We start from the raw sequence: 50,022 nt of genomic DNA, 5'->3' as shown, positions 1-50,022 counted from the left end.
GTCGGGGTAAGGGGATTCGAACTCCTGACATCCTGCTCCCAAAGCAGGCGCGCTACCGGACTGCGCTATACCCCGGTTTGAAATTGGCTCCGTGACCAGGACTCGAACCTGGGACCCAATGATTAACAGTCATTTGCTCTACCGACTGAGCTATCACGGAACTGAACATTTCAATTTACAACCTTTACAGCAGGCTTTTATTTCTAGAAGCCTCCTCGTTGACCTGGTCCGTATCGCTACGTTCATGTCTCTGAGGCGCGCTATTCTACAATCTTAAAAACCTCTGTCAACCCCCTAAATTGCTTTCAAGACAATGATTTGCAACTTATTTCAGTTTTTTCCTCAGGGAGGAAAAAGCCTTGGGGTGACGTACTGCGGGGCGCACTTTACAAGCCTTTGCCTTACAGTTCAACGCCCTATGCAAAAAAAGGCCTCGCAATGCGAGGCCTCCTTCACAACGACGCCCTATCGGGCTCAGGCGAAGACGATTTCGTCGTTTTCCACCTTGGCCGTCACTGTGGCCCCCGGCAGGAAACTGCCGGACAGAATCAACTGCGCCAATGGGTTCTCGATCCAGCGCTGAATCGCCCGTTTCAGCGGACGCGCGCCATAGACCGGGTCGTAGCCCACGGCAATCAGTTTGTCCAAGGCCTCGCCACTCAGCTCCAGCTTGAGCTCGCGCTCGGCCAGGCGGCTGCGCAGGCGTCCCAGCTGGATCTCGGTGATGCCGGCGATCTGATCCCGGGCCAATGGCTCGAAGATCACCACTTCGTCGATCCGGTTGATGAACTCCGGACGGAAATGGGTCGACACCGCATCCATCACCGCCGCCCGCTGTGCTTCGCGATCCCCCACCAGCTCCTGGATCTGCGCCGAGCCCAGGTTGGAGGTCATGACGATCACCGTATTACGAAAGTCCACGGTACGCCCGTGGCTATCCGTCAGGCGACCGTCTTCCAGCACCTGCAGCAGGATGTTGAACACGTCCGGATGGGCCTTCTCGACCTCGTCCAGCAGGATCACCGAATAAGGCTTGCGCCGCACCGCCTCGGTCAGGTAACCGCCCTCCTCGTAGCCGACGTAGCCTGGAGGCGCACCGATCAACCGAGCCACGGAGTGTTTCTCCATGAACTCGGACATATCGATCCGTACCATCGCCTCTTCGGTATCGAAAAGGAATTCGGCCAGCGCCTTGCACAATTCGGTCTTACCCACACCGGTCGGGCCGAGGAACATGAACGAACCACTTGGCCGGTTCGGATCGGACAACCCAGCGCGAGAACGCCGCACGGCGTTGGCTACCGCCACCACGGCTTCGTTCTGGCCGATGACGCGCTGGTGCAACAGGCTTTCCATCTTCAGCAGCTTGTCGCGCTCGCCTTCGAGCATCTTCGACACCGGAATACCGGTCCACTTGGACACGACTTCGGCGATTTCCTCTTCGGTCACCTTGCTGCGCAACAGCTGGTTCTCGCTTTGGCCGTGCTGGTCGACCATCTGCAGGCTGCGCTCCAGGTCCGGGATCACCCCGTACTGCAACTCGGCCATGCGGTTCAGGTCGCCTTTGCGGCGCGCGGCTTCCAGCTCCTGGCGGGACTGCTCGATCTTCTGCTGAATCTGCGCCGAACCCTGCACTTCGGCTTTCTCCGAGGTCCAGACTTCTTCCAGATCGGCGTATTCGCGCTCCAGACGGGTGATTTCCTCCTGGAGTTTCTCCAGGCGCTTGATCGCCGCTTCGTCGTCTTCTTTCTTCAGGGCCTGGGATTCGACCTTCAGTTGAATCAGACGCCGTTCCAGGCGGTCCAGCACTTCCGGCTTGGAGTCGATCTCCATGCGGATACGGCTGGCGGCTTCGTCGATCAGGTCGATCGCCTTGTCCGGCAACTGCCGGTCGGTGATGTAGCGATGGCTGAGCTTGGCCGCGGCAATGATCGCACCATCGGTGATCGCCACCTTGTGGTGCACCTCATAACGCTCTTTCAGGCCGCGCAGGATGGCGATGGTGTCTTCTTCGCTCGGCTCGTCCACCAGGACTTTCTGGAAGCGCCGTTCGAGGGCCGCGTCCTTCTCTATATATTGGCGGTACTCGTTGAGCGTGGTGGCGCCGACACAGTGCAGCTCCCCCCGAGCCAGCGCTGGCTTGAGCATGTTGCCCGCATCCATCGAACCTTCGCCCTTACCGGCGCCGACCATGGTGTGCAGTTCGTCGATGAACAGAATGATCTGCCCTTCTTGCTTGGACAGCTCGTTGAGCAGGGATTTCAGGCGTTCTTCGAACTCGCCACGGTATTTGGCGCCAGCGATCAGTGCGCCCATGTCCAGGGACAGCAGGCGCTTGCCTTTTAGGCCGTCCGGCACTTCGCCGTTGATGATGCGTTGGGCCAGGCCTTCGGCAATCGCGGTTTTACCCACGCCAGGCTCACCGATCAGCACCGGGTTGTTCTTGGTCCGGCGTTGCAGCACCTGGATGGTCCGGCGGATTTCGTCGTCACGGCCAATCACCGGGTCGAGCTTGCCGTCTTCGGCGCGCTTGGTCAGGTCGACGGTGTATTTGTCCAGGGCCTGACGCGACTCCTCGACGTTGGCGTCATTCACCGCCTCGCCGCCTCGCAGGTTATTAATGGCGTTTTCCAGCGCTTTTTTGCTGACGCCCTGGCCCAGCAGCAACTTGCCGAGCTTGCTGTTTTCGTCCATGGCCGCCAGCAGCACCAGCTCGCTGGAGATGAACTGGTCGCCTTTCTGTTGCGCCAGGCGATCGGCCTGGTTCAGCAGGCGCGCCAGATCCTGCGACATGTTCACGTCGCCGGTGGGGTTCTGGATTTTTGGCAAGTGGTCGAGCTCTTTGCTCAGTTCCTTGCGCAGGCTGTTCACGTCGAAGCCCACTTGCATCAGCAGCGGCTTGATCGAGCCGCCCTGCTGTTCGAGCAACGCCTGCATCAAGTGCGCGGGTTCGATGGCCGGATGGTCGAGGCCGACCGCCAGGGATTGAGAATCGGATAACGCCAGCTGAAGCTTGCTGGTTAATCGGTCTATACGCATTAGTCACCTTCCTTTTGAGCAGGTCGGAGCGATGGACACACCTAAATAGAGAAACCTGCCAGATACCCCTGTAGATGCGGTCGATTCTGGAAGATTCAAGCCTTGCGAGCTTGACACAGGTCAGAAGAGTCTAGCGTTCCAGCCAGATCAGGGAAGCGAAGCGCCCGGTGCGCGGGCTGCGGCGGTAGGAATAGAAACGCGGATCGCTCACGGTGCAGAAACCGCCGCCATACACGGCGGTGACGCCGCATGCCGCCAGGCGCAGGCGGGCCAACATATAGATATCAGCCATGAGCTTGCCGGGGTTGTGGCTCGCTACAAAGGCCTGTTCGGTCTGTGGCAAGTGCCGGACGAAAGCGTCACGCACTTCAGGTCCGACCTCGAAGGCTTGCGGACCAATGGCCGGCCCCAGCCAGACCAATACATCCTCTGGCGCGACTTTCAGGCTATCGAGCGTCGCTTCCAGCACCCCGGCCGCCAGCCCACGCCAACCGGCATGGGCCGCCGCCACCCGAGTACCGGCGCGGTCGCAGAACAGCGCTGGCAGGCAATCGGCGGTCATGGCGCTACAGGCAATGCCGGGCGTGGCGGTCCAGCTGGCATCGGCGGTGGCGACGACGGACGGATCCGCCTCGACCACATCAATACCGTGAACCTGTTTCAGCCAGGCTGGCTTTATAGAGAAACGATCGGTCAGGCGACGGCGGTTTTCGGCCACCGCCTCTGGGTTGTCATCGACATGATCGCCCAGGTTGAGGCTGTCGAACGGCGCCAGGCTGACGCCGCCCGCACGGGTGGTGACGCAGGCTTTGACCCCGGCCGGCGCGGGCCAGTCAGGAATCAGCCAGTCACTCATCCGACGAAAGCCTCGCGATCCTGCTTGAGCAGGGTCAGCAACCAGACGAAATCTTCCGGCAGCGGCGATTCCCAGCTCATGCGCTCGCCGGTGGTCGGATGATCCAGCTCAAGGAACCGCGCATGCAGCGCCTGACGCGGGAAGTGCTTGAGGGATTCGACCATGGTCGGGTTCGCGGCGGGCGGAATGCGGAAACGGCCACCGTAGGCCGGATCGCCGACCAACGGGTAGTTGATATGGGCCATGTGCACACGGATCTGGTGGGTCCGCCCGGTTTCCAGTTTCACCCGGACATGGGTGTGGGAACGGAAACGCTCCAGCACGCGGTAGTGGCTGACGGCCGGCTTGCCGCCTTCCATCACCGCCATGCGCTGGCGTTGCTGGCCATGTCGGCCGATCGGGGCGTTGATCTTGCCGCCGGCGGTGACCACGCCGATCACGATGCATTCATAGATGCGGCTGACGCTGCGGCTCTGCAACTGGGCAACCAGCTGGGTCTGCGCCTGGATGGTCTTGGCCACCACCATCAGACCGGTGGTGTCCTTGTCCAGGCGATGGACGATGCCGGCGCGCGGCACGTTGATGATGTCCGGGACATGGTGCAGCAGGGCATTGAGCAGCGTGCCATCGGCGTGACCGGCGGCGGGGTGGACCACCAGGCCGGCAGGCTTGTTGATCACCAGGATGTCGTCGTCTTCATAGACGATATCCAGTTCGATGTCCTGAGCGATCCATTCTCCCTGAGCTTCCTGCTCGGCGGTCAGCTCAAGAACCGCGCCACCATGGACGATGTCTCGCGGGCGGATAACCGCTCCATCCACAGTCAGGCGGCCGTCTTTGATCCAGGCGGAAAGGCGCGAGCGCGAGTGCTCAGCGAATAATTGGGCGGCGACTTGATCGAGGCGTTGGCCGCCCAGTTCGGACGGCACCTCTGCGCGAAGTTCAATTTTATCGGACATGCTCAGACTAGGCGTCGGCACAGCCTTTGGTTTCGGCTGCGCGCTTGTGGTTAAATACGGCGTCTTTTGCCCCGAGGCTTTTCAACGGGGCGCTCATCATAACAGGACGGCCCCGCCCAAGACAGCGGCCGTCATAGGGACGCAAGCCGCCATGCAAGTGAAACACCTGCTGCTGATCGCCATCCTCGCACTGACCGCTGCTTGCTCATCGAAGGAAGTCGTTGACGAAAACCTGAGCGAGGTCGAGCTGTACCAGCAGGCGCAGACCGACCTGGACAACAACAGCTATACCAGCGCCACAGCCAAGCTCAAGGCCCTGGAGTCGCGTTATCCGTTCGGCCGCTACGCGGATCAGGCACAGCTCGAACTGATCTATGCCAACTACAAGAACGCCGAGCCGGAGGCCGCCAAGTCCGCCGCCGAGCGTTTCATCCGCCTGCACCCACAACACCCGAACGTGGACTATGCCTACTACCTCAAGGGCCTGACCTCCTTCGACCAGGACGTCGGCCTGCTGGCGCGCTTCCTGCCGCTGGACATGACCAAGCGTGACCCGGGTGCCGCGCGCGACTCCTACAACGAGTTCGCCCAGCTCACCAGCCGTTTCCCGAACAGCCGCTACGCGCCGGACGCCAAGCAGCGCATGATCTACCTGCGCAATCTGCTGGCCTCCTACGAAATCCACGTGGCCGACTACTACCTGACCCGTCAGGCCTATGTAGCCGCCGCCAACCGTGGCCGCTACGTGGTGGAAAACTTCCAGGAAACCCCGTCGGTGGCCGATGGCCTGGCGGTGATGACCGAGGCTTACCAGCGTCTGCACCTGGACGAACTGGCCGCCACCAGCCTGGAAACCCTGAAGCTCAACTACCCCGATCACCCGACTCTGGTCGACGGCCAGTTCGTGCCACGGGTCGCCGAGGCGGACAACCGCTCCTGGCTGAGCAAGGCCACCCTGGGCCTGATCGAGTCCCGTCCACCGCTGCCGCCGGGAGAAACCCGCGCCAACCAGGACGTGATGAAGCAATACCAGGACGCCAAGGATGCGATTCCGGCCGAGCTCAAGCCTAAAGACGCCAATGGCGACGCTGTCGAAGAAGAACAGCACGAAGCCGAAGGCAACAACAGCGACCGCTCGTGGTTCAGCTACATGACCTTCGGCGTGTTCGACTGACACCGCCGCGGTCACAAAAAAGGGAGACTTTCGAGTCTCCCTTTTTTTGTCCGTGGATTTCAGCGCTGATTGCACTGTGCGCCCGGCATGACCTTGGCTAAACTGCCGGTTCCTCACTCACATAGCTGGCTACCATGCTTCGTCTACTGTTCTGGATCGCCCTGATTGCCGCTGCGGTATGGCTCTGGCGCAAATTCAAGCAGCCCGCCTCCGGCACCGCTGCGCCCCGCGAACCCAGCACCACGCCCATGGTGCGTTGTGCCCACTGCGGCGTGCACCTGCCCCGCGACCGGGCGCTGAGCCTCGAGCAACAGTGGTATTGCAGCCAGGCGCACCTGGAGCAAGGTCCGATCTCCCGCGATCGCTGAACCTCGACCGCAGCGGTGCATATGACGTCAAAAGCACGTTGTTTGCACCGCTGAATAATTCGCTACAAAAAAGCCACCGCCCCTCCTCTCCTCGCTTCCGGCCGGCAACCCTCGGCAAATCGGGGCTATTACCCTGCGCGTCATCTTGAATCCGACCAAACGGCCCCGCACCGCCCGGCCTTGAGTGGGCCAACGACCTCAAGCCTGCCTAGACTTCACGACACGCCAGGATGGCGGGTGCTCTCGCACCTCTTTCGTTCACGGATGAAGCAGTAAGCGGCATGAGCCCACGACAAAAAGTCTTGATCGTCGATGACGATCCAGGCATTCGCGAATATCTGGAAATCAGCCTCGGCCGGATGCAACGCCATACCCGCAGCGCCCGCACCCTGGGCGAAGCGCGTCACTGGCTGGCCCGGGAAGGCTTCGACCTGTGCCTGAGCGACCTGCATTTGCCCGACGGCACGGGGCTGGAATTACTCGAGCATATCCAGTGCCGCCAGCTGCGAATGCCGCTGGCAATACTCAGCACCTGCGCCCGCCAGGAAACCGCGATCCACGCCCTGAAGGCCGGCGCCATCGACTTCCTGAGCAAACCCGTGGCCCTGGCGCGCTTGCGCGAGCTGCTGAATGGCGCCCTGCCCGGATCGACACCACCGAACCCTGCTAGCGGTCCATTGCTCGGCGATTCGGCCGCCATGCACAAGCTGCGCGGACAAATCGACAAACTGGCCCGGAGCCAGGCCTCGGTCTATATCAGCGGAGAGTCCGGAAGCGGCAAGGAACTGGTCGCCCGCGCGATCCACGACCAGGGTCCTCGAGCCAGCCACGCCTTCGTGCCGGTCAATTGCGGGGCCATCCCACCGGAACTGATGGAGAGCGAGTTTTTCGGCCATCGCAAAGGCAGCTTCAGCGGCGCTATCGAAGACAAGCCCGGCCTGTTCCAGGCGGCACACGGCGGCACGCTGTTTCTCGATGAGGTGGCCGATCTGCCGCTGGCAATGCAGGTCAAATTGCTCCGCGCACTGCAGGAGAAGGCGGTACGTTGCGTCGGTGGGCAGCAGGAAGTCCAGGTCGATGTGCGCATTCTCTGCGCCACCCACAAGGCGCTGCAGGCGGAAGTGCATGCCGGGCGCTTTCGCCAGGATCTCTACTACCGCCTGAACGTGATCGAGCTGCCGGTGCCAGCGCTACGGGCGCGCAAGGCTGATATCGAACCCTTGGCCACCGCCATTCTCGAGCGCCTGGCGCAGGGCAACGACCAAAAACTGGCACGGCTTCAGCCAAACGCGTTGCTGGCGCTCCAGGGCTACGACTTTCCCGGTAACGTGCGCGAACTGGAGAACCTGCTCGAACGGGCGCACACCCTGTGCGAGAACCGGCGGATCGAAGCACGCGATCTGCGCCTGACGCCCAACGGCGCCCACCCGGCCATCACGCCCGGACCGGCACAGGTGATCAACCTTGAGAAACATCTGCAAGAAGTCGAGCGCCGACTGATCCTCCAGGCCCTGGAGCACACCCGCTGGAACCGCACGGCGGCGGCCCAGCGCTTGAGCCTGTCGTTTCGTTCGATGCGCTACCGGCTGAAGAAACTCGGCCTGGATTAAATTCGCCCACTGGGCGCATAAGGCGCCGGGTCGATGATCGGCTCCCGGCCCAGCATCAGATCGGCGAACAGCTGGCAGGACGCCGGCGCCAGGACCAGGCCATTGCGGTAGTGCCCACAGTTCAACCACAGCCCCGCCAGCCCGGGCACCGGGCCGATATAGGGAATACCCTCAGGCGAACCTGGGCGCAACCCCGCCCAATGTCCCACCACCTCGGCCTGCGCCAGCGCCGGGATCAACTCGATGGCCGAAGCCTTCAGGCTTTCCAGGGCCGACGAGGTTGGGGTCTTGTCGAAGCCTTCGTGCTCCAGGGTACTGCCGATCAAGATGTGACCGTCGCGCCGGGGAATCGCGTAACGCCCCTTGGCCAGGACCATGCAGGAAAGAAAATCCGACGCGCACTTGTAGAGGATCATCTGGCCTTTGACCGGTTCCACCGGCAATGCCAGCCCCAGGCTCTTGAGCAATTCGCCGCTCCAGGCCCCTGCCGCCAGCACCACCTGATCGCCACGGATTTCGCCCAGTGAGGTCTGCACCCCGAGCACCCGCTCCCCTTCGCGGATAAACCCGCTGACTTCGCACTGCTCGTGAAGGGTCACCGCCGGCAGGGCCGACAGGGCGGCCTTCAGCGATTTGACCAGGCGCGGGTTGCGCACGTTGGCCACGTCGGCCATGTAGATCGCCCGCGAAAAACCGCCACCCAGCACCGGCACCGCGTCATGGGCCACCGAGATATCCACAGCGCTCAATGGCCTCTGCTCCCGCCGGGCCCAGGCCAGCGCTTCGGCCTCGTCGTCGAGGTCCAGCCAGTACAGACCAGTGGTGTGCACTTCGGGATCGACACCGGTGGTGGCGAACAGACGTTCGGCCAGCTGTGGATAAAAATCCTGCGACCAATGCGCCAGCGCGGTGACCGCCGGGCTGTAGCGCCAGGGGTACAGCGGCGAGACGATCCCGCCGCCGGCCCAGGAGGATTCCTGGCCGACATTCGAGCGTTCGAGCAGAACCACCTGCTGCCCGGCGGACGCCAGGTTGAACGCGGTCAGCAGGCCGATCACTCCACCGCCGACAATCACCACTTGCTGTTGCTTTGCCATAGTCCAGTCCAGGAAATGAAAACACCGGGCGCCGCCAGCGCCCGAGAAGGATGTTCAGCGCCCCCAGCAATCTTTGCTGGTCACCCCGTCGGCCATATTGTTGTTGCCCATGGCACCGGTGTGGCTAAGGGTGAACTCGCCGCACTTGTCGCCGGCCATCATGCTCTCGGTTTTCGGCGTCGCGGTCAGGGTAAAGCTCTGGTCGGCCAGGACTGGCGTGATGCTGTAGTCGTCGTTGCCGGCGCTGAGGCCCGGAGCGTTGCTGTAGACACCGCCCTTGGAATGAAACCGCTCGAGACTCTGCGCCTGTTCCGACAGCAGGCCGGCAATCTGCGTGCGATGGGTTTTCTTCACGTACTCGGTGATGCTGGGCAGGCTCAGGGTGACGACGAGCCCGATGATCGCAATCACGATCATGATTTCGATCAGGGTAAAACCTTGGTTGGATCTACGCATGCCTCACTCTCACTTACTGTATTTGTCGCCACATGATGCGGCGGCTGCCACCGCCCGGTTTCTCGACCAGGGAGGCGATACCGCCGCCGGAATCGCTGACGATTTTGCGGGTAGCGCGGTTAAGCACAGCGCTCAACGCAGGAATGCCGCCGGTAAAGATGACACCGCTGGAAGGCGTATCCAGGCCATCGACCACTTCATCGCCATTGGTGTCGAGCACCGCGTCGCCCTGCATCTTACCGCTGAATGCGTCCAGCTCGACCAATTTGCCGTTGCCGGCGCTGGAACAAGGGTCGCCCGCCTCGACAGCAGCAGTGCTGAAGACAACGCGACCCGCCACCAGCGTGGCCTGATTGATGACCCGCTCGCCACTCGACGCCTCCCCCAGCGGCAGGTACCAGCCCTGCTCGGCCGGATAACTGACGTCCGCCTGGGTGCTGGTGATATAGGAGCCCGCGCTGCCGGCAAACAGCCCGGTGATCGCTTGCGCCTGCAGGTCAGCCACGGTGATGCTGCCCGTCCCAGCCGGGGCATCCCAGACCGCATAGAAACCCTGGGCATCCTTGCTGCGCTTGTCGGCCAGCTCGCTGAGCTTGCCGGTGCCGAACAGCACCAGCTTGCCGCCCTCGGGATGATCCACCAGCAACGGCTGCGCGGTGATCGGCTGGCTCGCGCCACCCGGAGCGCTGAACAACGGAGCACCGCCAAAGGCCGGGCCCCAGCTGTCCGGCGCCGAACCGCTCAAATCGAACTTCCACAGATGGCCCTGGAGATCGCCGCCATAGGCCGCCTGGACCATATTCTGGCTGTCCACCCGCACCTTCACCGAGGACAAGCCGTTCTCCTGCCCATTGCCATCGACCGGGATTTTCCTGATCAGCGAACCATCGCGAATATCCACCACATACAGAGCGGCGAGTCCGGAATGACTGCCATAGCCATTGCCGATGAAAGCCGCCCAGCGCCCGTCGGCCAAGCGTGCCACTTCCGGACGGGCGTAGGCATAACCCAGGTCATTGAACGGGTGGCTGTTATCGGCAACCTCAGGCGCGGCGATTTCCCACAGCGCCTGCGGCGTATTGCCGGCCTGGCCATACAGCTGCACCGCGTAAAACACCTTACCTCCGGCCCCGGTGCCCGCTAGCGCCAGGGTTGCCCAGGCCGTGCCGAGTTGGGCATCGAAGACCGCCACCGGGCCATCGGCCAAAAACCGGTGACGCTCCCCGTTGACGTAGCCGGGGTCGGCGATGTGATGCAGCAGCGGCAAGGCACTGGAGGGCATATAGGCGTAGCGGCGCCGGCCATTCTCAGGGTCGATCAGCGAAAGCAGGCCGTCATTGGCGTTGACCAGCAGGCTCGGGGTCATGCCTTGGGCCTTGCTCGCCAGGTAGGCGCTGTAGTCGCTGTCGCCCTGCAGGTCGGCGGCGTCCTGCGCGGTCGGCGCCGCCATGACCAGCGGCGAGTTGACGATGTCCCCCAGCAATCGGCTCCGCACCTTGAGCCCGGCCCGGTTACTCCCCTGGCTCCAGGCCAGTAGATCGGCCGCGGTGGTGCCGGGCGGCAGGTTCTGGGCGAGCGCGGCCTGCTGCGCGCCGGACAATTGGTCATGGCGCAAGGCAACGGCGGTTCGGGAGGCACTGTTCCAGGTCTGGAAGATCCCCGGCGACGCATCGGCAACCAGGGTCGAGTCCGTGCTCCACAGCGGCGTACTGGTGTCGACCGCACCAGCGGGGCTGATGCCATACGCCCTGATGGTGCCGTGCCAATCGGCGGGGTCATAAGACGCCTGGAAATAACTCGAACCGCTGGCCAGCCCGGCGGCCCCCGCCGTGGCGCTGCCCGCCTGGGCGGCGGAAGCCGAAACCTCGCCCAGGGCCGAGGCCAGCGCGGCGTCGAGCCCCGCCTTGTCGGTCACTGGGTAGAACTTGCCCCGGCCATAGTTCGCCGCATCCAGCAGCATGGGGTACTGCGCGTTGAGACCGATGGTGTAAGTGTTCATGTGCTGTTGCGCGAAGCTCGCCGAATCCCAGCTTTTCCCCGCGATATCCATGCCTGCCGCGCGCATGTCGATATCCACCGCCAGCTTGGCGATGTCATCCAGATACAGGCTGCTGCCCTCCTCGTTGCCGCCAGGATCAATGCCGTCATTGGGCACCCCATCCCAATCTGGCAGGCTGCTCGCCCCCTGGGGTTCACGGGAGGGAAAACTGTGGTCGTAACTGGGCAGGCCATCGGTCACCACCAGGCCGTAATTGCGCTGGCAGCGATACTGGATCGGGCTGCCATAGATGGACGGCGTGCTGTTGTAGTAAGGCGTCAGGCCCCGAAAATAACGACTGATCTCGTAATAGGTTTCCGCCAGCGGCGCCTCGGCCGAGGCCCTGAGCCCGCCGATGGCGGACAGCAATGCCTGGTAGTTAGCGTCAGCCTGAGCCTGGCTGACCTGGTCGCTGAGCGGAGCCAGATCGCTGATGGCGCGCACGATACGCCCACCCGGCGCCAGATCGCCGCCCGCTGGCGGGTTGAAGCTCGCCAGGCCAATGCGCAGCGCGCGGTTGTCAGCCACCAGCTTGCTGGCGGCCTCACGCACCAGGGTCATCCGGTCTTGAACAGGAATCGAGCCATCGGTGAAATCCCGGTCGCGACCGTCGGCCAGGGCCAGCAGGTAAGCCAAATAGGCAGCCGAATAGCGGGTGCGGCCGTTCCCCGCGGGATCAGGCAGCTTGAGGCACTGTGGCCGGGCACTGTCGCGGTAGAAACCGACATAACCGCTGGCGCAGCCCGCCTGGCTCAGCGTTGAAAGAGCAAGCGAATCCGCGCTTGGACTGGCTCCGGCCAGGCATTCGCCCGCCTGCATCCGGCACGGCCTGACCGGCGCCCACGCCAGCCCGGGATCGAAACCCGGGGCATAGACAATGCTGTTCATGCTCTGCGAGTCGTCGAGCAGCAGCATCACATTCGGTGCCACCGCCGCCGCGTTCGCCAAAGGTGCCTGCGCTGGGCTGAAGCCATAGGCCGGGGCACTCAGATAGAGGCCCAGCAAAGCGCCAGCCAGCAATCCCCCAGGCCTTTCAATACTTGGCATAAATGCTCTCCAGCACGCTGCGCGAGTGGCCGGCCAGCCCGACAGCAGTCACCCGGTACAGGGTCGCGGAAACGTTGCTCGGCACATGGACTGCCCCCAGCGTCGTACCGAGGTTCTGCACAGCGTAAAAACCGTTATCGGTGGCGATCCAGGTCACGCCCGAATGGCTGTTGTGGCCCGCGGCGCTGACAGCCGCGGACTCGCCGGGCGGCGCGCACTGGCCGCCGCTACAGGCCGCCAATACATAACTGTCCTGCTGCACCGCGCTCTCACCGATGCGCAGCGCCATCTCCGCCGCCTGGAACGACTGATTGCGCAGCCACAGGCCGCCGGCCATCTTTTCCTGCAAGGTCGCGTTCTGCATCGACGAAATGCCGATCAAGGTCAGCAGTAACAGGAACACCAGGCTCATCAACAGCGCCATGCCGCGCTGCTCCCCGGGAGCCGTTCGATACAAGGTCATCGGCAACTCCCTCACAACAGGCGATTGCGCAAGGCGGCCACCACATTGAACGTCTGCGGCCGCACTCGCGACTGGGGATCGCTCAGGGTCAGGCTCAAGCGCACGCTGCGGATCCGTGCCGGGTCTGCGGGATCACGGCTATAGCTGGAGGCCGCGACATCCGTGGCGGTGCTGGCGATGCCGAACGACACGTCGAACGCGCTGACATTGTTCACCAGCACCGCCTGGCCGGAGCCAGTGCCGGTGCCCATCAGCAGTTGATCGTCCTTCAAGCTGTACACCAGGCGCCGCACCGCAAACGCCTGCTGCCCCGAGGGGGCCATGCGGGCACCGGTATAGGCGGTGGCGCTATTGCGGCAATCGCTCAGCACGGTCCAGGTCGGGGTGCCACCGCTGTCGCCGATATCGGCCGTGACCAGCGTCAGCCGGTGGTTGGCGTTGTCCCAGCGGATCGGCGTTTGCGCATGGCCGGCGAAGTCCGCGGCAATGCTGGCATCGGCGATGCTCTGCAGGCAGCCGAACATGCCGACCATGCGTATCTCCTGGATCATCTTGCTCAGCACGAAGCGCGCATCCTCTTGCAGGCTGGCCGAGGCGTTCTGGCTGACATAGGTGTTTTTGGCCGAGATGAAAATCTGCGTCACACCCAAGGCCACGATCAGGCTCAACGCCAGCGCCACCAGCATTTCGATCAGACCGAAACCGCTGTTCCCGCGTCTCATGGCTTGCTCCCCGGATCCACCGCCACCCGGCTGCTCAGGACAAAACTGCGGGAGCCTTCAGCAGGCTGGGCAGAAACATGGGCGGCACGGGCGTCGTCCCAAGTGATGCTGATGGTAAACACGCCCTGCTTGAGGCTGATATGGCCCTCGGCGGTCGGCCCGCCAAAACTCTCGACATTGCGCTTGAAGTCATAGAGGTCCTGGTCCCGAACCACGCCGAAATTGCCGGCCTCGGGAGCTGCCACGGTGTAGTCCGCGGCGCTGTTGGCGCGGATGCGATCGAGCATGTCATAGGCGATGAAGCTGGCCTGGCTGGTCATCAATGCACTGTCGGTGTAGCGCAGGGCATTGAGCTGGACCGCCGCCGCACCGAGCAGGCCGACGCCGAGAATCAGCACCGCCACCAGCACCTCGATCAGCGTCATTCCGGCCTGCACGCTCCTGCCCGTCATTTGCACTCCCCGTTTACCGCTATCCGTCCGTTCAGGCACAGCGTGATCGTCCTGTGTTGCTCGCCCAGCACATAAGTCATGACCGGCGGGACCGCTGCCGATACACCGCCCAACGCGTTGAAGCCAATGCTGTCGAATTCAGAGGTTAGCGTCAGCCGGGCGCCGCGACTGACCGCGGGAACAACCCGCAATACATTCGTCGCCGGTCCCTCGCCTTGATAAATCGACAGCCCGCGGCTCCAGTCCGAATCGACCGCGGCCGGGCGCAGGTGAACCGGCAAGCCGCTGTCGATCGCCTCCAGACGCGCGTAATTCAAGCTGCGCAGCAGTTCGCTGATGTCGCTGTCGGCCTTGGAGCGCTGCGCCATCTGACTGAACGCGGGAACCACCAGGGTCAACAAAACCGCCGAAACTGCCAGGGCCACCAGCAATTCGATCAGCGTGAAGCCTTCTGTACGGTGACGCATGCCATCCCCTTGAGCGGCCAGCGGCTATAACTGGCTCTGGCACTTCGAACCTTCATAGACCGAGGGTTTGAGGTTTTGCTCAATGGCCGGGCAAGGATTGTCCGGACCTGGCGCACTCCATGGAGGGAGAACCATGCCGCAGAAGGGTTTCGGCCTGATCGAAATAATCGTGGGCCTGGCGCTTGCCAGCCTGCTGATGCTGCTCGCCAGCACCTCATTCGGGGAGTTGTTCCAGTCGACACGCCGGCTGGATGCCGCACAGATGCTTGCCAGCGGCATTCGCAATGCCCGCACCGAAGCCATCCTGCGTCAGCAGCGAACCGTGATTCACGGGTTGAACGACGACTGGAGCCAAGGCTGGCGGATCATTCTGGATATCAGCGGCGAGGGCTCGCAGGACAGCGATAACCCAGTATTGCTTGAACGCCGGGGGGACGCCCGGGTGGCGATTGTCGGCAATCGCCCGGTGGAGCATTTCGTGCGTTTCAGTGGCCTGGGCGATCCGCAGCTGCCCAGCGGCGCCTTTCAGGCCGGGACGCTGCACATCTGCGCGGCCGATCCGGGAACGAGCCAGCACCAGGTGGTGCTTTCCCGCAGTGGGCGGGTCAGCCTGCGCAGCGACAAGGCCGCGCAGGCGTTATGCGACAGGCAGGGCTGATCAGAGCAGGGAGCGAACGCGCAGCTCTTTGGGCATGGAGAAAGTGATGTTTTCTTCGCGGCCGGCCAATTCGTCGGCGCCGGTGGCGCCCCAGGCGTGCAACTGCTCGATCACGCCCCGTACCAGCACCTCGGGAGCCGAAGCCCCGGCGGTGATGCCGATGCGCTCGACGCCGTCGAACCAGCTGCGTTGCATGTCCTCGGCGCCGTCGATCAGGTACGCCGGGGTGGCCATGCGCTCGGCCAGTTCACGCAGGCGGTTGGAGTTGGAGCTGTTCGGGCTGCCCACCACCAGTACCACATCGCACTCGTCGGCCAGTTGCTTGACCGCGTCCTGACGGTTCTGCGTGGCGTAGCAGATGTCGTCCTTGCGCGGCCCGCCAATCGCCGGGAAACGCTGGCGCAAGGCATCGATGACCCGGCTGGTGTCGTCCATCGACAAGGTGGTCTGGGTAACGAACGCCAGCTTTTCAGGATTGCGCACCTGCAGCTCGGCGACGTCTTGCTCGTCTTCCACCAGGTAGATCGAGCCGCCATTGCTGGCGTCGTACTGGCCCATGGTGCCTTCGACTTCCGGGTGGCCGGCATGGCCGATCAGGATGCATTCGCGACCGTCGCGGCTGTAGCGCGCCACTTCGATATGCACCTTGGTCACCAGCGGGCAGGTCGCATCGAAGACTTTCAGGCCACGGCCCGCCGCTTCGCTGCGCACGGCCTGGGAAACGCCGTGGGCGCTGAAGATCACGATGACGTCATCCGGCACTTGGTCCAGCTCCTCGACAAAGATCGCGCCGCGAGCGCGCAGGTCTTCGACGACAAATTTGTTGTGCACCACTTCATGACGCACGTAGATCGGCGGCCCGAAGACCTCCAGGGCGCGATTGACGATTTCGATCGCGCGGTCCACGCCAGCGCAGAAGCCACGGGGGTTGGCGAGTTTGATTTGCATGCTGTGCCTCGTGTCTTGCGGGCAAGGAATATTCGGTGCAACCGCTTCGCGATTGCTCGCTGGCCTGCTCGCGCCTACAGGAACCTTATGGAGACTGTAGACGCGAGTCGGCTCGCGATGCCTTTAAAGCGCTTTAACGTCGATGATCTCGACATCAAAGGTCAAGGTTTTACCGGCCAACGGATGGTTGAAGTCAACCGTCACCTGGGCGTCATCAAAAGCTTTGACCACGCCTGGCAGCTCGGTATTCGCCGCATCGTTGAAGATCACCAGCAGGCCTTCGGACAGTTCCATATCCTGGAACTGCGAACGCGGGATGATCTGCACGTTTTGCGGGTTCGGCTGGCCGAAGGCGTTTTCCGGCTCGATGGTCAGGTTACGCTTGTCCCCCGCCTTGAAACCGAACAGGGCCGCTTCAAAACCTGGCAACAGGTTGCCGTCACCGACCTTGAAGGTCGCCGGGGCCTTGTCGAAGGTGCTGTCCACCGTGTCGCCGTTCTCCAGGCGCAATGCGAAATGCAAAGTGACTTCCGTGTTCTGGCCGATGCGTTGTTCAGCCAATACCTGTTCAGTCATGAACGGCTTCTCCGGTTTTCTTGCTTTTGAACATATCCAGCGCAAGCATCACCGCACCTACGCTGATGGCGCTGTCGGCAAAGTTGAACGCCGGGAAATACCAGCGGTTCTGCCAATGCACCAGGATGAAATCGATCACATGGCCCAGGGCGATGCGGTCATACAGGTTACCCAGCGCGCCGCCCAGCACCAGTGCCAGGGCGACCGCCAGCCAGGTTTCGTTGCGCCCCAGGCGCTTGAGCCAGACCACCAGCACCGCGCTGACCACCACCGCGATCAGGGCGAACAACCAGCGCTGCCAGCCCGAGCTGTCCGCCAGGAAGCTGAATGCCGCGCCGGTGTTGTAGGCCAGGGTCCAGCTGAAGTAATCCGGGATCACCACGATCTGCTGATACATCGACAGCGAGCTTTCGAAGTGCAACTTGCTGGCCTGGTCGATGACCAGAACCAGCACGCTCAACCACAGCCAGCCCAGACGGCCGAAACGGCCCGCGGCATTAGGCATAGTGACGAACCTCGCCTGCGCCGCTGATGTTGTCGACGCAGCGACCGCAGATTTCCGGGTGCTCGGGGTGCGCGCCGACATCTTCACGGCAGTGCCAGCAACGGGCGCACTTGGCGAAGCTCGACTTGACCACTTTCAGCTTGAGGCCGGCGACTTCGGTTTCCACCGCATCCGCCGGTGCCTGCGCGAAAGGCGCGACGCTGGCGGTGGAGGTGATCAGCACAAAGCGCAGCTCATTGCTCAGCTTGGCCAGGTCGGCGCTCAGCGCTTCTTCGGCGTACAGGGTCACTTCGGCTTGCAGGTTGCCACCGACGGCCTTGGCCGCGCGCTGGATTTCCATTTCCTTGTTGACCGCGACCTTGACCGCCATGATCCGCTCCCAGTAGGCACGGTCCAGCTCGAAGCCTTCCGGCAGCTCGCTGAGGCCCTGGTACCAGGTGTTGAGCATCACGGACTCGTTGCGCTCGCCCGGCAGGTACTGCCACAGCTCGTCGGCGGTGAAGGCGAGGATCGGCGCGATCCAGCGCACCAGCGCTTCGGAGATGTGGAACAGCGCGGTCTGGCACGAACGACGGGCCTTGCTGTCGGCGCCAGTGGTGTACTGGCGGTCCTTGATGATATCCAGGTAGAAACCGCCCAGCTCCTGCACGCAGAAGTTGTGCACCTTGGAGTAGACGTTCCAGAAGCGGTATTCGCCGTAGTGCAGTTCCAGCTCGCGCTGCAGCAGCAGGGTGCGGTCCACGGCCCAACGGTCCAGGGCGAGCATTTCTTCGGCCGGCAGGATATCGGTGGCAGGGTTGAAGCCGCTCAGGTTGGAAAGCAGGAAGCGCGCGGTGTTGCGGATACGCCGGTAGGCGTCGGCGCTGCGCTGCAGGATCTGGTCGGAAACCGCCATTTCACCGGAGTAGTCGGTGGCCGAGACCCACAGGCGCATGATGTCGGCGCCCAGGGTGTCGTTGACCTTCTGCGGCGCGATCACGTTGCCCAGGGACTTGGACATCTTGCGACCGTTCTCGTCGACGGTGAAACCGTGGGTCAGCAGTTCGCGATACGGCGCATTGCCATCGATCGCGCAGCCGGTCAGCAGGGACGAGTGGAACCAGCCGCGGTGCTGGTCGGAACCTTCCAGGTACAGGTCGGCACGCGGGCCGCTGGCGTGGCCCATCGGGTGCGAGCCGCGCAGTACGTGCCAGTGAGTGGTACCGGAGTCGAACCAGACGTCCAGGGTGTCGCTGATCTTGTCGTATTGCGGGGCTTCGTCGCCCAGCAACTCGGCCGCGTCCATCTTGAACCAGGCTTCGATGCCTTCCTGCTCGACGCGCTTGGCAACGATTTCCATCAACTCGACGGTGCGTGGGTGCAGATCGCCGCTTTCCTTGTGCAGGAAGAATGGGATCGGCACGCCCCAGTTGCGCTGACGGGAGATGCACCAGTCCGGACGGTTGGCGATCATCGAATGCAGGCGCGCCTGGCCCCAGGCCGGCACAAACTGAGTCTCTTCGATGGCCTGCAACGCACGCTGGCGCAGGGTGTTACCGCTGGTTGGCTGCTTGTCCATGCCGACGAACCACTGCGCGGTGGCGCGGTAGATCAGCGGGGTCTTGTGGCGCCAGCAATGCATGTAGCTGTGGCTGATGGTTTCGGTGTGCAGCAGCGCACCGACTTCAGTCAGCTTGTCGACGATGGCCGGGTTGGCCTTCCAGATGAACTGGCCGCCGAAGAACTCCAGCGAGGTGGCGTACACGCCATTGCTCTGCACTGGGTTGAGGATGTCGTCGTTGACCATGCCATAACGCTTGCAGGTCACGAAGTCGTCTTCGCCGTAGGCTGGCGAGGAGTGAACCACGCCGGTACCCGCGCCCAGCTCGACGTAGTCAGCCAGGTACACCGGCGACAGACGATCGTAGAACGGGTGACGGAAGTTGATCAGCTCCAGCGCCGAACCCGGGGCAGTGGCGATGACCGAGCCTTCCAGGTTGTAGCGAGCCAGGCAGGACTCCACCAGCTCCTCGGCCAGGACCAGCAGCTTGTCGCCAGCGTCGACCAGGGCGTAGTTGAACTCAGGGTGAACGTTCAACGCCTGGTTGGCCGGGATGGTCCACGGAGTGGTGGTCCAGATCACGATCGAAGCCGGCTTGCTCAGCGTGGCCAGGCCAAAGGCGGCGGCCAGCTTGTCTGCGTCGGCGATCGGGAAGGCCACGTCGATGGTCGAGGACTTCTTGTCCTGGTACTCGACTTCCGCTTCAGCCAGGGCCGAGCCGCAGTCGAAGCACCAGTTCACTGGCTTGAGGCCCTTGAACACGAAACCGCCCTTGACCATTTCCGCCAGGGCGCGGATTTCCCCGGCTTCGTTGGCAAAATCCATGGTCTTGTACGGGTTGGCCCAGTCGCCCAGCACGCCGAGGCGGATGAACTCGGCTTTCTGGCCTTCGATCTGCTCGGTGGCGTAGGCACGGCACAGCTCACGGGTCTTGTCCGAGGACAGGTTCTTGCCGTGGGTGACCTCGACCTTGTGCTCGATCGGCAGACCGTGGCAGTCCCAACCCGGAACATAAGGCGCGTCGAAGCCCGCCAGGGTCTTCGAGCGGATGATCATGTCCTTGAGAATCTTGTTGACCGCATGACCGATGTGAATCGAGCCGTTGGCGTAGGGCGGACCGTCGTGAAGTACGAACTTCGGACGATCCTTGCCAATTTCGCGCAACTTACCGTACAGGCCAATGCTGTCCCAGCGCTGCAGAATCTGCGGTTCGCGCTGAGGCAGGCCGGCCTTCATTGGGAAGGCGGTGTCCGGAAGGTTTAGCGTGGCTTTATAGTCGGTCATTTAAGGCTCTTCATTAGCGATTGGCGCTATGGATACGTGCAACTTCGGCACGGGCGGCGGCGACATCCGCGTTGATCGCCGTCTTCAGCGCCTCCAGAGAGGCGAAACGCTGCTCTTCACGCAGCTTATGGTGGAAAACCACCGTCAAACGCCGGTCATACAGATCGCCGGCAAAATCTAAAAGATGGACTTCCAGGTGGGCCTTGCCATCACCTGCTACCGTCGGCCGCACGCCGATATTGGCGACGCCCGGCCAGGTCTTGCCGTCGATGTCGACATCGACCAGGTACACCCCGGACAACGGTACGCGACGGCGCTTGAGCTGCACATTGATGGTTGGCGTACCCAACTGGCGCGCCAGCTTCTGCCCGTGCAGGACCCGCCCGGCGATGCGGAACGGGCGACCGAGCAGACGCTCGGCCAATACGAAATCGGCAGCCGCCAGCGCATTGCGGACCTGGGTGCTGCTAACGCGCAGGCCATCCAGTTCGACGGTCTGCGCGGCCTCGACGGTAAACCCGTGGGTGATACCGGCCTTTTGCAGGAAATCGAAGTCACCGACCCGGTCGCAGCCAAAACGAAAGTCATCGCCGACTTCCAGGTGCTGTACACCCAGGCCGTCGACCAGGATGGTCTCGACGAACTCACTGGCGCTGAGCTTGCTCAAGCGCTGGTTGAACGCCAGGCACAGGACCCGGTCGACGCCCTCCTCGGCCAGCAGCTGCAACTTGTCGCGCAAGCGTGCCAGGCGGGCCGGGGCGGTATCCGGAGCGAAGAACTCGCGCGGCTGCGGCTCGAATATCACCACGCAGCTGGGCACGCCCAACTCAAGCGCACGCTCACGCAGCCGGCCCAGGATAGCCTGGTGGCCACGGTGAACACCGTCGAAGTTGCCAATAGTGGCGACACAGCCCCGATGCTGGGGGTGCAGGTTGTGGAGGCCTCGGACCAGCTGCATAACGCGCTTCTTGCTCATAAAGTGGTCGATTATAACCACACCCGACGGCCGGTGACAGGCAACAGCACGCGCCAAAGTGATCGAACCGACAAAACCACTGCCTCGCCGGCGTCCAAGTGCCTCAGGACCTCAGTGCAACGCCTTGCGATTGAAGTCGCGCAGACGGAAGCCGAACAACGCCAGCATGCCGAAATAGGCCACCACGCCCGCCACCACCAGCACACCCAGACGCAGGAAGCGTGCAAGCATATTCCCCTGATCCCAGGCCGGCATGAACTGCATCAGCCCCAGCAACACCGCCGACATCACACTCACCGCGACGACCAGCTTGAGGGTAAACTTGCCCCAGCCAGGTTGCGGCAGGAACATCTGCTGCTTGCGCAACTGATAGAACAGCAAACCCGCGTTGATACAGGCCCCGGCGCTGATCGCCAGCGCCAGGCCCGCATGTTTCAGCGGGCCGATGAACGCCAGGTTCAGCAGTTGCGTGACGATCAGCGTGAAAATCGCGATTTTCACCGGGGTACGGATGTTTTGCTGGGCATAGAAACCCGGCGCCAGAACCTTGATCACAATGATCGCGAGCAAACCGACCGAATACGCGACCAGCGCACGCTGGGTCATCGAGGCATCGAAAGCGCTGAACTGGCCGTACTGGAACAGTGACACCGTCAATGGCTCCGCCAGAATCCCCAGGGCCAGCGCGCAAGGCAGCACCAGCATGAAGCACAGGCGCAGGCCCCAATCGAGAATCCGCGAATATTCATGCCGGTCCTTGTTGGCGTAAGTCTTGGCCAGCGTCGGCAGCAGGATCGTGCCCAGCGCCACTCCCAGAACCCCCGAAGGCAGCTCCATCAGGCGATCGGCGTAATACATCCAGGACACCGAGCCAGCCACCAGGAACGAGGCGAAGATGGTGTTGATGATCAGCGAGATCTGGCTCACCGAGACCCCGAGAATGGCCGGCAGCATCTGCTTCAGCACCCGCCAGACCCCGGTGTCGCGCAGGTTCAGGCGCGGTAGCACGAGCATGCCGATCTTTTTCAGGTGCGGCAGCTGATACAGCAACTGCGCCAGGCCACCCGCCAGAACCGCCCAGCCCAGGGCCATGACCGGTGGATCGAAATAAGGCGTCAGGAATACCGAGAACACGATCATGGCGACGTTCAGCAACGTCGGCACGAACGCCGGGACCGAAAAGCGGTTCCAGGTATTGAGGATCGCCCCCGCCAGGGAGGACAACGAGATCAGCAATATATAAGGAAAGGTCACGCGTAACAGATCGGTGGTCAGCGTGAATTTTTCCGGGGTGTCGACAAAACCTGGCGCCGTCGCCCAGATCACCCAGGGCGCGGCGATGATCCCCAGCGCCGTCACCAGCGCCAGCACCAGGGTCAGCAGGCCGGACACATAGGCAATAAAGGTCCGGGTCGCCTCCTCACCCTGCTGGCTTTTGTATTCCGCCAGGATCGGCACAAAGGCCTGGGAAAAAGCCCCCTCGGCAAAGATGCGACGCAGCAGGTTGGGCAGCTTGAAGGCGATGAAAAAGGCGTCCGTCGCCATTCCGGCGCCGAATGTGCGCGCAATGATGGTATCGCGCACGAACCCCAGAACCCGGGAAAGCATGGTGATAGAGCTGACAGCGGCCAACGACTTGAGCAGGTTCATGGAAAGGTTTTTTGCCTGTAGATAAACAGCAGGCGAACAATGCGCCCACTTGTGCGATACTCCGCGCCGCAACAGCACAGAGCCAAAGCTCGCGAGTTTACAGGTCAAGCGCCGGAAATAAATATCCCGCCTCTTCAGATCCAACCACTCAGCGGAACGCATCACCTGCCCTTGACAAGACTTCAACTCATCGGCATGATTCGCGGCCTATTTTGTTTGCTATTTCCCAAAAAGTCTTTCGAGGAGCTCGACGGTGGCCAACTCACCTTCCGCCAAAAAACGTGCAAAACAGGCTGAGAAGCGTCGCAGCCACAACGCCAGCCTGCGTTCCATGGTTCGTACCTACATCAAGAATGTAGTTAAAGCCATCGACGCAAAAGACGCTGAAAAAGCGCAAGCTGCTTATGTTCTGGCCGTGCCAGTTATCGACCGCATGGCCGATAAAGGCATCATCCACAAGAACAAAGCTGCTCGCCATAAAGGTCGTCTGAATGGCCACATCAAGGCTCTGAACCTTGCTGCTGCAGCCTAAGCGACACGCTTGTTAAAAAACCGACCTCAGGGTCGGTTTTTTATTGCCTGCGATTTGCTGCCTTGACCACCAAACCGCCATCGCCAGCAATCGAACATCGACCACCAGCCCCTACAGGGAATAACCACTGCAGGAGCCAGCCCTGAAGACCGTTACGGAGTCTGCGCCCAAGGCAGGATTGGAATCGCCGTCACCGCATTCTGCGGACTGCCCTCGATCAACCGATCGCTATAGACCAGGTACACCAGGGTATTGCGCTTCTTGTCGAGGAAACGCACCACCTGCATGGTCTTGAACACCAGCGAAGTGCGCTCCTTGAATACCTCTTCGCCATCCTTGAGCTCACCCTTGAAGCTGATCGGGCCGACCTGACGACAGGCAATGGAGGCTTCGGCGCGATCCTCCGCCAGACCCAACCCACCCTTCACACCACCGGTCTTGGCGCGCGACAGGTAGCAGGTCACGCCCTCCACCTTCGGATCATCGAAGGCCTCGACCACAATGCGGTCATTAGGCCCGACAAATTTGAACACCGTCGACACCTGGCCGATTTCTTCAGCGCAGGCCAGCAGCGGCATCGCCAACAGCAACCCCAACAACCCTTTTGCTACACGCATTGGCTTTTCCTTAGACCAGAATCAGGTTGTCACGGTGAACCAGTTCGGGCTCAGCCATGTACCCCAACAAACCGACAATCGCATCAGAGGACTGACCGATGATTTTTTGCGCTTCCAGGGCGCTGTAGTTGGCCAGGCCGCGGGCGATTTCACGCCCGTCCGGCGCCACGCATACCACCATCTCGCCACGACGGAAGCTGCCCTGAACCAGCTTGACCCCCACCGGCAGCAAACTTTTGTTGCCCTGGGACAAGGCCGACACCGCTCCATCATCCAACACCAGGGTGCCTCGGGTTTGCAGGTGCCCAGCCAGCCATTGCTTGCGCGCCGCCAGCATGCCGCGCTCAGGCGACAGCAAGGTACCCAGGCGCTCACCCGCCTTGAGGCGATCCAGCACACGCTCCAGACGCCCACCAACAATGATGGTGTGCGCCCCGGAACGGGCCGCCAGACGCGCCGCGCGCAGCTTGGTCTGCATACCGCCACGCCCCAGCGCGCCACCCGTGCCGCCCGCCACTGCGTCCAGCGCCGGATCGTCGGCACGCGCCTCATAAATCAGCTGGGCATCGGGATTATTACGGGGGTCCGCATCGAACATGCCGTCGCGATCCGTGAGGATCACCAGCAGATCGGCCTCGACCAGATTGGCCACCAGGGCCGCCAGGGTGTCGTTGTCGCCGAAACGGATCTCATCGGTAACCACGGTGTCGTTTTCATTGATGACCGGAATCACCTTCAGCTCGACCAGCGCACGCAAGGTGCTGCGGGCATTGAGGTAACGCTTGCGGTCGGACAGGTCGTCATGGGTCAGCAGAATCTGCGCGGTGTGCAAGCCGTGCTCGGCAAAGCTCGACTCCCAGGCCTGCACCAGGCCCATCTGGCCAATGGCCGCGGCCGCCTGCAGCTCATGCATCGCACTCGGTCGTGCGGTCCAGCCCAGGCGGCTCATGCCGGCCGCGACCGCGCCGGAGGAAACCAATACCAGCTCGACACCAGCCTCATGCAAGGCCACCATCTGCTCGACCCAGACACCCATTGCCGCGCGATCCAGCCCTTTGCCGTCCGCCGTCAGCAGCGCACTGCCGATCTTCACGACCCAGCGCTGCGCACCTGTCACCTTACTCCGCATCTTCTTCAACCTTAGCTTGAGAGCCACGCGACCGAGCGCGCCCATAAAGTTATTCGTGGCTACGTTTCCCGGATACTAAAACGCCGCTCAGTGAGCGGCGCTTGTAGTTTACTGCAACGAATCAGTCGCGGACGTAAATGATTTCCGGACCATCTTCGTCATCCACATCTTCCTCATCCCAATCATCGTCGCCGATGTCGTGCACGCTCTTCACGCCGCTGCGGCGCAGGGCACGCTGGTCGTCCAGAGCCTGCAACTGGGCACGCGCCTCGTCCTCGATACGCTGATCGAGCTCGGCCAATTCGTCGGCGTAGGCCGGGTCGGCCGCCAGACGATCGGCACGATCCTCCAGATACCGCATGATGTCGCGACTCAGGCGCTCGGTACCGTCTTTGGAAATAGCCGAGATCACGTACACCGGACCGGCCCACTCCAGGCGATCGACGATCTCCTTGACCCGCGCCTCATGCTCTTCCTCGAGGATCTGGTCGCATTTGTTCAGCACCAGCCAGCGATCACGCTCAGCCAGGGACGGACTGAACTTGGTCAGCTCGTTGACGATCACTTCCGCCGCATCGGCCGGACTGCTTTCATCCAGCGGCGCCATGTCCACGAGGTGCAACAGCAGACGAGTACGCGCCAGGTGCTTGAGGAAACGGATACCCAGGCCCGCACCATCCGAAGCACCTTCGATCAGACCCGGAATGTCGGCGATCACGAAGCTCTTCCAGCGATCGACACTGACCACGCCCAGGTTCGGCACCAGGGTCGTGAACGGATAGTCAGCCACTTTCGGCTTGGCCGCGGACACCGAACGAATGAAGGTGCTCTTACCGGCATTCGGCAAACCCAGCAGACCAACGTCCGCCAGCACTTTCAGCTCCAGCTTGAGGTCACGCTGCTCACCCGGCTTGCCCGGCGTAGTCTGGCGCGGCGCGCGGTTGGTACTGGACTTGAAACGGGTGTTACCCAGACCGTGCCAGCCGCCCTGCACCACCAGCAAACGCTGACCGGCCTTGGTCAGGTCACCGATCACTTCCTGGGTCCCGGCGTCGATCACCGTGGTGCCGACCGGTACGCGCAGCTCGAGATCCTCACCCTTCTTGCCGGTGCAATCGGTACTACCGCCATTGGAGCCGCGCTCGGCATCGAAATGACGGGTGTAGCGGTAGTCCACCAGGGTATTGAGGTTTTCGTCGGCGATCATGTAGATCGAGCCGCCATCGCCACCATCACCACCGTTCGGACCACCGTTTTCGATGAACTTTTCCCGACGGAAACTCATGCAGCCATTGCCGCCGTCGCCAGCTTTTACTCGGATCGAAACTTCATCAACGAACTTCATAACAAAACGCCTCTCGCCGCACGGGCGAGCCGAAAAACACTAAGACATAAGACTCTTGCAAAAATGAGCGCAGCGACCCCGATCAACGGCCGTAACATCCAGCGCTGGCAGCCCATACAAACAGTTTTGCAAGAGACTCACCCCACAAACGAAAAAGCCCCGTCGCGAGACAGGGCTTTTCCAGCGATCGCGCAATTAAGCCGCGACGACGCTCACGTAACGACGACCGAAGGCGCCTTTTACTTCAAACTTGATCACGCCTTCGATTTTCGCGAAGAGGGTGTGATCCTTACCCATGCCAACGCCGTAGCCAGCGTGGAATTGGGTGCCGCGCTGACGCACGATGATGTTGCCGGCCTTGATGACCTGGCCGCCATACATCTTCACGCCAAGGCGTTTGGCTTCTGAGTCGCGACCGTTACGGGTACTACCACCAGCTTTTTTGTGTGCCATGAGTTCAATTCTCCTAGTGAGGAATTAGGCTGAAATTAAGCCTGAATACCGGTGATTTTGATCTCGGTGAACCACTGGCGGTGGCCCATACGCTTCATGTGGTGCTTACGGCGACGGAACTTGATGATGCGGACTTTATCGTGACGACCTTGGGAGATCACTTCAGCCTTGACGGTTGCGCCAGCAACAACAGGTGCGCCGATGTTCACGTCGTCGCCATTGGCAACCAACAGAACGCGGTCAAAAGTCACGGATTCGCCAGTGGCGATTTCCAGTTTTTCGATCTTCAGGTATTCACCTTCAGCGACCTTGTATTGCTTACCGCCGGTAACGATTACTGCGTACATGGTATTTCTCCGATAATCCTGCTCACCCAGCTCTTTATAAGAAGAGGTATTGGCTGGCATGGCTGCATGGGGCTGGAACGGCCCAAGTGCAATTGCGTAAGGCAGGTGCTGCCCAGGAAGTTCAGGGTGCGCGATTGTACGCAAGCTGTCTTGGCGATGCAAGGGGCCGTCCATCGCGCCTTGACAGCCCCGGACGTGGGTCCTAGCATGCCGCGCAACCCTTCTGGAGCACCTGTCGCTGATGCAACCCCAAGCTTTCTACCGCGCGGTGGCGGACGATTTTAGCGCCGTCGACGGCATCATCAAGAAGCAGCTGACCTCCCGAGTGCCGCTGGTATCGAAAATCGGCGACTACATTACCTCGGCCGGGGGTAAACGCCTGCGTCCTTTATTGGTGCTGCTGTGTGGCAAGGCCCTGGGTCGCGAAGGCGACGACCTGCGCCTGCTGGCCGCCACCATCGAATTCCTGCACACCGCCACCCTGCTGCATGACGACGTGGTCGACATGTCCGGCATGCGCCGCGGCCGCTCGACCGCCAACGCCATGTGGGGCAACGCCCCGAGCGTGCTGGTGGGCGACTTCCTGTACTCGCGCTCCTTCGAGATGATGGTCGAGCTGGGCTCGATGCCGGTGATGAAGATCCTTTCGCAGGCCACCCGCATCATCGCCGAAGGCGAAGTGCTGCAGCTGTCGAAAGTCCGTGATGCCAGCACCACCGAAGAAACCTACATGGAAGTCATCCGCGGCAAGACCGCGATGCTCTTCGAGGCCTCGACCCACAGCGCCGCCGCCCTGGCCGGCGCCACCGAAGAGCAGAGCGAAGCCCTGCGCACCTTCGGCGATCACCTGGGCGTGGCCTTCCAACTGGTGGACGACCTGCTCGACTACCGTGGCGATGCGGAAACCCTGGGCAAGAACGTCGGCGACGACCTGGCCGAAGGCAAGCCGACCCTGCCGCTGATCTACACCATGCGCGAAGGCACGCCGGAACAGGCTGCCCTGGTGCGCCAGGCGATCCAGAAAGGCGGTATCGAAGACCTGGAAAGCATCCGCGCTGCCGTGGAAGCCTCAGGCTCCCTGGACTACACCGCACAACTGGCCCGCGACTATGTCGCTCGCGCCATTGCCTGCCTGGAAGCCCTGCCGCCGAGCGAATACCGCGACGCGCTGGTGGAACTGAGCGAATTCGCCGTAGCCCGCACCCACTAAGATCCGATTGCACATAAGCCCGCTCCTGCCCTACGCAGGAGCGGGCTTGTTCGTGATGCTTTCCCCCTCGATCCCCCGCTATACCCCATCCCCAAGCAAAACCCTATATAATGTGCGTTTTTTAGCCTTCCTGAATCCGAGGAGCCTTAGTGAGCACGTTGCCACCCTGCCCGAAATGCAATTCTGAATACACCTATGAAGACGGCGCCCAACTGGTCTGCCCGGAATGCGCCCACGAATGGTCCGCCAACGGCGAAGCCGAGGCCGCATCCGATGAAACCGTGAAAAAGGACTCGGTCGGTAACGTCCTGCAAGACGGCGACACCATCACCGTGATCAAGGACCTCAAGGTCAAGGGCACCTCCCTGGTGGTCAAGGTCGGCACCAAGGTCAAGAACATCCGCCTGTGCGATGGCGACCACGACATCGATTGCAAGATCGACGGTATCGGCCCGATGAAGCTCAAGTCCGAGTTCGTCCGCAAGGTCTGATATTCCGGCTATCGCCCCGTGCCAGGCATGGGGTGAAGCCCTCCCCACTCCCGCCAGACCCCCCTCATTTCCCGCTACATATCAAAAGGCCAGTCCTTTTGACCCACAACAATTTCCACACAGAAAAAAGCAGAAACCGCCAATAGGTACTTGCTATTCATTGAATAAGAATTATTCTCATTGAAACCCATCAAGGAGATGAGACTCATGACTTATTTGATCGACGCATGGCTGGACCGCCCACACCCTTACCTGAGAATCCTGCATCGGGAAACCGGGGAAGTCTGTGCGGTACTGGAAGAAGAAGCCTTGAACGAGCTGCAGGATCAGGGCGACCTGGACCTCAACGGCCTGAGTTCCAGCGAGCCGGTGGTGCTCAAGGAACTGGTGCGCAACCTGTTTCTGTTCTGCTATGCACGGGCCTTGCGCCCTGCTGGAACAGCCGAAGGGCAAGGCCTGAGCGCAAAAATACGTCTATGACCCCACCTGACCCCTCTGCCAAGGCAAGCCTTCTCGCGATCCGCACACCGCAAACACGGCGTATGGATCGCGAGCAAGCTCAACCCGGCAGTTGAGGCTTACAGAACGTCGAGCAGCTCGACGTCAAATACCAGAACGCTGTGCGGCGGGATGCTGCCAACGCCTTGCGCGCCGTAAGCCAGCTCGCTCGGCACGTACAGACGCCATTTGCTACCGGCATTCATCAGTTGCAGCGCCTCGGTCCAGCCAGCGATCACGCCACCGACCGGGAATTCCGCAGGCTGGCCGCGCTCGTAGGAGCTGTCGAACACAGTGCCGTCGATCAGGGTGCCGTGGTAGTGGGTACGCACGCTGTCTTCACGGGATGGCTTGGCGCCTTCGCCCTGGGTCAGCACTTCGAACTGCAGGCCGGAGGCCAGAGTGGTGATGCCTTCACGCTTGGCGTTTTCAGCCAGGAAAGCCAGGCCCGCGCCAGCAGCGGCTTCCGCCTTGGCAGCGGCTTCGGCCTGCATGATTTCGCGGATCACCTTGAAGCTGGCGGACATTTCTTCCTGGCCTACACGGCTAGGCTTGCCGGCGAACGCGTCGGTCAGGCCAGCCAGGATGGCGTCCAGGCTCACGCCCGGTGGCGGGTTGTCACGCAGCTGGTCGCCCAGCTGACGGCCGATACCGTAGCTGACGCGGGTTTCGTCGGTGGACAGATTTACTTCGGACATGACACTGCTCCGCTGTGCGGACGGCTCGAAAATCCGCCGTGCGTACACAGCGCATCCCGGGACGCCCGGAACCAAAAGGGCGAGCAGACTAGCACAGATGCCATGGCGATGATGAACGTGCGTCCCGCCTGTCAGGCCGAGCGGACGGCGAGGGGCACCCGCAGGCTGTCATCGGTACCGGCCGAGAGGCCACACATCTCGTCATGCACTGAGGCATGGATCAGGTTGAAGGGCAGCTTGGGAAAGGCGTGCAACACTTCCCGGGCATGCTCCACCGAACGCAGATGCAACATCTGACCGTGGGCATCGCTCAACGGATAGGCCGCCCCATGCATCCGCGCCTCGAGCAGATAGATGCCGCCTTCGAGGGAGATCAGGTTCAGCTCGTCGATTTTTCCGGCGACGGCATAAGCATTCAACTCGTGCAGGTTCATGAGTGCACCTCGCGCAGTTCAAGCCCGTGACCTTTACAGGGATATGCCTCGGCCGGTAAAAGCACAAGCCACAAACGACACCGCCCGTCCGTTTCACAACGGCCGGGCGGCGCGGCTACAGCGGTGATCAGGCGATCAGTGCTTGGTCAGCTTGTCCAGATAGCCCATGGCGAAGGCCGAAATCACAAAGGTCATGTGGATGATCACGTACCACATCAGGTACTGCGGCTCGATGTTCTTCGCATCCATGAATACCCGCAGCAGATGGATCGAGGAGATCGCCACGATGGACGCGGCCACCTTCATCTTCAGCGAGGAGGAATCCATCTTGCCCAGCCAGTTGAGCTTTTCCTTGTCCTCGTCGATGTCCAGCTGGGACACGAAGTTCTCGTAGCCGGAGATCATCACCATCACCAACAGACCACCCACCAGCGCCATGTCGATCAACGACAGCAGCACCAGGATCAGATCGGACTCGGCCATGCTGAACACGTTGGGAATGACGTGGAAGACTTCCTGGAAGAACTTCAGCGCCAGGGCCAGCAGCCCCAACGACAGACCAAAGTAGATCGGCGCCAGCAGCCAGCGCGAGGCGTACATTGCATTCTCGATAAAACGTTCCATTGAATCTCACACAGGTCTGAAAACGGCGGCGAGTATATCAGCCGCCCAAAAGCCCATAAACCGCAACCAAATCCATTACCTGCGCGTCTGCCAAAGCGTTTTCTGCTAGTGTCGGAATCACGTGAACAGCTCAATGACATCGGACAGGAAGCCTGGAGAATGGATTTGCGATTGCCTTTGGCGGGTACCGGCCTGTGTATCGCGGTACTGCTCAGCAGCGGCTGCTCGCCCAGCGACGAGAAGCAGCAAGTCAGCCTGGAACAGAAAACCGCACAGTTCGAACAATCCCTGGACGCTATCCAGGACCCCAAGCTCAAGGACGCCATCGCCGACCTGGGCGGCTCGCTGTTACTGCTCGAACGCGCGCAACTGCGGCTCCAGAACAAGCCCATCGAGACCGAATACGGCGATGACGCCCTGGCCCTGCTCAAGCACTACCCCAGCCCGCAGGCGCTGGTCGACGCCTACCTCAACGGCCTGTTCGTACTGCGCAAGACCTCCAACTCCGACTACCTGACCGACCTGCAGCCGGTGTTTCCCTTCAGCTTCAACATGCCGGCGCAATTCCCCTTCCCCCACGGCCTGGAATGGCAATCCGTGACCCTGAGCAACGGCAAGGTCATCGCCTTCCAACCCGAATGGTCGGAAACCGATCCCGGCATCCAGTTGAGCCCGTCCAGCTCCAACCTGACCAACCCGGATGACCTGACGGTGACTTACCCGTTCATCGAAGGCCTGGAAGTCGAAAACAAGAACCAGCCCCAACCCGTGACGCTGCAAGGCAAGGCCGAAGTGATCGCGCCACACCAGGTCGTCACCTTCGAACTGGGCAAGGCCGATATCGGCAAGCAACGCAGCGACAAGAATGTCAGCGTGAAACTGTTGTCCCTGGACAAGAACAGCGCCGAAATCGAGTTGACCAACAGCGCCCCACTGTCGCCCGAACTCAGCGAGACGCCGCTCAACCCATTGCTGGTGCAGGCACGGGACACTACCGGGCAGATCCTTTCGCGCTCCGGGTCGATCAACGAAAACAGCCAACAGATCGCCTTCTACACCAAACAGCTCAGCGAAATGCAGAAGCAGAAGGCCTGGAGCCAAGCGTTCGAGCAGCAGCTTGAAAATGAGCGCAAAGCCTTCGAGCGCGAACAGCGCAGCCATTACACCAAGGTGTATTTCAACGGTCTGATCGACAAGCTCGAAGTCAATGTGTTGGACTTCTCCGCAGCCACCATCACCCGCAAAGACCTCAATCTGCCGGTGCGACGCTTCGACCCTCTGACCACCGACAGCAAGATCCAGCCCCTGCCCATGCCGGTAGTGGTGTATGACGACCAGGCACCGAACTACCTCAAGGGCGCCAACCTCGACCAAGAAACCTTGAAGAAAAGCGTGGTCGTTCATCAATCCACCGAGGACGCCAGCGCGGCGCGGATCGAGTTCGACCACCCGAGAACCTTCAATGACGAGTTGCTGGGCACGTCCTTCTCCACCGGCGACAGCCCCGTGACCTTCTTCACCCAGAACGAAAACGGCAAACGCGGCGAGCCCATCGAACTGCCATCGGAGGCAGTCGAGGTCGATCCGATGCGCAGCTCGATCACTTACGATCTGACTCTGTTCCCGGAAACCCCGGCTTACGCCGTCGGTGCGATCCCGCTGTTCCTGGCCAGCATCGAGAAGAAAGCCCTACCCGTCAGCCAGCTACCCAAAGGCCTGGAGCTGCGGGGCAATGCGCTGATCGTCGACCAGCGCCTGTTCCCGTCCGAGGCCTGGCGTTTCTACGCCAAGGACGCCAGCGGCCAGTACCTGAAGGAGATTCTTGCGGTCAGCCATGAGGCGCCGGCAAACGGCCCGGCCTTGTTCGACGTGCATTACTTTTATGGGCAGCCCACCGAGCTGGAAACCTACCAGCGCAGCGAACTCAACACCGTCGAATATGGCTTTGAGGTCAAGCTCGACAAGCTGGAGAACCCACCACCCGCCGAGTAGGACTCAGCGGTAGGGATTAACGGGAGATTGCGTCAATGGCGGCAGCGTTCGCCATTGATCTGCCGTAGTTGCGCCTGAAGGTGCAGGCACCAGATCTGCGGATCGTCGGCCAACTCATAACCATGGGTGGTCAGGCTTTCGACGATGGAATCAAGGATGGATTCAGCCACGCTGGGACCGCAGAAAGGTCCCTGGGCCTTGATGGCCGAAGGTTGCTCGCCAGCCATTCCGGCCGCGAACAGTAGGGTCCACATTCCGTTATCTCCCGCCAGTGGGCGGATACTGCATTCGATACGGGTGACCAGGCCAAGACACTGGCGGGTAAGGCAGAGGTTGCGCGACATGGCGGCGACCCTCGGTAGATCCGGTATTCAGCCCTCATGTGAAGACTGTTTCGATCCAGTGACGACTGTCGTTCTCCTTGCCTGAGAATAGGAAGAAAAGCCTGAGAAGCAAAGTTGACCGGCTGAACAGGCGCCGAATGGTCTATTCACGAAAGTTGACGCCAGCGGACCGGCGCCGCGACGAAGGCCGAGCCCTCGTCGCGGCAAGGCTCATGCCGGCTTGGTTTGCGCCAATGCCTCTTGCGCCTGCTCTTTTTCCGCTTCCTTGAGGTCCTCCTCGCTGACCATTTCAGCGATGACCCGCAGGCGCTCCACCACCCGCGCGTTGACGCTGCCTTCCGGAAACTGGCCATCCGCATCCGGCTCGCCCGCGGGCTCGCCGACCAGCAGGCTCAAGGCCTCGTCAGCCTGGCGCACGGCATACACATGGAATTGCCCGGCGCGGACCGCCGCCAGCACCTTCTCATCGAGCATCAGGGTCGCGACGTTGGCGTGAGGAATGATCGCACCTTGCTCGCCCGTCAGGCCCCGAGCTTCGCAGAGGCGGAAGAAGCCTTCGATCTTCTCGTTGACCCCGCCAACCGCCTGCACTTCGCCGAACTGGTTGATCGATCCGGTAATGGCAAAGCATTGCTTGAGCGGGGTTTTCGACAAGGCCGAGATCAGCGTGCACGCCTCGCCCAGCGACGCACTGTCGCCATCGACATAACCGTAGGATTGCTCCAGCGCGATGCTCGCCGAGATCGCCAGGGGGAATTCCTGGGCGTAACGACTGCCCAGGTAGCCGGTGAGAATCATCACGCCCTTGGAGTGAATCGGCTGGCCGAGATTGACCTCGCGCTCGATGTCGACGATACCGCTACCTCCCGGATAGACCGTGGCGGAAATCCGCGCCGGCACGCCAAAGGCCGAGTCGCCCACTTCAAGCACGGTCAGTCCGTTGCACTTGCCTACCGCAGCGCCATCGGTGTCGATCAGGATGATCCCCGCCAGCATGTCGTCGAGAATCCGCGCCGAGACCCGCCCGGTGCGCGTGGCCTTGGCTTTGAGTGCCCGTTCGATGTGCCCGGCATCGGTCATCTCGTCCGAGGCCAGGTGACGGATGAAGTCCGCCTCGCTGACCAGCTGGAACAGATCGCCAATACGCGCTGACAAGCGCCCCTGGTGCTCCGCCAGCCGGGCGCTGTAGGTTGCCAGGCGCGCCACCGCGTCCGCGGTCAACGGCGCCATGCCTTCTTCGGAGGTGCGGGTCTTCAGCAGTTGGGCGAACTGTTCGAGGCTCTCGTCCACCATCGGGATGTCTTCGTCGAAGTCCACCAGCACGCGAAACATTTCCTGGAAGTCCGGATCCAGGTCCTGCAGCGTGTAGTACAGCTGGCGGGCACCGATGATCACGACCTTGACCTGCAACGGGATGTGTTGCGGGGTCAGGGTCACGGTGGCCAGGCGCCCCAGTTCGCCCAGCGGCGACTCCATCTTCAGCTTGCGCGATTGCAGGGCCCGCTTGAGGGCATCCCAGACAAAGGGTTCGCTGAGCATCTTCTCGGCTTCGAGAATCAGGAAACCGCCATTGGCCCGATGCAGGGCACCCGGACGCAACTGCCGGTAAGTGGTGTAGAGCGCGCCCTGGTCGGTGCTGTATTCGATGCGACCAAACAGGTTGTCGTAGGTCGGGTGCGGCTCGAACACCACCGGCGCGCCGCCACTGGCCGGGTGACCGACCACCAGGCTCGGGCCGTACTGTTCTTCCAGCAGCTTGCGGGCCACAGCGTCGGTCTTGCTATCGTCCACCAGTTGCTCGACCACAGTCTTGAGCAGGTACACCTGCATGGCTTGCAGGTAGCCGCATACACCGGCGTTTTCCGCGTACTTCTCGGACAGCGGCGCGAGCAGCGGCTGCAGGGCCAGGGTGATGGTTTCTTCGTTGAGGTGACGCAGTTGGTTGCTCGACTCGCGCTTCCACTGCGGCAGGCTCGCCAGTTCTTCGTTAAGGCGCTCTTCCAGGGCGGAAATGTCCTCATGGAAACGCTCGCGATCGGCTTCGGGCAATTGCGCGAACTCGGCCTCGTCCAGCGCCTTGCCGTCGAGCATCGGGGTGAAGGCGATATTGCTGCTGTCGCGGTACAGCGCGACGTCCTTCTCCAGCGCCAGGCGCTCGATAACGTCGAGGGCACGGTCGTAACGCTGGTTGAACGCGCGGTCGATGGCGCTTTTCTTCTGTTGATAGGACGGATGCTCGAAGACCGCCGGAAAGGTCGCCAGCAAATTGTCGATCAGGCCGTTGATGTCACTGATGAACGCACCCGCGGCCCCCGAAGGCAGCTCCAGCGCGCGCGGCTCGCGCGGCTCATCGAAATTGTTGACGTAGACCCAGTCGGACGGGGTCTGCAGACGTTTGCCTTCAGCCTTCAGGTAGCGTTTGACGAAAGAGAAGCGGCCAGTGCCGGGCTCGCCCATGACAAAGACGTTGTAACCGGGGCGTGGCATGGCCACACCGAACTGCAAGGCTTCGACCGCACGTTCCTGGCCAAGCACACCGCGAAAGGGCTCCAAATCATTGGTGGTCGAGAAGCTGAACTGTTCAGCGGAAAACGGACGGGTCAGCGCTTCGGGCGCTAGACGCAAGCTGGCAGCAACAGGATCAGGCATCGGGCTTCCTTACATCAGGCGGGGCAGATGGGGCATTCTGGCGCCGGGTACAGCGGCTGGCAAGGCGCGACGCAGCGAAAGCGCGGACAGATCCCCGGCCCCACACAGACAGCATAAAAGCCGTCTATTTCAAGGAATGTCATGCAAAAAAACACGGAACCCTTGGAATCTGCCTAAACTCCAAGCTGCGCGGCTGGACTAATAACCGGCCCACTGGCGCCGACATGGGCCAGAACCCTTGTCCATTGGTTTGCACACAAAGAGAACAAAGCTATGAAACGGATTCTTCTCGGTACTCTCTTCACCGCTGTTTCCATCAATGCAATGGCCCAAGCGCCAGGCGGTCCGGATTGTGGGTGGGGCAACCTGCTGTTCGAAGGACAGCGCGGCACTCCGGCTCACTTCCTGGCCTCCACCACCAACGGCACCTCCGGTAACGCGACCTTCGGTATGACTTCCGGCACCAACGGCTGCTCGACCAACAGTGCGCTGACTTACGGCGGCAAATCCTGGTTTGCCATGAATGGCATGATGAACGAGCTCTCCGAAGACATGGCCAAAGGTGAAGGCGAAGCGCTGACCACCTACGCCGTGGTCCTGGGCGTCGCTCCTGAAGACCGCGCGCACTTCGCCGCCGTCACCCACGAGCACTTCCAGCAGATCTTCAGCAAAGCCGATGTGACCGCGGAAGATGTGCACACCAACACCCTGGCCGTGCTGAAAAGCGATGCACGCCTGGCCAAGTACGCCACCCCGGCTTAATCTCGACCCGCCCGCTCTTTTCGGGGAGCGGGCTTTTGTTTTTCGGACATGACCCCTCCCGGGTCTTTGTTTTTTCCGACTCAAGTTGCCCACCATGCTCAAACGCCTTGCCTCCCTGGCGCTCTGTGTCTGCGCCCCGCTGTCCGCCGCGCCACAAATCGACCACTCACGTTTGCAGCAACTGGCCAGCGATCCGTTCTGGATTTCCCTTGGCCACTACGAAACCGCCAAGCTCGGTGGCTGGCGCAGTTATGTCAGCGACCCGAAGTTTTTTCTCGCCAAAAACGGTGCCGAACACCCCGACGCCGAACTCAAGGCCACCCTTGACGCGCTCTACGCCCCCGTCGGCAGCGGCAACCAGCATGCTCAATGCGTGTACCCCGCCCGCACCCGCTGGCTCAAGGCCCAGCTGCGCCTGAGCGATCTGCCGGCGGTGGACTGCAATGAGTTCAACCAGTGGTTCAAGGACGTCTCGCCCCACAGCACGGTGATGATTTTCCCGGCGGCCTACCTGAACAGCCCGTCGTCGATGTTCGGCCATACCCTGCTGCGCATCGACCAGGCCGACGTCCAAAGCAACCACACCGCCCTGCTCAGCTATGCGATCAACTTCGGCGCCTATATCGAAGGCTCGGACAACAGCATTCTCTATGCCTGGAAAGGCCTGATGGGCGGCTATCCCGGCCTGTTCGCCCTGGTGCCCTACCAGGAAAAGCTCTCGGAGTACCGCAGCCTGGAAAACCGCGACCTGTGGGAATACCGGCTGAACCTGACCCAGGCCGAAACCGAACGCATGGTCGAGCACGTCTGGGAACTGAAGCAGATCAAGTTCGACTATTTCTTCTTCGACGAGAACTGCTCCTACCGCTTGCTGGAGCTGCTGCAAGTCGCCCGTCCGAGCCTGCGCCTGACCGGGCAATTCCCGTTGACGGCGATTCCTACCGACACCGTCAAGGCGGTCAAGGAAGCCGGCCTGGTGGAGAAGATCGAGTACCGCCCGTCCCGCGAACGTGAACTGCTGGAGCGCGCCAAGCCGCTGAGCAGCGACGAACAGCAATGGGTGCTGAAGGTCAGCGCCGACCAGCAACAGCTGCAGGAGCCGGCCTTCAAGGCCCAGCCACGGGACCGCCAGGCGTTGATCATCGATGCAGCCTATCGCCTTGAGCGCTACCGGGCCAACGGTCAAGAGCGCGATCCGCAACGGGCGCAGCGCAGTTTCGAGCTGTTGCGGGCGATCAACCGCAACCCGCCGCCCGAACTGTCCATCGAACGCCCTGGCCTGCCGGAAGACGGCCATGAATCGCGCACCTGGCAGGTCGGCGTGGGCACCCGCGGCGACCAGGCCTTTGGCGAATACGGGCTGCGCATGGCCTATCACGACCTCAATGACAACGCCGAAGGTTTCCCCCTGGGCGCACAGATCGAAATCCTGCAAATGAAACTGCGCCAGTACGAAGGCAACAATTGGCAGCTACAGCAACTGGACCTGGCGACCATTCGTTCGCTGACGCCGCGTAACGAACTGCTGCAACCCTGGTCCTGGCAGGTCACCGGCGGCCTGGAACGGGTGCCGGGCAAACACGACGATGAAACCCTGGTCAGCCATGTCAACGGTGGCGGTGGCGGCACCTGGCAGCTCAGCGAGAACATGCTCGGCTTCGCCCTGGGCACCGTGCGCGTCGAGCACAACGCCGATTTCGCCGGTTTCATCACCCCGGCGGCCGGTTTCAACACCGGCCTGCTGTGGAAAAACCCGTTGGGCAACTTCAGCATCGAAGCCAAGGGCGATTACTTCACCAATGGCGAGGTGCGTCGCAGCCTGAGCCTCAACCAGCAATGGGAGCTGTCGCGCAACCTGGGCCTGCGCCTGAGCGCCCAGCGCGAGTTCAGCCACCTGGCCACGGCGGAAAACGAGGTGATGCTGGAACTGAAGTGGTACCACTACTGACGCCCGGTAGCATTCTTGCCGCGCTTTCACAGACCACTGACGAATCCCCTTCTAGACTTTCTCTATCAGCCGTTGAACGGCGTGGGAGTCAGAGATGTGGCGGTATGCGGTAGTGGCAGCGTTGCTGGCATTGATGACCGGTTGCGAGACGACCCACGAGCAGTTGCTCAAGCAGGGTTATCCGCCGGCCTTCGCCGACGGCTTCGATGATGGCTGCGCCAGCGGTCGCCAGGCCGCCGGGGCGATCAACGGCGAATTTCGCAAGAACGTGCCGCGCTACCTCAAGGACCCGCAATACGCCGAGGGCTGGAGCGACGGCTTTCGCCAGTGCCAGGCCATGCTGGAAAACCAGGACCGCAACGATTATCGGGAGCGTCACTGGGACGAACGCGAACGCGCCTGGCAAGAAGAAAAAGACCGCGACGCCGCGCGAGCCTATCGCTCACAGTAAGTCGCTTTCAGGCATGGCCAGAAACCAAAAGGCTGCGACCATGGCCCAAACCTCCATTACGGGAAAACGCCCATGAGCCGAGCCTTCGTCAATGAGGAACTGACTGCCGCCCAGGCCGACCAACCCGTGGAACGGCAGATCAGCGCGCAGCCCAACTACGTCACCCCGCAGGGCCTGAGCGAACTGCAGGCCAAGGTCGCGTTCCTGCAAACCCGGCACAACGAACAATCGGCGCAGGGCGACCAGGCGGACCCACAGCAGTTAGCCGATATCGAACGCGACCTGCGCTACTTCAACCAGCGCCTGCAAAGCGCCCAGGTGGTTCCCCAGGCGACATCGCGGTCGAAAGTGCAGATCGGCAGCCGGGTCATCTTCGCCGACGAGCACGGCACCGAGCAGTGTGTGCAACTGGTGGGAGAGGATCAGGCCGATGTCGCCAAGGGCCTGATCAATTGGGGCTCGCCGTTGGGCCGGGCGCTGCTGGGCACCCAGCTTGGCGATGAAGTGCTGTGGCAGAGGCCGGCGGGCGATCAGTTGATCGAGGTGATCCGCATCGACCCGGCTTAAACCACGCCCTGGGCCAGCATGGCATCGGCGACCTTGACGAAGCCGGCGATGTTGGCCCCTTTGACGTAGTTGATCCGACCGTTTTCTTCGCCGTAATGCACGCAGGCGTGGTGGATCGACTGCATGATGCCGTGCAGCTTGCTGTCCACCTCGCCGGCGCTCCACAGCAGGCGCATGGCGTTCTGCGACATCTCCAGCCCGCTGACCGCCACGCCCCCGGCGTTGGACGCCTTGCCCGGGGCGAACAGAATGCCGGCCTCGATAAAGATATCCACAGCCTCCAGGGTGGTCGGCATGTTCGCCCCTTCAGCCACGCACATGCAGCCGTTGCGCAGCAGCGTGCGCGCCGACTCGGCGTCCAGTTCGTTCTGGGTGGCGCACGGCAGCGCGATGTCGCACGGCAACTCCCAGGGGTGCTGTCCGGCAAGGAACTCGAGGTTGAACCGCGTCGCCAGCTCGCTGATGCGCCCACGCTTGACGTTCTTCAGTTCCAGCACCGCCTGCCATTGCTCCTCGGTCAGCCCGGCCTCGCAGTACAGCGTGCCTTCGGAATCCGACAGGGAGATCACCTTGCCGCCCAGGTCCATGACCTTGCGCGCGGCGTATTGCGCCACGTTGCCGGAGCCGGAAATCGCCACGCGCTTGCCCTCCACCCGCTCGTCACGGCGCTTGAGCATTTCTTCGGCGAAATACACGCAGCCAAAGCCGGTAGCCTCCGGACGGATCAGGCTGCCGCCGTAACTCATGCCCTTGCCGGTCAGCACCGAAGTGAACTGATTGCTCAGGCGCTTGTACTGGCCGAACAGGAAGCCGATTTCCCGGGCGCCCACGCCGATATCCCCCGCCGGCACGTCCACGTCCGAACCGATATGGCGATACAGCTCGCTCATGAAGGCCTGGCAGAAGCGCATCACCTCGGCGTCGCTCTTGCCCTTCGGATCGAAGTCCGAGCCGCCTTTGCCGCCGCCCATGGGCAGCGAAGTCAGGGAGTTCTTGAAGGTCTGCTCGAAGGCGAGGAATTTCAGCACCCCAAGATTGACCGAAGGGTGGAAGCGCAAACCGCCCTTGTACGGGCCGATAGCGCTGTTCATCTGGATGCGGAACCCGCGATTGACCTGGACCTTGCCCTGATCGTCGACCCACGACACACGAAACACCACCGCCCGCTCCGGCTCACAGATGCGCTCGAGAATGCCCGAGGTCAGGTAATGCGGATTGGCCTCCAGGAACGGCCACAGGCTGCGCAGTACCTCTTCCACCGCCTGGTGGAATTCAGGCTGGTCCGGGTCGCGCTTTTTCAGGCGGGCGAGGAAGTCTTCGACGGATTCGATCATGGGAAAGTCTCGGCAAATTTATTGTCGTTAACGCAGATTTGCCCGGGACTTTAGCAACTCGAACAGCACCATGACAGAGCAAAATGTCGCAGTTATGAATTTAAATGGTGCAGTTGATATAAATTTTTCACCATTTCCGGCATTTAACGCACCATTCATGGGATCCGAATCGCCAGCAACGCCCCATATTGGCGAACCCGAAAAACAGGCAAAAAAAACGGAGCCCGAAGGCTCCGTTTCTTTCAAGCAACTTGCCCGGATCAGGCCAGTTTCTTGTAACGCACGCGGTGCGGTTGGGCTGCCGCGTCGCCGAGGCGCTTCTTGCGATCGGCTTCGTACTCGGTGTAGTTGCCTTCGAAGAACACCGCTTGCGAGTCGTCTTCGTACGCCAGGATGTGGGTCGCGACACGGTCAAGGAACCACCGGTCGTGGGAGATCACAATGGCGGCGCCCGGGAAGTCCAGCAGGGCTTCTTCCAGGGAACGCAGGGTTTCGACGTCGAGGTCGTTGGACGGTTCGTCGAGCAGCAGGACGTTGCCGCCCTCTTTCAGGGTCAGGGCCAGGTGCAGGCGGCCACGCTCACCACCGGACAGGTCCTTGACGAACTTCTGCTGGTCGCCGCCCTTGAAGTTGAAGCGACCGACGTAGGTACGCGACGGGATCTCGTAGCTGCCGATGCGGATCTGGTCGGAACCGTCGGAGATCTGCTGGAACACAGTCTTGCTGCCGTCCAGGTCTTCGCGGCTCTGGTCCACGCAAGCCAGTTGCACGGTTTCGCCGACTTCGATGCTGCCCGAGTCCGGTGTTTCCTTGCCCATCAGCATGCGGAACAGGGTGGACTTACCGGCGCCGTTACCGCCGATCACGCCGACGATGGCGCCTTTTGGCATGGAGAACGACAGGTTGTCGATCAGCACGCGATCGCCGTAGCCCTTGGTGACGTTCTTGAACTCGATGACCTTGTCGCCCAGGCGCGGACCGGCCGGGATGTAGATCTCGTTGGTCTCGCTGCGCTTCTGGAATTCCTGCGATTGCATTTCTTCGAAGCGGGCCAGACGGGCCTTGGATTTCGACTGGCGAGCCTTGGCGCCCTTGCGCACCCACTCCAGCTCTTCCTTCATGGCCTTTTCATGGGCCGACTGCTGCTTGGATTCCTGGGCCAGACGATCGGACTTGGCTTCCAGCCAGCCCGAATAGTTGCCCTCGTAAGGAATGCCGGCGCCGCGGTCGAGCTCGAGGATCCAGCCGGCGACGTTGTCCAGGAAGTAACGGTCGTGCGTGATCGCAACCACGGTGCCCGGGAAGTCGTGGAGGAAATGCTCCAGCCAGGCCACGGAATCGGCGTCCAGGTGGTTGGTCGGTTCGTCGAGCAGCAGCATGTCCGGAGCGGACAGCAGCAGGCGGCACAGGGCCACGCGACGCTTTTCACCACCGGACAGGTGTTCGACCTTGGCGTCCCAGGCCGGCAGGCGCAGCGCATCGGCGGCGACTTCCAGCTGGCGCTCCAGGTTGTGGCCATCGCTGGCCTGCAGGATCGCTTCGAGCTTGGCCTGTTCGGCGGCCAGCTTGTCGAAGTCGGCATCCGGATCGGCGTAGGCCGCGTAGACCTCGTCCAGGCGCGCCTGGGCGTCCTTGATCACGCTGACCGCTTCCTCGACCACTTCACGCACGGTCTTGGTCGGATCCAGCTGAGGCTCCTGGGGCAGGTAGCCGATGTTCAGCTCGGGCATCGGACGGGCTTCGCCCTCGAACTCGGTGTCGACGCCGGCCATGATTTTCAGCAGGGTGGACTTACCCGAACCGTTGAGGCCCAGCACGCCGATCTTGGCGCCCGGGAAGAACGACAGAGAGATGTTTTTCAGGATTTCCCGCTTCGGCGGAACAACTTTTCCCAGCCGATGCATGGTGAAGACGTATTGAGCCATGATGAACCTAGCGTCAGTGACTGATGAATGGAGAGCGGGCGAAGCCCGGGCCAGGCCATGCGCGGCGCCGGCATTTGATCGTGATCAATGCCTGCGTACGGAAAAAGCCTGATTGTCTGGAGCTGGAGCGCTCCCGCGTAACCGGCAAAGCTACCTCAATGGCCGGGCAAGGTCCAGCCAGCCAGGACTGGCACTTTGCCACAACTCAAGGCATGCTAGCCGCCCTTCGGGCGTCCGGCTTATAGTGCACGTCGCGCCAGTCCAGCCAAACCGCAGGATCACAGTTTGTCCAATGCCACTCCGCCCTTTTCCCTGCGCGCACCTGCACCTGCGTCCGGCTCGCCCCTGCGCGGTACCCTGAAAGGCGTGCTGGCGACCCTGGTCCTGCTGCTGCTCGCCCTGCTGTTCTGGCAACTGCTCGACCAACTGCAACAGACCCGCAAAGACCAGCGTCAACATGCGATCGACTACAACGCCGACCTGGCCGAGCACATCAGCCTCAACCTGGCACTCAATGCGCAGATCGCCCTCAACCTGCTGCCGATCGTCGAACCACCACAGAATGCCGAACAGCAACAACTGCTGCTGAAAAGGCTGCAGCTGTCCCTGCCCGACCTGCAAAGCATCGCGCTGCTGGATGCTAAGGGCCAGCTCATCAGCGACAGTGGCGCCGACGACCAGGACGCCGCATGGCTCGCCGAGCTGACCAGCCGCAGCCGCGGCCAGCGCTACTACTACAGCAACGCCACCAACGGCGCGCTGGTACAGCTGCTGTTGCACCAGCCCAGCGGCGCCCTCAAGAGTTACTGGGTGCTGCGCCTGGCACCGTCTTTCGTCCAGTCCCTGGAGCCCAGTCCCGACCAGGGTTTTCACCCGACCTGGGTCATTGAAAACCGCCTGAACCAGAAAACCCTCAGTCGCGACGACGGCAGCAGCACCCCGGTGAGCACCGACGACATAGCCAACAGCGTACTGGTCGCGCCACTGGGCAATAGCGACTGGCAATTGCGCGGCCTGTTCGACGATCGCGCGGTGATCGAGCAACTGTTGCCGGCGTTTATCGCCAAGTGCCTGCTGGGACTGGCGTTTTCCCTGCTGCCGGTGATCGCGTTGCTGAACATGCGCCGCCGCCAGCGTCAGTTGCACGAAGGACGTCGGCGCTATCAGGATATTTTCGAAGGCACCGGGGTCGCTCTCTGTGTCCTGGATATCTCCGGGCTGCCGGCGTTTCTCGACAAGGCGCAACTGCACGACAGCGAACAGCTCAAGGCCTGGCTGGAGCACAACCCCCAGCAGCGCCAGCTGCTGCTTGAAGAACTGCGCGTCACCGAGGTCAATCAGGTGGCCCTGCGGCTGCTCAACGTCGACTCCTGCGAGCAGGCCTGGAAACTGCTGATCGAAGGCAGCCCGCTCCACAGCAGCGCCATCGGCAACCAGCTGCTGGAGACCGTGATCAACCAGCACAAACAGCTGGAGCTGGAAATCCGCCTCAGCGACGCCCAGGGCCACGACCAGCATCTGTGGCTGGTCCTGCGCCTGCCGGAAGACCCCTGCGACTATCGCGCGGTGATCCTCAGCATCAGCGACATCACCAGCCGCAAGCTCATCGAGCTGTCGCTGCTGGAGCGCGAGGGTTTCTGGTCGGATGTGGTGCGCACCGTGCCGGACCACCTGTATGTGCAGGACGTCATCAGCCAGCGGATGATCTTCAGCAACCATCACCTGGGGCAGACCCTCGGCTACAACAAGACCGAACTGCACCAGATGGGCGAGTATTTCTGGGAAATCCTCCTGCACCCGGAAGACGCCGACCTCTATCACCGCCTGCGCCAGGAACAGCGGCATGCCGGCTACCTGCAGTTGCTGCAGTGCCATTTGCGCTTTCGCCACCGCAGCGGCCAATGGCGCTGTTTCGACATCCGCGAACAGGCCCTGGCGCGGGACAAGTACGACCAGGTCACGCGCATCATCGGCGTGGCCAAGGACATCACCGACCAGATCGAGGCCAGCGAATCCCTGCGCGACAGCGAACGACGCTATCGCATGCTCGCCGAAAGCATCAGCGACGTGATTTTCTCCACCGACAGTAAGATGGCCCTCAACTATGTCAGCCCCTCGGTGCAGTCGGTACTGGGTTATGACGTGGAGTGGATCTTCCAGAACGGCTGGCAATCGACCATTGCCAACCCGCAACAACTGACCGGCATCTACGCCCTGATGGAGCGGGTCAGCAAGGCCCTGGACAAGCCCGAGCAACTGGCACGCCTGCGTAACCAGGTGCAGACCCAGTTGTTCCTGTTCGACTGCCTGCGGGCCGACGGGCGCAAGATTCCGATCGAGTTGCGCCTGGTGCTGGTGTGGGACGAACACGGCGCTTTCGAAGGCGTGCTCGGGGTCGGCCGCGATATCAGCCAGCAGCGTCGCGCGGAAAAAGACCTGCGCATGGCGGCCACGGTATTCGAGCACTCGACCTCGGCGATCCTGATCACCGACCCGGCGGGCTACATCGTCCAGGCCAACGAGGCGTTCAGCCGGGTCAGTGGCTACGCGGTGTCCCAGGTGCTCGACCAGTTGCCGAACATGCTCACCGTCGACGAACAGCAGGAAGCCCACCTGCGCTATGTGCTCAAGCAGCTGCACCAGCACAGCACCTGGGAAGGCGAGGTCTGGCTCAAGCGCCGCAACGGCGAGCACTATCCGGCCTGGGTCGGCATCACCGCGGTACTCGATGACGAAGGCGACCTGGCCAGCTACGTGTGCTTCTTCACCGACATCAGCGAACGCAAGGCCAGCGAGCAGCGCATTCACCGCCTGGCCTACTACGACGCCCTGACCCACCTGCCCAACCGCACGCTGTTCCAGGACCGCCTGCACACCGCCCTGCAATCGGCGGAGCGGCAGAAGTCCTGGGTGGTGCTGATGTTCCTCGACCTGGACCGTTTCAAGCCGATCAACGACTCCCTGGGCCACGCCGCGGGCGACCGCATGCTCAAGGAAATGGCCACCCGCCTGCTCGATTGCGTCGACGATGACGACACCGTGGCGCGCATGGGCGGCGATGAGTTCACCCTGCTCCTGCAACCGCGGACCAGCCGCGAGATTGCCCTGAACCGGGCGATCCATGTTGCCGAACAGATTCTCGCCAGCCTGGTGAAGCCGTTCGTGCTCGAAGGCCGTGAGTTCTTCGTCACCGCCAGTATCGGCATCGCCCTGAGCCCGCAGGACGGCAACGAACTGAGCCAACTGATGAAAAACGCCGACACCGCGATGTACCACGCCAAGGAGCGCGGCAAGAACAACTTCCAGTTCTACCAGGCCGACATGAACGCCAGCGCCCTGGAACGCCTGGAGCTGGAAAGCGACCTGCGCCACGCCCTGGAACAGCAGGAATTCATCCTCTACTACCAGCCGCAGTTCAGCGGCGACGGCAAGCGCCTGACCGGCGCCGAGGCCCTGCTGCGCTGGCGCCATCCGCGACGCGGGCTGGTACCGCCGGGGGACTTCATCCCGGTGCTCGAAGAACTGGGGCTGGTGGTGGATGTCGGCGACTGGGTCATCAGCGAAGCCTGCCGCCAGCTCAAGGCGTGGCACCAGGCCAAGGTCCGGGTGCCGAAGGTCTCGGTGAACATCTCGGCCCGGCAATTCTCCGATGGCCAGCTGGGCATGCGGATCGCCACCATCCTCAAGGACACTGGCCTGCCGCCGGCCTGCCTGGAGCTGGAACTGACCGAAAGTATCCTGATGCGCGAAGTCAGCGAGGCGATGCAGATCCTCGACGGGCTGAAGAACCTCGGCCTGAGCATCGCAGTCGACGACTTCGGCACCGGTTATTCATCGCTGAACTACCTCAAGCAGTTCCCCATCGATGTCTTGAAGATCGACCGCACCTTCGTCGACGGCCTGCCGTCCGGCGAGCAGGACGCGCAGATCGCCCGCGCCATCATCGCCATGGCCCACAGCCTGAACCTGGCAGTGATCGCCGAGGGTGTGGAAACCCATGAGCAACTGGACTTCCTGCGCGAGCACGGCTGCGACGAAGTCCAGGGTTACCTGTTCGGCCGGCCGATGCCGGCCAACAGCTTCGAAGGGCAGTTCAGCAACGACGCGCTGTTCATGTTCGATTGACCCCAGGTATCGCCGTTCCTGTAGCCGCTGCCGCAGGCTGCGATAAGGCCGAAGGCCTTCAGTGGCCTCAAGAGCACGACCACTGCGTGGTCGATCGCAGCCTGCGGCAGCGGCTACAGGACTCAGCCTGGGCAGCTCATGAACACCACTTGTCTGCGACATGATGTCCTTTCATATGCCATCTAAAACCCGTTGGGTTAGAATGCCCCCCTTTTCTGCCCCGATCCTTGAGGACCGCCATGTTCAGCCGTGATTTGACTATTGCCAAGTACGACGCCGATCTCTTTGCCGCCATGGAGCAAGAAGCTCAGCGCCAGGAAGAGCACATTGAGCTGATCGCTTCGGAAAACTACACCAGCCCTGCGGTGATGGAAGCTCAAGGCTCGGTGCTGACCAACAAATACGCCGAAGGTTACCCAGGCAAGCGTTACTACGGCGGCTGCGAATACGTCGACGTGGTTGAGCAGCTGGCCATCGACCGTGCCAAGGAGCTGTTCGGCGCCGACTACGCCAACGTTCAGCCGCACGCCGGCTCGCAAGCCAACGCCGCCGTTTACCTGGCGCTGCTGTCGGCTGGCGACACCATCCTGGGCATGAGCCTGGCCCACGGCGGTCACCTGACCCACGGCGCCAGCGTTTCCTCCTCCGGCAAGCTGTACAACGCCATCCAGTACGGCATCGATGCCAACGGCCTGATCGACTACGACGAAGTCGAGCGCCTGGCGGTCGAGCACAAGCCAAAGATGATCGTGGCCGGTTTCTCTGCCTACTCGCAGGTCCTGGACTTCCCACGTTTCCGCGCAATCGCCGACAAGGTCGGTGCCTATCTCTTTGTTGATATGGCTCACGTTGCGGGACTGGTCGCCGCTGGCGTCTACCCGAACCCGGTGCCTTTCGCCGACGTGGTAACCACCACCACCCACAAGACCCTGCGCGGTCCACGTGGCGGCCTGATCCTGGCGCGCGCCAACGCCGACATCGAGAAGAAGCTGAACTCCGCGGTATTCCCGGGCGCCCAGGGCGGCCCGCTGGAGCACGTGATCGCCGCCAAGGCCATCTGCTTCAAGGAAGCGCTGCAGCCTGAGTTCAAGGCCTACCAGCAACAAGTGGTGAAGAACGCCCAGGCCATGGCCGGCGTGTTCATCGAGCGCGGTTTCGACGTGGTTTCCGGCGGTACGCAGAACCACCTGTTCCTGCTGTCGCTGATCAAGCAGGAAATCTCCGGTAAAGACGCCGATGCCGCTCTGGGCAAGGCCTTCATCACCGTGAACAAGAACTCCGTGCCAAACGACCCACGCTCCCCGTTCGTTACCTCCGGCCTGCGCTTCGGTACTCCGGCCGTGACCACTCGCGGCTTCAAGGAAGCCGAGTGCAAGGAACTGGCTGGCTGGATCTGCGACATCCTGGCTGACCTGAATAACGAAGCGGTGATCGACGCCGTTCGTGAGAAAGTCAAAGCCATCTGCAAGAAGCTGCCGGTATACGGCGCTTAATTAGCAGAGCGTTACCTGAAAAGCCCGGCCTTCGCGCCGGGCTTTTTTTCGTCCGCGAATTGTCTGGCCCGGGACCTGTAGCCGCTGCCGCAGGCTGCGATCGGCCGGCACGGCCGCGACACTCTGAAGATCGCAGGAAGGCCTTCGGCCTTATCGCAGCCTGCGGCAGCGGCTACAGGACCAGCACCACTGGTCAGACCGGTCATGCCAATTTTCGGATTTACCCTTGTATTCGCGGGAAAATCGGGCATAGACTGCGCCTGCACTGGACATACCGGTAAGACCACAATAATTAAGTCCCGAATCTGATGCGCTCCGCGCACGGCAGCCGGGACACCGACCAGGATTCCCCTCATGCTCAGATGGTGCTCGCGTTCGATTTTCCTCCAGGTAGTCCTCGGACTGATGCTCGGCATCGTGTGCGGACTGACACTCCCCGAATACTCCTCGCAACTCAAGCCACTGGGCGACGCCTTTATCAAGCTGATCAAGATGCTGATCGGCCTGATCGTCTTCTGCGTGGTGGTCAGCGGCATCTCCGGCGCCGGCGACCTGAAAAAGGTCGGACGCATCGGGCTCAAATCGGTCATCTACTTCGAAGTCCTGACCACCATCGCCCTGGTGATCGGCCTGGTCTTCGCCTTCACCACCGGCATCGGCAGCGGCGCCAATATCCATCTGGAACAGCTGTCCGCCGCCGACATGGGCGACATCGCCCAGCGCAGCCAGCACATGCATGGCACCTCCGAGTTCCTGATGGGGCTGATCCCCAACTCGGTACTGGGCGCCTTCGCCGAAAACAACATCCTGCAGGTGCTGCTGTTCTCCGTGCTGTTCGGCAGCGCGCTGAACCTGGTGGGCGAAGCCGCTTCCGGCATCTCGCGGCTGATCAACGAACTCAGCCACATCATCTTCCGCATCATGGGCATGATCGTGCGCCTGGCGCCGATCGGCGTGTTCGGCGCCATCGCCTTCACCACCAGCAAATACGGCCTGGACTCGCTGCAGCACCTGGGCAGCCTGGTGGGCCTGTTCTACCTGACCTGCTTCGCCTTCGTGGCGGTGATTCTCGGGCTGGTCATGCGCTGTTCCGGCCTGCGCATGCTGCCGTTCCTCAAATACCTGCGCGAAGAGCTGCTGATCGTCCTTGGTACCGCCTCCTCCGACGC

At 62.0% G+C, this 50,022-nt stretch carries 44 protein-coding genes and 2 tRNA genes (1 of these 46 running past the window's edge); 16 read left to right on the top strand and 30 right to left on the bottom strand.

Going from position 1 to position 50,022, the window contains the following annotated elements; genetic code table 11:
• Window position 1: 1 nt before the first annotated feature.
• The 5 genes from AC07VU_RS27475 to rluD all read right to left on the bottom strand — a co-directional run bounded on the left by AC07VU_RS27475 (window position 2) and on the right by rluD (window position 4,854).
• Window positions 2-75 (bottom strand) — tRNA-Pro (locus tag AC07VU_RS27475).
• 9 nt (window positions 76-84) lie between these two features.
• Window positions 85-160: transfer RNA gene (locus AC07VU_RS27470), tRNA-Asn, on the bottom strand.
• A gap of 314 nt (window positions 161-474) precedes the next feature.
• Complete coding sequence (gene clpB / locus AC07VU_RS27465; RefSeq protein ID WP_053262725.1) at window positions 475-3,039, bottom strand: ATP-dependent chaperone ClpB; 2,565 nt, start codon at window positions 3,037-3,039, stop codon at window positions 475-477.
• A gap of 130 nt (window positions 3,040-3,169) precedes the next feature.
• Window positions 3,170-3,895, bottom strand: coding sequence for a peptidoglycan editing factor PgeF (pgeF, locus tag AC07VU_RS27460; RefSeq protein ID WP_053262726.1), 726 nt, complete (start codon window positions 3,893-3,895; stop codon window positions 3,170-3,172).
• Window positions 3,892-4,854, bottom strand: coding sequence for a 23S rRNA pseudouridine(1911/1915/1917) synthase RluD (gene rluD / locus AC07VU_RS27455; protein WP_007924719.1), 963 nt, complete (start codon window positions 4,852-4,854; stop codon window positions 3,892-3,894). Before rluD ends, pgeF begins: the two co-directional genes overlap by 4 nt.
• A 151-nt stretch (window positions 4,855-5,005) precedes the next feature.
• Here rluD and AC07VU_RS27450 point away from each other — a divergent pair, with 151 nt between their 5' ends.
• The 3 genes from AC07VU_RS27450 (at window position 5,006) to AC07VU_RS27440 (ending at window position 8,006) form a co-directional block, all read left to right on the top strand.
• Entirely contained in the window at window positions 5,006-6,028 is a 1,023-nt protein-coding gene (locus AC07VU_RS27450; protein WP_007924720.1) for an outer membrane protein assembly factor BamD, read from the top strand.
• A 134-nt stretch (window positions 6,029-6,162) separates the two neighbouring features.
• Window positions 6,163-6,396, top strand: coding sequence for a PP0621 family protein (locus AC07VU_RS27445; RefSeq protein ID WP_007924721.1), 234 nt, complete (start codon window positions 6,163-6,165; stop codon window positions 6,394-6,396).
• A gap of 281 nt (window positions 6,397-6,677) precedes the next feature.
• On the top strand, window positions 6,678-8,006 hold the full coding sequence (locus AC07VU_RS27440) for a sigma-54-dependent transcriptional regulator (RefSeq protein WP_495030826.1): 1,329 nt from the start codon (window positions 6,678-6,680) through the stop codon (window positions 8,004-8,006).
• On the opposite strand, the gene thiO is transcribed toward AC07VU_RS27440, so the two are convergent.
• Genes thiO through AC07VU_RS27405 form a run of 7 tightly spaced genes read right to left on the bottom strand, consistent with a single transcriptional unit; the run spans window position 8,003 to window position 14,748 of the window.
• Window positions 8,003-9,103 carry a glycine oxidase ThiO gene (gene thiO / locus AC07VU_RS27435; RefSeq protein ID WP_009045697.1) on the bottom strand — a complete coding sequence of 367 codons (1,101 nt, stop codon included), beginning with the start codon at window positions 9,101-9,103 and terminating at the stop codon, window positions 8,003-8,005. The two genes, AC07VU_RS27440 and thiO, sit on opposite strands and share 4 nt — an antisense overlap.
• Before the next feature lie 54 nt (window positions 9,104-9,157).
• On the bottom strand, window positions 9,158-9,559 hold the full coding sequence (locus AC07VU_RS27430) for a type IV pilin protein (protein ID WP_007924724.1): 402 nt from the start codon (window positions 9,557-9,559) through the stop codon (window positions 9,158-9,160).
• Window positions 9,560-9,572: 13 nt separating this feature from the next.
• A complete protein-coding gene (locus AC07VU_RS27425; RefSeq protein ID WP_495030825.1) occupies window positions 9,573-12,644 on the bottom strand; it encodes a pilus assembly protein in 3,072 nt (1,023 codons plus the stop codon).
• Complete coding sequence (locus AC07VU_RS27420) at window positions 12,631-13,107, bottom strand: pilus assembly PilX family protein (RefSeq protein WP_457274959.1); 477 nt, start codon at window positions 13,105-13,107, stop codon at window positions 12,631-12,633. The genes AC07VU_RS27425 and AC07VU_RS27420 overlap by 14 nt, the downstream gene beginning before the upstream one ends.
• An 11-nt stretch (window positions 13,108-13,118) precedes the next feature.
• Entirely contained in the window at window positions 13,119-13,829 is a 711-nt protein-coding gene (locus AC07VU_RS27415; RefSeq protein ID WP_457274960.1) for a PilW family protein, read from the bottom strand.
• Window positions 13,826-14,281 carry a type IV pilus modification protein PilV gene (pilV, locus tag AC07VU_RS27410; RefSeq protein WP_053262734.1) on the bottom strand — a complete coding sequence of 152 codons (456 nt, stop codon included), beginning with the start codon at window positions 14,279-14,281 and terminating at the stop codon, window positions 13,826-13,828. Before pilV ends, AC07VU_RS27415 begins: the two co-directional genes overlap by 4 nt.
• Window positions 14,278-14,748, bottom strand: coding sequence for a GspH/FimT family pseudopilin (locus AC07VU_RS27405; protein ID WP_277589642.1), 471 nt, complete (start codon window positions 14,746-14,748; stop codon window positions 14,278-14,280). The genes pilV and AC07VU_RS27405 overlap by 4 nt, the downstream gene beginning before the upstream one ends.
• A 133-nt stretch (window positions 14,749-14,881) precedes the next feature.
• On the opposite strand from AC07VU_RS27405, the gene AC07VU_RS27400 reads away from it, so the two are divergent.
• Entirely contained in the window at window positions 14,882-15,406 is a 525-nt protein-coding gene (locus tag AC07VU_RS27400) for a GspH/FimT family pseudopilin (RefSeq protein WP_277589643.1), read from the top strand.
• On the opposite strand, the gene ispH is transcribed toward AC07VU_RS27400, so the two are convergent.
• The 6 genes from ispH to murJ all read right to left on the bottom strand — a co-directional run bounded on the left by ispH (window position 15,407) and on the right by murJ (window position 22,885).
• Window positions 15,407-16,354, bottom strand: coding sequence for a 4-hydroxy-3-methylbut-2-enyl diphosphate reductase (ispH, locus tag AC07VU_RS27395; RefSeq protein WP_085534619.1), 948 nt, complete (start codon window positions 16,352-16,354; stop codon window positions 15,407-15,409).
• Window positions 16,355-16,477: 123 nt separating this feature from the next.
• Complete coding sequence (fkpB, locus tag AC07VU_RS27390) at window positions 16,478-16,915, bottom strand: FKBP-type peptidyl-prolyl cis-trans isomerase (protein WP_172833189.1); 438 nt, start codon at window positions 16,913-16,915, stop codon at window positions 16,478-16,480.
• A 7-nt stretch (window positions 16,916-16,922) separates the two neighbouring features.
• On the bottom strand, window positions 16,923-17,435 hold the full coding sequence (gene lspA, locus AC07VU_RS27385; RefSeq protein WP_025807545.1) for a signal peptidase II: 513 nt from the start codon (window positions 17,433-17,435) through the stop codon (window positions 16,923-16,925).
• Window positions 17,428-20,259, bottom strand: coding sequence for an isoleucine--tRNA ligase (gene ileS, locus AC07VU_RS27380; protein WP_495030824.1), 2,832 nt, complete (start codon window positions 20,257-20,259; stop codon window positions 17,428-17,430). The genes lspA and ileS overlap by 8 nt, the downstream gene beginning before the upstream one ends.
• Window positions 20,260-20,272: 13 nt before the next feature.
• A complete protein-coding gene (gene ribF, locus AC07VU_RS27375; RefSeq protein ID WP_495030823.1) occupies window positions 20,273-21,217 on the bottom strand; it encodes a bifunctional riboflavin kinase/FAD synthetase in 945 nt (314 codons plus the stop codon).
• A 129-nt stretch (window positions 21,218-21,346) separates the two neighbouring features.
• Window positions 21,347-22,885, bottom strand: coding sequence for a murein biosynthesis integral membrane protein MurJ (murJ, locus tag AC07VU_RS27370; protein WP_123412864.1), 1,539 nt, complete (start codon window positions 22,883-22,885; stop codon window positions 21,347-21,349).
• 253 nt (window positions 22,886-23,138) lie between these two features.
• Between murJ and rpsT the strand changes: the two genes are divergently transcribed.
• The gene (rpsT, locus tag AC07VU_RS27365; protein WP_007924739.1) at window positions 23,139-23,417 is read left to right on the top strand and encodes a 30S ribosomal protein S20; all 279 of its coding nucleotides are present in this window, start codon (window positions 23,139-23,141) and stop codon (window positions 23,415-23,417) included.
• A 152-nt stretch (window positions 23,418-23,569) separates the two neighbouring features.
• Here the strand turns inward: rpsT and AC07VU_RS27360 are convergent, their stop codons facing one another.
• The 5 genes from AC07VU_RS27360 to rplU all read right to left on the bottom strand — a co-directional run bounded on the left by AC07VU_RS27360 (window position 23,570) and on the right by rplU (window position 27,308).
• Window positions 23,570-24,034, bottom strand: a complete 465-nt coding sequence (locus tag AC07VU_RS27360) for a CreA family protein (RefSeq protein ID WP_007924741.1) — start codon at window positions 24,032-24,034, stop codon at window positions 23,570-23,572.
• Between the two features lie 10 nt (window positions 24,035-24,044).
• Window positions 24,045-25,163 carry a glutamate 5-kinase gene (gene proB, locus AC07VU_RS27355; RefSeq protein WP_007924743.1) on the bottom strand — a complete coding sequence of 373 codons (1,119 nt, stop codon included), beginning with the start codon at window positions 25,161-25,163 and terminating at the stop codon, window positions 24,045-24,047.
• Between the two features lie 121 nt (window positions 25,164-25,284).
• Entirely contained in the window at window positions 25,285-26,508 is a 1,224-nt protein-coding gene (cgtA, locus tag AC07VU_RS27350) for an Obg family GTPase CgtA (RefSeq protein ID WP_124302175.1), read from the bottom strand.
• A 195-nt stretch (window positions 26,509-26,703) separates the two neighbouring features.
• Window positions 26,704-26,961 carry a 50S ribosomal protein L27 gene (gene rpmA / locus AC07VU_RS27345; RefSeq protein WP_003228360.1) on the bottom strand — a complete coding sequence of 86 codons (258 nt, stop codon included), beginning with the start codon at window positions 26,959-26,961 and terminating at the stop codon, window positions 26,704-26,706.
• Window positions 26,962-26,996: 35 nt separating this feature from the next.
• The gene (rplU, locus tag AC07VU_RS27340) at window positions 26,997-27,308 is read right to left on the bottom strand and encodes a 50S ribosomal protein L21 (protein WP_007924746.1); all 312 of its coding nucleotides are present in this window, start codon (window positions 27,306-27,308) and stop codon (window positions 26,997-26,999) included.
• 241 nt (window positions 27,309-27,549) lie between these two features.
• Here rplU and AC07VU_RS27335 point away from each other — a divergent pair, with 241 nt between their 5' ends.
• From AC07VU_RS27335 to AC07VU_RS27325, 3 genes are all read left to right on the top strand, one after another.
• Complete coding sequence (locus AC07VU_RS27335) at window positions 27,550-28,518, top strand: polyprenyl synthetase family protein (RefSeq protein ID WP_009045711.1); 969 nt, start codon at window positions 27,550-27,552, stop codon at window positions 28,516-28,518.
• Window positions 28,519-28,667: 149 nt separating this feature from the next.
• Window positions 28,668-29,009, top strand: a complete 342-nt coding sequence (locus AC07VU_RS27330; protein ID WP_007924748.1) for a zinc ribbon domain-containing protein YjdM — start codon at window positions 28,668-28,670, stop codon at window positions 29,007-29,009.
• A 207-nt stretch (window positions 29,010-29,216) separates the two neighbouring features.
• A complete protein-coding gene (locus tag AC07VU_RS27325; protein WP_009045712.1) occupies window positions 29,217-29,489 on the top strand; it encodes a PA4570 family protein in 273 nt (90 codons plus the stop codon).
• 98 nt (window positions 29,490-29,587) lie between these two features.
• Here the strand turns inward: AC07VU_RS27325 and bamJ are convergent, their stop codons facing one another.
• The 3 genes from bamJ to AC07VU_RS27310 all read right to left on the bottom strand — a co-directional run bounded on the left by bamJ (window position 29,588) and on the right by AC07VU_RS27310 (window position 31,263).
• Window positions 29,588-30,205: a BamJ family beta-barrel-assembly machinery protein gene (gene bamJ, locus AC07VU_RS27320; RefSeq protein ID WP_007924751.1), complete on the bottom strand. Its 618-nt coding sequence runs from the start codon at window positions 30,203-30,205 to the stop codon at window positions 29,588-29,590.
• A gap of 131 nt (window positions 30,206-30,336) precedes the next feature.
• Complete coding sequence (locus AC07VU_RS27315) at window positions 30,337-30,639, bottom strand: DUF6482 family protein (protein WP_009045713.1); 303 nt, start codon at window positions 30,637-30,639, stop codon at window positions 30,337-30,339.
• 135 nt (window positions 30,640-30,774) lie between these two features.
• Window positions 30,775-31,263, bottom strand: coding sequence for a TIGR00645 family protein (locus AC07VU_RS27310; protein WP_007924753.1), 489 nt, complete (start codon window positions 31,261-31,263; stop codon window positions 30,775-30,777).
• A gap of 159 nt (window positions 31,264-31,422) precedes the next feature.
• Between AC07VU_RS27310 and AC07VU_RS27305 the strand changes: the two genes are divergently transcribed.
• Window positions 31,423-33,255, top strand: a complete 1,833-nt coding sequence (locus AC07VU_RS27305; RefSeq protein WP_274304681.1) for a hypothetical protein — start codon at window positions 31,423-31,425, stop codon at window positions 33,253-33,255.
• 32 nt (window positions 33,256-33,287) lie between these two features.
• On the opposite strand, the gene AC07VU_RS27300 is transcribed toward AC07VU_RS27305, so the two are convergent.
• Together AC07VU_RS27300 and AC07VU_RS27295 are read right to left on the bottom strand one after the other, a co-directional pair.
• Window positions 33,288-33,599, bottom strand: a complete 312-nt coding sequence (locus AC07VU_RS27300) for a PA4575 family protein (protein ID WP_007924756.1) — start codon at window positions 33,597-33,599, stop codon at window positions 33,288-33,290.
• Between the two features lie 210 nt (window positions 33,600-33,809).
• Window positions 33,810-36,248 carry a Lon protease family protein gene (locus AC07VU_RS27295; RefSeq protein ID WP_007924759.1) on the bottom strand — a complete coding sequence of 813 codons (2,439 nt, stop codon included), beginning with the start codon at window positions 36,246-36,248 and terminating at the stop codon, window positions 33,810-33,812.
• A 273-nt stretch (window positions 36,249-36,521) separates the two neighbouring features.
• On the opposite strand from AC07VU_RS27295, the gene AC07VU_RS27290 reads away from it, so the two are divergent.
• The 4 genes from AC07VU_RS27290 (at window position 36,522) to AC07VU_RS27275 (ending at window position 39,976) form a co-directional block, all read left to right on the top strand.
• Complete coding sequence (locus AC07VU_RS27290; protein ID WP_007924760.1) at window positions 36,522-37,010, top strand: DUF3015 domain-containing protein; 489 nt, start codon at window positions 36,522-36,524, stop codon at window positions 37,008-37,010.
• Between the two features lie 94 nt (window positions 37,011-37,104).
• Window positions 37,105-38,958, top strand: a complete 1,854-nt coding sequence (locus AC07VU_RS27285; RefSeq protein WP_457274963.1) for an Lnb N-terminal periplasmic domain-containing protein — start codon at window positions 37,105-37,107, stop codon at window positions 38,956-38,958.
• Between the two features lie 94 nt (window positions 38,959-39,052).
• A complete protein-coding gene (locus AC07VU_RS27280; protein WP_009045718.1) occupies window positions 39,053-39,409 on the top strand; it encodes a hypothetical protein in 357 nt (118 codons plus the stop codon).
• A 72-nt stretch (window positions 39,410-39,481) separates the two neighbouring features.
• Window positions 39,482-39,976, top strand: a complete 495-nt coding sequence (locus AC07VU_RS27275) for a GreA/GreB family elongation factor (protein WP_274304683.1) — start codon at window positions 39,482-39,484, stop codon at window positions 39,974-39,976.
• Here AC07VU_RS27275 and gdhA read toward each other — a convergent pair.
• Both gdhA and ettA read right to left on the bottom strand, forming a co-directional pair.
• Window positions 39,973-41,310 (bottom strand): NADP-specific glutamate dehydrogenase, encoded by a 1,338-nt coding sequence (gene gdhA / locus AC07VU_RS27270; RefSeq protein WP_274304684.1) that lies wholly within the window; start codon window positions 41,308-41,310, stop codon window positions 39,973-39,975. The genes AC07VU_RS27275 and gdhA overlap by 4 nt on opposite strands.
• Before the next feature lie 260 nt (window positions 41,311-41,570).
• Complete coding sequence (ettA, locus tag AC07VU_RS27265; RefSeq protein ID WP_007924767.1) at window positions 41,571-43,235, bottom strand: energy-dependent translational throttle protein EttA; 1,665 nt, start codon at window positions 43,233-43,235, stop codon at window positions 41,571-41,573.
• A gap of 285 nt (window positions 43,236-43,520) precedes the next feature.
• Between ettA and AC07VU_RS27260 the strand changes: the two genes are divergently transcribed.
• From AC07VU_RS27260 to AC07VU_RS27250, 3 genes are all read left to right on the top strand, one after another.
• Window positions 43,521-47,360 (top strand): sensor domain-containing protein, encoded by a 3,840-nt coding sequence (locus tag AC07VU_RS27260; RefSeq protein ID WP_277589647.1) that lies wholly within the window; start codon window positions 43,521-43,523, stop codon window positions 47,358-47,360.
• A 239-nt stretch (window positions 47,361-47,599) separates the two neighbouring features.
• On the top strand, window positions 47,600-48,853 hold the full coding sequence (glyA, locus tag AC07VU_RS27255; protein ID WP_007924771.1) for a serine hydroxymethyltransferase: 1,254 nt from the start codon (window positions 47,600-47,602) through the stop codon (window positions 48,851-48,853).
• A 354-nt stretch (window positions 48,854-49,207) separates the two neighbouring features.
• A protein-coding gene (locus AC07VU_RS27250) for a C4-dicarboxylate transporter DctA (RefSeq protein ID WP_009045724.1) crosses the window boundary here: on the top strand, window positions 49,208-50,022 show its 5' portion. 499 nt of this gene lie beyond the right edge of the window; the window shows 815 of its 1,314 coding nt (coding positions 1-815); the start codon lies at window positions 49,208-49,210; its stop codon lies beyond the right edge, outside the window.

This window comes from Pseudomonas sp. GW821-FHT02B10 (assembly GCF_059421865.1).
The sequence above is the reverse complement of the archived record's forward strand: the minus strand, read 5'-3'. Positions and strand labels throughout refer to the sequence as shown.

Excerpts from the sequence above, each read along its gene's own strand:
- AC07VU_RS27450 (WP_007924720.1), top strand. The coding sequence starts at position 5,006 with ATGCAAGTGAAACACCTGCTGCTGATCGCCATCCTCGCACTGACCGCT.
- bamJ (WP_007924751.1), bottom strand. The coding sequence starts at position 30,205 with ATGTCCGAAGTAAATCTGTCCACCGACGAAACCCGCGTCAGCTACGGT.
- ribF (WP_495030823.1), bottom strand. The coding sequence starts at position 21,217 with ATGCAGCTGGTCCGAGGCCTCCACAACCTGCACCCCCAGCATCGGGGC.
- AC07VU_RS27405 (WP_277589642.1), bottom strand. The coding sequence starts at position 14,748 with ATGCGTCACCGTACAGAAGGCTTCACGCTGATCGAATTGCTGGTGGCC.
- AC07VU_RS27415 (WP_457274960.1), bottom strand. The coding sequence starts at position 13,829 with ATGAGACGCGGGAACAGCGGTTTCGGTCTGATCGAAATGCTGGTGGCG.
- ispH (WP_085534619.1), bottom strand. The coding sequence starts at position 16,354 with ATGCAAATCAAACTCGCCAACCCCCGTGGCTTCTGCGCTGGCGTGGAC.
- AC07VU_RS27285 (WP_457274963.1), top strand. The coding sequence starts at position 37,105 with ATGCTCAAACGCCTTGCCTCCCTGGCGCTCTGTGTCTGCGCCCCGCTG.
- lspA (WP_025807545.1), bottom strand. The coding sequence starts at position 17,435 with ATGCCTAATGCCGCGGGCCGTTTCGGCCGTCTGGGCTGGCTGTGGTTG.
- AC07VU_RS27420 (WP_457274959.1), bottom strand. The coding sequence starts at position 13,107 with ATGACCTTGTATCGAACGGCTCCCGGGGAGCAGCGCGGCATGGCGCTG.
- AC07VU_RS27335 (WP_009045711.1), top strand. The coding sequence starts at position 27,550 with ATGCAACCCCAAGCTTTCTACCGCGCGGTGGCGGACGATTTTAGCGCC.
- cgtA (WP_124302175.1), bottom strand. The coding sequence starts at position 26,508 with ATGAAGTTCGTTGATGAAGTTTCGATCCGAGTAAAAGCTGGCGACGGC.
- glyA (WP_007924771.1), top strand. The coding sequence starts at position 47,600 with ATGTTCAGCCGTGATTTGACTATTGCCAAGTACGACGCCGATCTCTTT.
- clpB (WP_053262725.1), bottom strand. The coding sequence starts at position 3,039 with ATGCGTATAGACCGATTAACCAGCAAGCTTCAGCTGGCGTTATCCGAT.
- ettA (WP_007924767.1), bottom strand. The coding sequence starts at position 43,235 with ATGGCTCAATACGTCTTCACCATGCATCGGCTGGGAAAAGTTGTTCCG.
- pgeF (WP_053262726.1), bottom strand. The coding sequence starts at position 3,895 with ATGAGTGACTGGCTGATTCCTGACTGGCCCGCGCCGGCCGGGGTCAAA.
- rluD (WP_007924719.1), bottom strand. The coding sequence starts at position 4,854 with ATGTCCGATAAAATTGAACTTCGCGCAGAGGTGCCGTCCGAACTGGGC.
- AC07VU_RS27430 (WP_007924724.1), bottom strand. The coding sequence starts at position 9,559 with ATGCGTAGATCCAACCAAGGTTTTACCCTGATCGAAATCATGATCGTG.
- gdhA (WP_274304684.1), bottom strand. The coding sequence starts at position 41,310 with ATGATCGAATCCGTCGAAGACTTCCTCGCCCGCCTGAAAAAGCGCGAC.
- AC07VU_RS27275 (WP_274304683.1), top strand. The coding sequence starts at position 39,482 with ATGAGCCGAGCCTTCGTCAATGAGGAACTGACTGCCGCCCAGGCCGAC.
- AC07VU_RS27305 (WP_274304681.1), top strand. The coding sequence starts at position 31,423 with ATGGATTTGCGATTGCCTTTGGCGGGTACCGGCCTGTGTATCGCGGTA.
- ileS (WP_495030824.1), bottom strand. The coding sequence starts at position 20,259 with ATGACCGACTATAAAGCCACGCTAAACCTTCCGGACACCGCCTTCCCA.
- AC07VU_RS27290 (WP_007924760.1), top strand. The coding sequence starts at position 36,522 with ATGAAACGGATTCTTCTCGGTACTCTCTTCACCGCTGTTTCCATCAAT.
- AC07VU_RS27300 (WP_007924756.1), bottom strand. The coding sequence starts at position 33,599 with ATGTCGCGCAACCTCTGCCTTACCCGCCAGTGTCTTGGCCTGGTCACC.
- rplU (WP_007924746.1), bottom strand. The coding sequence starts at position 27,308 with ATGTACGCAGTAATCGTTACCGGCGGTAAGCAATACAAGGTCGCTGAA.
- AC07VU_RS27325 (WP_009045712.1), top strand. The coding sequence starts at position 29,217 with ATGACTTATTTGATCGACGCATGGCTGGACCGCCCACACCCTTACCTG.
- AC07VU_RS27360 (WP_007924741.1), bottom strand. The coding sequence starts at position 24,034 with ATGCGTGTAGCAAAAGGGTTGTTGGGGTTGCTGTTGGCGATGCCGCTG.
- AC07VU_RS27440 (WP_495030826.1), top strand. The coding sequence starts at position 6,678 with ATGAGCCCACGACAAAAAGTCTTGATCGTCGATGACGATCCAGGCATT.
- thiO (WP_009045697.1), bottom strand. The coding sequence starts at position 9,103 with ATGGCAAAGCAACAGCAAGTGGTGATTGTCGGCGGTGGAGTGATCGGC.
- AC07VU_RS27295 (WP_007924759.1), bottom strand. The coding sequence starts at position 36,248 with ATGCCTGATCCTGTTGCTGCCAGCTTGCGTCTAGCGCCCGAAGCGCTG.
- AC07VU_RS27310 (WP_007924753.1), bottom strand. The coding sequence starts at position 31,263 with ATGGAACGTTTTATCGAGAATGCAATGTACGCCTCGCGCTGGCTGCTG.
- proB (WP_007924743.1), bottom strand. The coding sequence starts at position 25,163 with ATGCGGAGTAAGGTGACAGGTGCGCAGCGCTGGGTCGTGAAGATCGGC.
- murJ (WP_123412864.1), bottom strand. The coding sequence starts at position 22,885 with ATGAACCTGCTCAAGTCGTTGGCCGCTGTCAGCTCTATCACCATGCTT.
- AC07VU_RS27445 (WP_007924721.1), top strand. The coding sequence starts at position 6,163 with ATGCTTCGTCTACTGTTCTGGATCGCCCTGATTGCCGCTGCGGTATGG.
- rpmA (WP_003228360.1), bottom strand. The coding sequence starts at position 26,961 with ATGGCACACAAAAAAGCTGGTGGTAGTACCCGTAACGGTCGCGACTCA.
- AC07VU_RS27425 (WP_495030825.1), bottom strand. The coding sequence starts at position 12,644 with ATGCCAAGTATTGAAAGGCCTGGGGGATTGCTGGCTGGCGCTTTGCTG.
- pilV (WP_053262734.1), bottom strand. The coding sequence starts at position 14,281 with ATGACGGGCAGGAGCGTGCAGGCCGGAATGACGCTGATCGAGGTGCTG.
- AC07VU_RS27280 (WP_009045718.1), top strand. The coding sequence starts at position 39,053 with ATGTGGCGGTATGCGGTAGTGGCAGCGTTGCTGGCATTGATGACCGGT.
- AC07VU_RS27315 (WP_009045713.1), bottom strand. The coding sequence starts at position 30,639 with ATGAACCTGCACGAGTTGAATGCTTATGCCGTCGCCGGAAAAATCGAC.
- AC07VU_RS27400 (WP_277589643.1), top strand. The coding sequence starts at position 14,882 with ATGCCGCAGAAGGGTTTCGGCCTGATCGAAATAATCGTGGGCCTGGCG.